This is a genomic window from Yersinia enterocolitica subsp. enterocolitica (assembly GCF_901472495.1).
Classification (GTDB): Bacteria; Pseudomonadota; Gammaproteobacteria; order Enterobacterales; family Enterobacteriaceae; genus Yersinia; species Yersinia enterocolitica.
Window position 1 is genome coordinate 4,147,779 of sequence record NZ_LR590469.1, and the last position, 57,671, is coordinate 4,205,449.

Genomic DNA, 57,671 nt, shown 5'->3' on the forward strand with positions numbered 1-57,671 from the left:
ACCAACAAATATCCGGTAATGCCCATCGGCGCGTAGGATTTGGCGGTGAATTAGCGCGGGATTACCTTAAGCTGTCAGCCAATAGTTATCATCGTTTGGGCGGGTGGAAAAATTCTGCTCGACTGGAAGATTATGACGAGCGTGCGGCTAATGGTTACGACATTCGTACCGAAGCCTATTTACCTCATTACCCGCAGTTAGGCGGGAAGTTAATGTATGAGCAATACTTCGGTGATGAAGTCGCCTTGTTTGGCATTAACGAACGGCAGAAAAACCCATCGGCATTAACTGCTGGTGTCAGCTATACCCCGATCCCACTGGTAAGTTTAGGTCTTGACCATACTATTGGTAACGGCGGTAAAAAGAAAACTGGAGTGAATGTTGCCGTCAATTACGAAATTAATACCCCTTGGCCGCAGCAGATAGATCCCGCAGCGGTGCAAGCGACCCGGACTCTGGCCGGTAGCCGCATGGATTTGGTCGATCGCAATAACAATATTGTACTGGAATACCGTAAGCAGCAGGTGGTGACATTAAATTTACCGGAAAAAGTCAGCGGTAAAGAAAAACAAGTTGTACCGATAAATTATACTTTTAATGCCCGTCATGGATTAGATCGTATCGAGTGGGATGCTGCCGATGTGATTAAGGCCGGTGGGCAAGTTAGCAATGTGGGTAATTTGGCCTATCACGTCGCTATGCCACCCTATATTGATGGTGCGGCGAATGCCTATGTATTAAGCGGGCGTGCGATTGATAAAAAAGGGAATTACTCCACTTCCAGCTCCACCAATATTTATGTTACCGGCGTCAATATTAATCGTATTAACAGTACTATTTCTTTGAATCCGGCCACCTTGCCAGCTAATGGGACCAGCCGCAGTATCATTCAATTGAAATTAAATACCGATGCTGGTCAGGCGGTCAGTGGCGCGTCAGGTCAAATGACATTTGCGATACGGGATTCTTCTGGCCGAGTATTTAAAGCCAGAACTTTGCTACAGCCTTTGGTTATTGATGATGTGCAGGAAGTTCAGAGCGGTGTTTATGAGGCTTCTATTACCAGTGGTTTCCTGACTGGGCGTTTTGAAATTACCCCAACTGTGCGTGGGGTTCAACTAAACCCAATTATTCTTACCCAATCAGCCGATAAAACGACGGCGACTATTACTGATAGCTCGGCGGTGACTATTTCGACGCCATCAATTACTACCAATGCGACCGATAAAACCAAACTTGAAGTGTTAGTGACTGACGCACTGGGCCATCCGGTGCCGGGCGTTGAAGTTAAGTGGGTCAGCGATTTAAAGTCGCCGGGCCTTGAACATGCCATCAGTATCACTAACGAGCACGGTATTGCAGAAAACAATTTCAGTTCAACCGTTACCGGAACTGCCAATATTACAGTGCAGGTAGGCACTGAGGCCCCGGTTCAAGCGGGTGCGATTGAAATAAAAGCAGATAACAGCACCATGACGGTGAAGGCCAATGACTTTACTGTTGCGGCCACACCAGTGGTGGCTGATGGCACCAGTAAAGCGGTTTATAAACTGAAGGTTACCGACAAGCAGGGCAATGTTGTCCCTGGTGCCGCGGTGGAATGGTCGAGCAATATCGGCTCCTTTGTTCAGGGCAGCAGCACAACAACCGACACTAACGGCGAAACCTTTATTGAGCTGGTGAGCACCAAGGCAGAAACGGCCAAAGTCACGGCGACTGTCGGCGGCAAGCCCTATAACGCAGGTAAGGTGGTCTTTGTTGCTGATCGTCAAAGCGGCAAGATTACGTTACTTCCTGTGAGCAAAAACAGCGCAGCGGCCAATGGCATAGATAGCATTACTCTCAATGCCAAAATTCTCGATGCCAACGGCAACCCGATTAAAAATGAAGAAATTGAATGGGATGCAGCCAGCCATAAGGTGACGTTCAGTCCCGCAACCGGAAAAACTCAAACCAACGATTTGGGTGAGACACAAATTACTCTTACCAGCACTGATGTGGGTGATATCACCCTTAACGCGCAGGTCGTGAAAAACAATCTGTTAGTTAATCAGGCCAGTGAAAAGCTGAGCTTCACTGCTGACACTGTCACTGCCAACATCTCTGCCTGGTCAGCGCCAAGTGTTAAGACTCTTATCGCCGATGGTCAGTCGCAGGTGATTTACAAAGTGGTGGTAAAAGACAAAAACGGCCACGTTGTGGCGAACAGTCCGGTGCTGTGGGAAACCAACCTGGGCGAGTTTGTTCCAGCACAGCCGACGACCACAATGACTAGCACTAATAGTCAGGGTGAAGCTACAGTGGTGCTTGCCAGTATTAAGGCGGGTTTTGCCACGGTTAAGGCCTCGGTTAATGGTAATAAAAACACATCGCCTACCCAGGTTGAGTTTACTGCTAACCGCAGTACCGCAAAAATCACTTTAGCACCAATGACTCAACGCGATTTCGTTGCTAATGATAAAGACAAGGTGACTTATAGCGTTACAGTAGTTGATGCCAATAACAACCCGGTGAAGGCGGAAGCGATAAGCTGGAAAGCCGAGAACGGGCATCCGGTTAAAATTGAACCTGCCTCCAGTCAAACGGATGAACAGGGTAAGGCCACTGTCAATATTGGTTCTGTGAAGGCTGGCAAGACGCAGATTCGCGCGACACTTGGCAATGCCGCCACGGCTATTGCTGATGCCATTACCTTTGAAGCCGATCGTAAGACTGCGGTGATTAAAACCGTGGAAGTGAAAGGTGACAATAAACCGGCACCTGATGGTTCCAGTTCTGTCAGTTATGTGACGACCGTGGTAGATGCCAATGGCAACCCAGTGGGTGGGATGACTCTAAGCTGGGACAGTAATATTAATAAGATTGCCAGCCAGATCACTACCACCGATATCAATGGTCAAAGTAGCCAAACTATCACCGGTACGCAGGTGGGTAAGGTTGAGGTTTCAGTCGCGCTAACCGAAGGCGATAATGCAAAAATTAAGAAGGAAAACATTGGTGAGGCTGAGTTTGTCGCGATAACACCGGTGGCCAGCAACGCAGAGCTGTTGTTACAACCGAATGTGATCATTTCCGATGGTAAACAAACTGCTACGTTGAGATTTACGCTGCGTGATGCCAACCACAACCCAGTTTCGGGCCTGGCGTCGAAGATCAATATCACTCAGTCAGTAGCTGATCATGTGAACGTAGGCACCATTAGTGAAACAACAGCAAAAGGGGTTTATCAAGCCACTATCACTGGTATGAAGGAAGGTGCAGTAGATTTGACCACCACAGTTAAGGGAAGCAATGTAAGCAAAATACAAACGCTAACCCTACAGGCTGATAATAAAACCGCCACATTGAAATCGGTCACATCGGATATCAAAAAAGCGGCTGCTGATGGCACTGCCAGTATTACTTATACCGCCACCGTGGTAGATGCTAAGGGTAACGCAAGCCTTGCTGATGTTTCAGTGGCCTGGATAACCAGTTTGGGTAACATAGCGGTAATGACCAGAACCAATGCATCGGGTAAGGCAACTGTCACCCTGACCAGCAAACAAACCGGTAATGCGACAGTTACCGCGATTGTCAGTAGCACCAGTCAGATGGATGCAGCACCAGTAACCTTTACCGCTGGTGGCATTTCCATTGCTCACTCATCCACTAGTTTCTCCTCTGTGGATCTGGTAGCGGATGGTGTTACCACCACCAAACTGACGGTTAAAGTCAATGATATCAACGGCAATCCATTAACCGGTCAAGGTGGGAAGATTAAAGTCACTGCGGCTAATTTCCCCGGTTTGAAATTGCCAACGGCATTTACTGAAGTGTCTACAGGGGTCTATAGCGCCACTATCACTGGTACTAAAGCGGGTGACGGTGAAATTGTTACTCAGTTGGATGGTACTGAGTTAGCTAAACAGAAGCTGAAAGTGATTGCTGATGTGCTTACTGCCAAAATTGCGCAAGTGGAATCGTTGCAGGCTGGGCCTGTTACGGTGGGTAATAAAGTCACTTATCAGGCGACCCTCAAAGATGCTAACGATAACCTGCTGGGTGCCGGTATTCCGGTGCATTGGTCAGTCAACCGCGACACTCTGATGAGTGGCAAGTTGATTAGCCTAACCAACCGTGCTGGCGTGGCAGAAGTTGAAATCAGCCGTGATTTGGTTGGTGATGCTCTGGTCACTGCGGCGGTAGGCAATAACAGTTTGCAGGCTACGGCAGTTAAATTTATCAGTGGCGGAGTGGACATCAGCAAATCCAGCATGCAGTTACTGCAAGGTAATATCACTGCCGATAATCTCGATATTGCCACTATTCAGGTTGATATCCGTGATAGCAAAGGCAATCCGTTACCTAATCTGGCAAACCAGATAACCACATCACCAAAAAGTGGGGAACATGGCTTGAAAATCGAAACCACTGCTAACCCATCCGGTGACGGTTATCTGGTCAAGATGAAAGGTACTAAAGCCGGTAATCATACAGTGACCGTCTCTGTGGCGGGCAAGCCTTTGTCAGCTAAGGTAGATATGGTGCTGAAGGGGGATGCAACCACGGCTAAATTAGAGTGGGTGAAATCAAGCAGCATTACATTTAAAGCCGATAATGTGGATACAGTGACCTATACCGCTAAGGTAGTGGATGCTAATAATAATCTGTTGGAGAATATCGCGGTTAGTTGGCGTTTGGCGCAGGGCGGAGGCCAGTATCAAGGCCAGAGCTACACTGGGAAAACCGGTGTTGCAGAAACCAAACTCAGAGCCAGCATTCTGGGCACATATAAAATGGAGGCGCAGGTTCGCCAACAGGTTAAAGCGGCAGCAGATGTCAACAGCACCGCAGGGGACATCGATCCAGCACAATCTGATTTTGTGGGAGATGTGACCAGCATTGATGCCAGTGGCAGCACTAAGGCTAAGTTAACCGCCACGCTAAAAGATAAGTTTGGTAACTTATTAATCGGCCAGATTGTTAAGCTAACTGACAGTAATAACCTGAAAGGCATAAAGTTCACTGCTGATCCAATGAAAGATAATGGTGATGGCACGTATAGCACTGAGGTTAGCGCAACCGCCAAGGGTAATACTCAAATAATTGCCAGCATTAACGGTGTTAATTTGACTCAGCAGCCGCAACTGCTGGTGGGGAATATTATTCCGCAGTTGAGTTTTGATAATAAAAACGTGGCGAGAGTCTTTACAAGAGCACTACAGCCAAAACAGTTGCTAAAGGGCTTACCTAAAGGGGTTACCGTACACTGGAGCAGTGGTAATTCGGATGTCGCCAAAGTTAATCCCACTACCGGTGAGATTGAATTGCTCAAAGCGGGCATAGTGGAGATTTCAGCGATGACATTGGCAGATAGTACCTATGCCGTGGGCATTGCCAGTTATCAACTTGAGGTTGAACGGGCTGATCCTAAACTTGCCTTTGCTAAACGGGTTAGTAGCACAACTTGGGGACAGGCTGTTACAAAAGAACAACCTAATGTGGGTAACTCTGATTGGGTAAGCTCTCAGCCTCAGCTTAAGTGGAGCAGTTCTGCGTTGGATGTCGCTAAAGTTGATTCCAGTGGCAGCATTACATTGTTGAAAGCTGGTGATACGCTGATTAAAGCGACAACAGAACAGACAGATCAATTTAAAGCCAGTGAGGCGGAGTATGTATTAAATATTAACAAGGCAAATTTAGTGTTGAATTTTAGTCAATCGTTGAAGCAATACTCGGTAGATAGCCAACCAAGTAATGTCCAATCATTAAATTTACCAAGTGATTTACCAACTCGCGCTGTACGCTGGAGTTCAAGTAATCCAAGTGTTATGAACATCGATTCATATGGCCGTATAAATCGCGTTTCAGCTGGTGAAACGGATATTAAAATAGAAATAGATAAAAATGATTTCTATTTGGAAAATAGTGCTAAATACTTAGCAGAAGTCTATAAAAAACCTAGTATATCCATAAGTAGTACCAATATAGTCAGTAAAGGTATATCTAGCTCTAACTCCTCAGAATGGAAACCTGCATTTAAAGGTGACCAGATGGTGGTTAATTGGAGAGTGTCAGGTTCCGGTAAGTTTGAAGGCCCTCAGAAAGTTGTCGTGCAATTTATTGAGGAGAATTCAGGGAATAAACTGTTTGAAAAAGAATCTACATCTAACTTAGCTTCTGGCTCTACAACAATTGAAGATATTAGAGTTAAAAATTTGGTAGGCAAGCGGGGACGATTTGTCGTCAAAACCGAAGGTATATCTGGCTTAAGCTCCCAAGAAAAAACTAAAGTCATTGATGTGAAAAGGCTTTATCCAGATGAAATCTGGAATAAAGTGCGTTTCAGGTCAGGGTATAGCATATACCATAAAGGCAAATCAGTTGGCGATTGTAGGTTGTCAAAGCTACTGTGGAACGCAGAGCACCACGTTAATATGAACTGGGATGTTGGTATTGATCTTGGTAATAATGAATTGATCGAAGGGATGGAAGTTAAACTACGTATTGATAAAGTTAAGAGTACATATATCTCTCCTAGAGTTATTGCTATTAGGAATATACTTAAGACCTTTAATGAGAAGAGTGAACCTGGCTCAAGTGGTGTTCCTGAAACATTACATACAGATTGTTTTCTTTCTCATAATGATTTAGTAGAGTTAGTCTTGGATGTGGATTATCTCGGTAAAACGACAATGTATAATGCTGGTGAGGTCTATTGGGAGGGAGAAGGACGATACAAGGAAAGTTTTGTTGAGGCTAAGGTAGAGCGTAAGTAGGATTATAAATTACTAGATAAAATGCTGAGTTTATAATCAATGGTCTGACCTCACCAGAGATGAGATTCGTCAGGAGTTATAAAACAGGGCAGTAGTGAAAACTACCGCCCTGTTTTTTTATGAGTCAATAAATTTAATTAACACTTATTTTTCTGTTTAACCCCATAACCCAGCGCCAACACCACTACCCATACCGGAATCAACAGTACTGAAATCTGGATACCCGGCGTCAGATACATAATCACCAAAATACCGGTTAGGAATAGTAAACACAGGTAGTTACTAAACGGATACCAGAATGCTTTGAATTGCGGGATAACGCCCTGACGGTTTTTCGCCGCACGGAATTTAAGGTGTGCCAGGCTAATCATCGCCCAATTGATCACCAGTGCTGATACCACCAGTGCCATCAGCAATTCAAACGCGCGCCCCGGAATCAAATAGTTAATCAGCACGCAGAAAGCGGTGGCGAAGGCGGAAACGGCAATGGCAATAACCGGTACGCCGCGACCATCGACTTTCAACAGCATTTTCGGGCCATTACCTTGCTTGGCTAAACCGAACAGCATACGGCTATTACAGTAAACACAGCTGTTGTAGACCGACAATGCCGCCGTCAATACCACGACGTTCAATACCGTGGCCACCACATTACTGTTCAATGCATGGAAGATCAGCACAAACGGGCTGCCGCCTTCGACGACTTTGCCCCACGGGTAAAGTGACAGCAAAATTGCCAGAGAACCGATATAGAACAACAGGATACGATAGATAACCTGATTGGTGGCTTTCGGGATGCTTTGGGCTGGGTTTTCGGCTTCCGCTGCGGTGATGCCGACTAACTCAAGCCCACCGAAGGAGAACATAATTACCGCCATTGCCATCACTAACCCCATGATGCCATTGGGGAAGAAGCCGCCTTGCGCCCATAAGTTGGTGACTGTTGCCTCCGGCCCACCCTGGCCGCTCAGCAATAACCAGCCGCCAAATAGGATCATGGCAATAATGGCGACCACTTTAATGATGGCAAACCAGAACTCCATCTCGCCATATACTTTCACGTTTGCCAGATTGATGGCATTAATCGCGAGGAAAAATACTGCGGCAGAAACCCATGTTGGGATCTCCGGCCACCAATATTGTACGTAGATACCGACAGCAGTGAGTTCTGCCATCGCCACTAACACGTACAGTACCCAGTAGTTCCAGCCGGAAGCAAAACCGGCAAAATTGCCCCAGTATTTATAAGCAAAGTGGCTAAACGAACCTGCCACCGGCTCCTCAACCACCATTTCCCCTAACTGGCGCATAATCAGAAACGCGATAAAACCGCCAATCGCGTACCCCAGTAACACTGAAGGCCCCGCCATTTGAATGGTCTGCGCGATACCGAGAAATAGCCCGGTACCAATAGCGCCACCTAAGGCAATAAGCTGAATGTGACGGTTTTTAAGCCCCCGCTTTAGCTCCGCACCTTCCTGTTGAATACTCATTATTGCATCCTCTGTCGTTGTCACTATTCACCGGCAAAATGGTTGCCGCGTGCTATGCGTAAGATTTTGATTACATTATTTGTATTATTTTGTTTACGGTGGCTTTTTATGGAATTTGTTCCATTGGCTACCGTTTAAAAGAGAATAGTGGTAGGCGAGAATTATTGCATCTGCTTTTTATTTTATCTGGCTAATTTTTAGTCAAAATACCAATAAAAATGTTGATGCGTGATCAAGCTGTTGTTTTCAGAAAAAGCAGTAACACGCGTTTATTGCGCAAAATGTCACCAGTTAGCCGTTTTTATAATGGTCAAACCAGTGTTCAGGAGAAAGAGAGGGAATAGACAGGATTTTCTTGTTCTTGTGTGAATTTAAATTCATTTAAATAGTATTTAAATTCACAAATAAAATAACTATAACGCTTCAGCTTGCCTAAATATCCGTTTCATAAAAGTTAAAACTCCCTTGTGTCAGGTAATGGTATTACCAACGAGACGTTATCACTTTGCATCACGCTGTCAGTAAAGTTGTTAAAATGTGCTGGGTTTCATGATTTTGGTCAAGGTCCGTATGGACAGGTAGTGAATACTTTGTTACTTTATCGTCACGTTTTTGAAATTGGTATTACCAATTGACTCCGCACTACTCGCAGAGACGATTCACTCAATACGGCTTACAGCGCGTTTACAACACGACTTATAATAAAAAATATGGCCTACAACAAAATACGTCAGCCCAAATTATCAGATGTCATTGAGCAGCAGCTTGAATACCTGATCTTGGAAGGGACGCTACGCCCGGGTGAAAAGTTGTTGCCTGAGCGCGAGTTGGCGAAGCAATTTGATGTTTCCCGACCTTCTCTGCGAGAAGCAATCCAGCGCCTGGAAGCCAAGGGGCTGTTATTGCGCCGTCAGGGTGGTGGCACTTTCGTGCAAACCAATCTGTGGCAAAGCTTTAGCGATCCGCTGGCTGAATTGCTGGCCGACCATCCAGAATCACAATTCGACTTGTTAGAAACCCGCCATGCTCTCGAAGGTGTCGCTGCCTATTATGCTGCACTGCGCGGTACTGATGAAGATCTACAACGTATTCGTGAATGCCATACTGTTATTCAGCAAGCACAGGATAGCGGCGATTTGGATGCCGAGGCTGATGCTGTTATGCAGTATCAAGTGGCGGTCACCGAGGCCGCACATAATGTAGTGTTACTGCATTTACTGCGTTGCATGGGGCCGATGCTGGAACAAAATGTTAAACAAAACTTTGAATTGCTTTACTCGCGCCGCGAAATGCTGGCAACGGTGAGCAGTCACCGCGCCGGGATTTTTGAGGCGATTGTGGCTCGTGAGCCAGAGAAAGCTCGCGAAGCCTCACACCGTCACTTGGCGTTTATCGAGGAAATTCTGTTGGACCTCAGTCGGGAGCACAGTCGCCGTGAGCGATCTTTGCGTCGGCTCCAGCAGCGCAAGGACTAAGAGCTTATCCTGCATTTGGGTCGGTTCTATATGCTTATTTTGAGCACGAAACGCGGCAACTAAACTGATGGGCCTATCTTCCGGTGTTTTCACCAGGGCACGTGCTTTAGCCTGGGGTTAAAGCACAGGAAGATAGGCTCCAAATAAACCATTAGAAACAGATAAGGAATACCACCATGTCAGAACGTTTAAATAATGACGTGGATCCGATCGAAACCCGCGACTGGCTACAGGCGATCGAATCGGTCATCCGTGAAGAGGGTGTTGAGCGTGCTCAGTATCTGATTGATCAGGTTTTGGGCGAAGCCCGTAAAGGTGGTGTGAGTGTTGCAGCTGGTTCAGCCAGCCGTGATTACATCAATACTATCCCGGTAGAAGAAGAACCGGCTTATCCTGGCAACCTGGAGCTGGAGCGTCGTATTCGTTCCGCGATCCGTTGGAATGCCGTGATGACCGTGTTGCGTGCATCGAAGAAAGATCTGGATTTGGGCGGCCACATGGCATCCTTCCAATCTTCTGCTACCTTCTACGAGGTTTGCTTCAACCACTTCTTCCGTGCTCGTAACCAAAAAGACGGCGGCGATCTGGTTTACTTCCAGGGTCACATCTCTCCGGGCGTTTACGCACGTGCCTTCCTTGAAGGCCGCTTGACACAAGAACAGATGGATAACTTCCGTCAGGAAGTTGACGGTAAAGGTTTGTCTTCTTACCCGCACCCGAAACTGATGCCTGAATTCTGGCAGTTCCCTACTGTCTCTATGGGCCTTGGCCCAATCAGTGCCATCTATCAGGCTAAGTTCCTGAAATATCTGTCTCACCGTGGTCTGAAAGACACTTCAGCACAGACCGTATACGCCTTCCTGGGCGACGGCGAGATGGATGAGCCAGAATCCAAAGGTGCGATCACCATCGCCACCCGTGAAAAACTGGATAACCTGGTTTTCGTTATCAACTGTAACTTGCAGCGCCTTGATGGCCCGGTTACCGGTAACGGCAAAATCATTAATGAGCTGGAAGGTATCTTCAGTGGTGCTGGCTGGCAGGTTCTGAAAGTGATTTGGGGTGGTCGTTGGGATGAGCTGCTGCGGAAAGATACCAGCGGTAAACTGATCCAACTGATGAACGAAACGCTGGATGGCGACTACCAAACCTTCAAATCCAAAGACGGCGCTTATGTGCGCGAACACTTCTTTGGCCGTTTCCCAGAAACTGCTGCATTAGTGAAAGACATGAGCGACGACGAGATCTGGTCTCTGAACCGTGGCGGTCATGATCCGAAGAAAGTCTTTGCTGCACTGAAAAAAGCACAAGAAACCACTGGCAAACCAACTGTTATCCTGGCCCACACCATTAAAGGTTACGGCATGGGCGAAACAGCTGAAGGTAAAAATATCGCCCACCAGGTGAAGAAAATGAACATGGAAGGGGTTCACCACTTCCGCGATCGTTTCAACGTACCTGTTGCTGATGCTGATATCGAAAAACTGCCATACATTACCTTCGAAAAAGATTCCGAAGAGTACAAGTATCTGCACGAACGTCGTCAGGCGCTGGAAGGCTATGTGCCAACTCGTATGCCTAAGTTCACTGAAAAGCTGGAAATGCCAGCATTGTCAGATTTCAGCTCCTTGCTGGAAGAGCAGAACAAAGAAATTTCTACCACTATCGCCTTCGTACGTGCGTTGAACGTGATGCTGAAGAACAAGTCTATCAAAGACCGCATTGTTCCAATCATCGCTGATGAAGCGCGTACCTTCGGTATGGAAGGTCTGTTCCGTCAGATTGGTATTTACAGCCCGAATGGTCAGCAGTACACCCCGCAAGACCGTGAACAGGTTGCTTATTACAAAGAAGACGAAAAAGGCCAGATCCTGCAAGAAGGGATCAACGAACTGGGTGCTGCTTCTTCCTGGCTGGCTGCTGCGACGTCATACAGCACCAACGACCTGCCAATGATCCCGTTCTATATCTACTACTCCATGTTCGGTTTCCAACGTATTGGCGATCTGTGCTGGGCAGCGGGTGATCAACAGGCACGCGGCTTCTTGATCGGTGGTACTTCAGGTCGTACCACGCTGAACGGTGAAGGTCTGCAACATGAAGATGGTCACAGCCACATTCAGTCACTGACTATCCCGAACTGTATCTCTTATGACCCTGCTTATGCGTATGAAGTTGCTGTCATCATGCATGATGGCCTGGTGCGTATGTACGGTGATGCGCAAGAAAACATCTATTACTACCTGACCACGCTGAACGAAAACTACCACATGCCAGCCATGCCACAGGGCGCAGAAGAAGGTATCCGTAAAGGTATCTACAAGCTGGAAACCCTGGAAGGTAAGAACGGTAAAGTACAGTTGCTGGGTTCTGGTTCGATCCTGCGTCATGTGCGTGAAGCCGCTCAGATTCTGGCTAACGACTACGGCGTAGGTTCTGACACCTACAGCGTAACCTCCTTCACCGAACTGGCGCGTGATGGTCAGGACTGTGAGCGTTGGAACATGCTGCACCCAACTGAAACTCCACGTGTGCCATACATCGCTCAGGTGATGAATGAAGCACCAGCGGTAGCGTCTACCGACTACATGAAACTGTTTGCCGAGCAGGTTCGTACTTTCGTACCAGCCAGCGATTATCGCGTACTGGGTACTGACGGCTTCGGTCGTTCAGACAGCCGCGAAAACCTGCGTCACCACTTCGAAGTTGATGCTTCTTACGTGGTGGTTGCTGCTCTGGGTGAACTGGCTAAACGCGGTGAAATTGAAGCTTCTGTGGTCGCTGATGCGATTAAGAAATTCAACATCAACCCAGAAAAAGTTAACCCGCGTCTGGCTTAAGAGGTACTGAATAATGTCTATCGAAATCAAAGTACCGGACATCGGTGCAGATGAAGTTGAAGTCACCGAAATTATGGTGAAAGTGGGTGATACCGTTGAAGCTGAGCAATCACTTATCACTGTTGAAGGTGATAAAGCTTCTATGGAAGTCCCTTCACCACAGGCCGGTGTGGTTAAAGAAATCAAAATTGCGGTTGGCGATACTGTTGCAACCGGCAAACTAATGATGATCTTCGAAGCAACAGGTGCCGCTGCGGCACCGGCTAAAGCGGAAGAGAAATCAGCGGCCCCTGCTCCGGCAGCGGCTCCTGCAGCATTGGCTGTTAAAAATGTTGAAGTACCCGATATCGGCGGTGATGAAGTTGAAGTCACTGAAGTGATGGTCAAAGTGGGCGACACTGTTGCGGCTGAACAATCTCTTATCACGGTAGAGGGCGATAAAGCTTCTATGGAAGTGCCTGCGCCATTCGCCGGTACGGTTAAAGAGATCAAAATCAACACTGGTGATAAAGTCAGCACTGGTTCTCTGATTATGGTATTTGAAGTGGCAGGTGCAGCGGCACCCGCTGCGGTAACTGAGTCAGCACCGGCAGCTCCTGCTGCACCGGCTGCCTCTGCTGCCAAAAATGTTGAAGTACCAGACATTGGTGGTGATGAAGTTGAAGTCACAGAAGTGATGGTGAAAGTGGGCGATAAAGTTGCCGCTGAACAATCACTGATTACCGTTGAAGGTGATAAAGCTTCGATGGAAGTTCCGGCACCCTTCGCGGGCATCGTGAAAGAGATCAAAATTAACACCGGCGACAAAGTGAAAACCGGTTCTTTGATCATGGTGTTTGAAGTGGAAGGCGCGGCACCTGCTGCTGCACCAGCCCAGCAAGCCGCACCTGCCGCTGCGCCGGCCAAAGCCGCTGCTGTATCGGCACCAACTGCCAGCAACAGCAAAGGCGAATTCGCTGAGAATGATGCTTACGTGCATGCAACGCCGGTTATCCGTCGTTTGGCCCGTGAATTTGGCGTAAATCTGGCGAAAGTGAAAGGTACTGGTCGTAAAGGCCGTATCCTGCGCGAAGACGTTCAGGCTTATGTGAAAGATGCGGTCAAACGTGCTGAAGCGGCTCCCGCAGCTGCCACCGGTGGTGGTCTGCCAGGCATGCTGCCTTGGCCGAAAGTTGATTTCAGCAAGTTTGGCGAAATCGAAGAAGTGGAATTGGGTCGTATCCAGAAAATCTCTGGTGCTAACTTGAGCCGTAACTGGGTCATGATTCCACATGTCACTCACTTCGACAAAACCGATATCACCGATCTGGAAGCGTTCCGTAAGCTGCAGAACGACGAAGCTGCTAAGCGTAAACTGGACGTGAAGTTCACCCCAGTGGTGTTCATCATGAAAGCTGTTGCTGCTGCCCTTGAGCAGATGCCACGTTTCAACAGCTCACTGTCCGAAGATGGCCAGAAGTTGACGCTGAAAAAGTACATCAATATCGGTGTTGCGGTAGATACGCCAAATGGTTTGGTCGTTCCGGTATTCAAGGATGTGAACAAGAAAAGCATCACTGAACTGTCCCGTGAACTGATGGCTATCTCGAAGAAAGCTCGTGATGGCAAGCTGACCGCTGGCGAAATGCAGGGCGGTTGCTTCACCATCTCCAGCTTGGGCGGTATCGGGACAACTCACTTCGCGCCGATTGTTAACGCGCCGGAAGTGGCTATCTTGGGTGTCTCCAAGTCTGCGATAGAGCCAGTCTGGAACGGTAAAGAGTTCCAGCCGCGTCTGATGATGCCGATGTCGCTCTCCTTCGACCACCGTGTGATAGACGGTGCTGATGGTGCGCGCTTTATCACTATCATCAACAATATGCTGGCCGACATTCGCCGTCTGGTGATGTAATCGACAAGGCCGGCTTAGTGCCGGCCTTATTACTATTACAGACAGACAAAAGACAGTTATGAACCGGCTTTGTCGGCTCGTTACATAAGTCGACAAGGTTGTTGAGACACTCGTCACGCGATGCGGCTTTTCAGTTTATTAACAATTCTGTAAACTGCCGCGTGTCAGTATCCCGGTGGATGAACGGCATTATGAAATTAATTAGCCTAACTAATTAGCCTAAGATACCCAATAGATTTCAAGTTGTAGGAAGGCGGCAAACGAGATAACTCCGATGAGCTTACACCAGTAAGTGATTCGGATTAGTGAGAGCAGCTAACGCGCCTACAGTTTGAAAGATGAAGGGTATTTCGCCGGACAAACAATTAAGAGGTCATGATGAGTACTGAAATTAAAACTCAGGTCGTGGTACTTGGGGCAGGCCCAGCAGGGTACTCTGCTGCTTTTCGTTGCGCGGATTTAGGTTTAGAAACCATTCTGGTTGAGCGTTACGCCACTCTGGGTGGTGTTTGCCTGAATGTCGGTTGTATCCCATCCAAAGCGTTGTTGCACGTCGCTAAAGTTATCGAAGAAGCTAAAGCATTAGCTGAACACGGTATCGTGTTTGGCGAGCCTAAAACTGATATTGATAAAGTACGTGTTTGGAAAGAGAAAGTTATCAATCAGTTAACCGGTGGCTTGGCAGGTATGGCTAAAGGCCGTAAAGTCAAAGTAGTTAACGGTTTAGGTAAGTTCACTGGCGCTAACACCCTAGTGGTTGAGGGTGAAAACGGCCCGACGACCATTACTTTCGATAACGCGATTATCGCCGCTGGCTCTCGTCCAATCCAACTGCCATTCATTCCTCATGAAGACCCACGTGTTTGGGACTCCACTGATGCGCTGGCACTGAAAACCGTTCCTGAGCGTTTGCTGGTCATGGGCGGCGGGATCATCGGTCTGGAAATGGGTACGGTTTACCATGCGTTGGGGTCGAAGATTGATGTAGTCGAAATGGCTGATCAAGTTATTCCGGCTGCTGACAAAGACGTAGTGAAGGTCTTTACCAAACGTATCAGTAAGCAATTCAACCTGATGCTGGAAACCAAAGTGACTGCGGTAGAAGCCAAAGAAGACGGTATCTATGTCACGATGGAAGGCAAAAAAGCGCCAGCAGAACCACAGCGTTATGATGCAGTGCTGGTGGCTATCGGCCGTGTCCCTAACGGTAAATTACTGGATGCAGGTCAGGCTGGCGTTGAAGTTGACGAACGTGGCTTTATCCACGTTGATAAACAACTGCGTACCAACGTACCGCACATCTTTGCTATCGGTGACATCGTGGGTCAGCCAATGCTGGCACATAAAGGTGTTCACGAAGGCCATGTTGCTGCTGAAGTTATCTCCGGCATGAAGCATTACTTCGATCCGAAAGTTATTCCATCCATTGCGTACACTGAACCAGAAGTCGCATGGGTTGGTTTGACCGAGAAAGAAGCCAAAGAAAAGGGCATCAGCTACGAAACCTCCACCTTCCCGTGGGCGGCATCAGGTCGTGCTATCGCGTCTGATTGTGCAGACGGTATGACCAAATTGATTTTCGACAAAGAAACACACCGTATCATCGGTGGTGCAATTGTCGGGACTAACGGTGGTGAACTGTTAGGTGAAATCGGTCTGGCAATCGAGATGGGTTGTGATGCTGAAGATATCGCATTAACTATCCATGCTCACCCAACGTTGCATGAATCTGTCGGCCTGGCAGCAGAAATCTACGAAGGTAGCATTACTGACTTGCCTAACCCGAAAGCGAAAAAGAAATAAGTTTTCGCTGACGCAGTAAGATAATAGACGGCTCCTGAATAGGGGCCGTTTGAGGTTAATGACAAAGTGCCCGTAACGGTGAAAACAGGCAGATCGTAAAGACGCCGTAAACCCCTCCCTGGCGCGGACGCTTTACTCTTCTACCTGCCTTCACCTTGCAAGATCGAGTCCTTGAGGTTTGTCAGCAGTCTGAGACGGCTCCTGAATAGGGGGCGTTTTTTTGTTTAAGGGATGGTATAAATCAGGCGCTTTTGATCGCTTAGTTTTTAACGATCAATAACTTTAGCGATCAATAATTTTAGCGATCAAAGATAACCCCAACTCGTAATTGGCTGGGCGAAATATCGAAAGTGCGGCGCAACGCCGTAGCGAAATTCGCCGGGCTGGTATAACCCGCAATAGTTGCCGCTTGATCGATAGTGATCCCTTCTTTCTGGATAGCCAGCATGGCGCGCTTTAAACGGCAATGGCGTAAATACTCAAATACCGTAATGTTGTAGCTTTCACGAAAACGCCGCTGCAAAGTGCTTTGACTCATATTGACCAAACGCGCCAATTCACTCATCGATAGATGGTCTGCCTCGCCACTTTCCAGCCAATCACGTACTTGCTGGATTCGATTCATGCCACGTAAAGAGACTTTATTTTGCTGTAACGCCTGCTGCTCCAGCGAACTGAATGCTTCGATAATTAAGCCAATACATTGTGTTTCACAATGCAAACGTTCCAGTGGAGTTGCAAAGGGCGGAGCACTCGCTATTTTCTGGGCGATGGCTTGGGCGTGAACTGATGGCCGCCATAAATGAATCGCCAGATGTTGCTGAGTAAAGTTGTATAACGTATCCCAAGAACCGGCTTGCGGTAATAGATCGCCATACAGCCATTCACGGTCAAAGGTGAGGGTCAGAGTGCGCTCATGGCTATTGTTCTTACCGTGGCGAGTAAATAGGGTGTTTTCAGTCAGGGAAACCAGTGAGGCATCGCCCTTTTCCTGCAAATGCAGTTCTTTACCGCCAAATGAGATATGTGCACTGCCACTGACCACAATTGCTAGCTTCAGCGCCGGATTGAGCTGATTCTGAGTTTTGATATCGTAGAGGTTAGTCACATTCGCGGTATGCAGGATCAGATGCGGATTCAGACGTAATACTTGAAAATCGCCATACAAAACCGGATCAGTGGACAATGACTTCGCGCCACTCAGTTGATAGTCGCTGGCCACCAGATTTGACTGTTGCACAATTTGGTCGCGATAAATCGGTTTGGATGACGGGGAAATATTGCGCAACTTGTTTTTCTTCACCGCCGACATGATGGCCTCTCTAAAGATATTCATGTTTTGACAACATTGACTTTATAACAAAGGGTTTTGCTGTTTGCACAAACCATTTTTCTGATGGCAAATGTAACAATTAGCCAGATGAATTGATAATGAAAATAATTATCAATCTTGTTCGTTTTTGTTGCCCTATGAATAGATTGGCAGAGACTTTCCTCTGCTGACATTTGCTGTGGGCGTTTGCATCGGGGAAAGTGTAATGAAAGTAAAATGGCAGCGGCGCTCTCTGACGACCTTAGCGAGCTTGATTGGTATCTGCATTTCGACTCCGCTTTGGGCGCAGACACAAGATACCACTCAGGCAGGGTCTGATACAGCCGCAACACAACAAAAAGAAACAACGGCGACTGACAACAAAGCAACCACTGGCGATACCTTGGTAGTCACGGCCCAGCAGCAAGTCCGTCAAGCACTTGGCGCCTCGACTATCACGGCGGAAGATATCCGCAAACGACCTCCAGCTAATGATTTGTCTGAAATTATCCGTACCATGCCTGGCGTTAACCTCTCCGGTAACTCAGCCAGCGGTCAGCGCGGGAATAACCGCCAGATCGATATTCGCGGCATGGGGCCTGAAAATACCCTAATTATGATTGATGGCATTCCCGTTTCGAGCCGCAATGCGGTGCGTTATGGCTGGCGTGGTGAGCGCGATACCCGTGGTGATACCAACTGGGTTCCGGCGAATATGGTTGAGAAAATCGAAGTATTACGTGGGCCAGCCGCCGCGCGCTATGGTAATGGTGCCGCCGGTGGGGTGGTGAATATCATCACCAAACAGCCGGACAAAGAACTGCATGGCAGTTGGAATGCTTACATGAATCTGCCGCAACATAGCGAAGAGGGCGCGACCCGTCGTACTGACTTCAGCCTGTTGGGGCCACTCAGTGATACCGTCAGTTTCCGTTTATACGGTGGATACAATAAAACTGATGCTGATGATTGGGATATTAACCAAGGCCATGAATCTGCCCGAACCGGTAATCAGGCTGGCACATTGCCTGCTGGGCGTGAAGGGGTTCGTAATAAAGATATCAACGGGTTACTGCGTTGGGAGTTTGCGCAGGGCCAATCCCTGGAGTTCGAGGCGGGCTATAGCCGTCAGGGGAATATTTATGCTGGTGATACACAAAATACCAACAGCAATGCCATTGTGCGCAGCCTATATGGCGCGGAAACCAACGTGATGTATCGCGATAATTTCTCGTTAACGCACCGTGGTTTTTGGGATAACGGTGTCAGTACCACCTCCTATGTACAGTATGAAAATACCCGCAACTCACGTATTAATGAGGGGCTGGCAGGGGGTACCGAGGGTATCTTCTCAAATAATTATTTCAGTACAATCAAGCTGGACAACTATCTGGCCCATTCCGAGGTTAACCTGCCATTTGAGTTAGGGGTTAATCAAGTGCTGACTGTCGGTGCGGAATGGAATGACCAGAAAATGAATGACCCGACTTCCAACACCCAGACGACGACTGAGGGTGGCAGTGTCAGTGGTTTAACGGGAACAGGCCGAAATACGCGCACCTCAGCACAGATAGCGTCGGTGTTTGTTGAAGATAATATCGAGCTGACAGACACCACAATGCTGACCCCAGCGCTGCGTTTTGACCATCACAGTACCGCAGGGAGCAATTGGAGTCCGGGGTTAAACCTGTCACAGGAACTGGGCGATTACTTCACCATGAAAATGGGGATTGCCCGCGCCTATAAAGCGCCAAACCTCTATCAAACCAACCCAAATTATCTGCTGTATAGCCGTGGTCAGGGTTGCTATGGCGGCGGCGGCAGTTGTTACTTGATGGGTAATGACGATTTGTCAGCAGAAACCAGCGTCAACAAAGAGATCGGTTTCGAATTCCATGATGATGGCATTATTGCGGGTATCACTTATTTCCGTAACGATTACCGTAATAAGATTGAGCCAGGTTTAGTCTCCCTGGGGACAGCTAATGGCGGTACCGGAACTTATGCTAATTCCGATATTTTCAAATGGGAAAATGTGCCGAAAGCCTTGGTTGAAGGGCTGGAAGGTAACCTGACGGTACCCTTCACTGACACGGTGCAATGGAGCAGTAACCTGACCTACATGCTGGAGTCGAAGAACAAATCTACCGGTGATTACTTATCTATCACACCGGAGTTTACCCTGAACAGCTCAGTGAATTGGCAGGCTACGGATGATTTGTCCTTACTGTCTACCGTGACATGGTATGGGCGTCAGAAACCGAAGAAATATGACTATCAGGGTCTGCCAGTCACCGGTACGGCGCGCAATGAAGTTAGTCCGTACGCCATCTTTGGTCTGAGCGCCAGCTACACAGTGACCAAAAATGTCAGTGTGACCACCGGTATTGAAAACTTGTTCGATAAACGCCAGTTCCGTGAGGGTAATGCCCAGAACGTCGCAAATATCGCCGGTGCCGGTGCAGCAACCTATAATGAGCCTGGCCGGACATATTTTATTAGCTTGAATACCCAGTTTTAACCGTTAGGAAAATCACCTAAAAATAGTGGTTTTTCATAGCAATAACGGAGTTGATAAGCGGGGAAATGTACCGAATGGGTCGTAGCGGCTTAGGCCGCCGGAGCGCCCATCGGTGCAGTCGCCCCGCCAGTCACCGGGCTATTAAATCCGCTTTACCCGAAAATGCAGGAACCGTCATTATCGGCTGTTTCTGCTTCATTTATCGCCACAATATTTTCTCCTCCTCATTCCGCGTTCTAAAAGCCCTATCAACAGCACGAGATTTTCACCGAGAGATGGTATCCATTCCTAATGTATGGTTATTATGCGGGGAGGTTTTGCGGATATTTGCCCTCTTGCAAGGGGCTAACTGAGAGCGGTTATCAATAGTTCAGGTGATTACACTGTGCTCAACGATTCAGCAAAAATTTAATGTTGCTTTTATGTGAACGAATTAACACTGAGTTCAAATACTGGTATGCTGGCTGAGCGAAACTGGGCATCTTACCTTACACCTGGTGCATCATTGATGATGGCTGGTGACTACAGATAAGCCAAGAAAAATATATGACAATAAAAGCGAGGAGAGAGTCGTGCTAGAAGAATACCGTAAGCACGTGGCCGAGCGTGCCGCTGAGGGTATCGTCCCCAAGCCATTAGATGCATCACAAATGGCAGCGCTGGTTGAATCATTAAAAAATCCGCCGGCGGGCGAAGATGAATTCCTGTTAGATCTGCTGATTAACCGTGTCCCCCCCGGTGTTGATGAAGCAGCTTATGTTAAAGCCGGTTTTCTGGCGGCCATAGCCAAAGGTGAAGCCCACTCCCCACTGATTACCCCTGAGAAAGCAATTGAACTGCTTGGTACCATGCAGGGTGGTTATAATATTCATCCGTTGATTGATGCGTTAGATAATGAAAAGCTGGCGCCGATTGCGGGCAAAGCTTTATCTCACACCTTGCTGATGTTTGATAACTTCTACGATGTAGAAGAAAAAGCCAAAGCAGGTAATCCTCACGCCAAGAAAATTATGCAATCCTGGGCTGATGCCGAATGGTATCTCTCCCGCCCACCTTTGGCTGAGAAAATCACGGTAACCGTATTCAAAGTAACCGGTGAAACCAATACCGATGACTTGTCTCCGGCTCAAGATGCCTGGTCGCGCCCTGATATCCCACTGCATGCGCTGGCGATGCTGAAAAATGCCCGTGAAGGCATTCATCCGGATCAACCGGGCAGTGTTGGCCCAATCAAACAGATTGAAGAGCTGAATAAAAAAGGTTTCCCACTGGCTTATGTTGGCGATGTTGTCGGAACCGGTTCTTCTCGTAAATCAGCCACCAACTCGGTACTGTGGTTTATGGGCGACGACATCCCTTACGTGCCGAATAAGCGCGGCGGTGGTGTGGTGCTGGGCAGCAAAATTGCGCCAATCTTCTTTAACACCATGGAAGATGCGGGTGCATTGCCAATCGAAGTAGATGTCAGCAACCTGAAGATGGGCGATGTAATTGATATCTTCCCGTATCTGGGCGAAGTGCGACACCATGATACTGGCGCAATTTTAGCCACTTTCGAACTGAAAACTGACGTGTTGTTGGATGAAGTGCGCGCCGGTGGCCGTATCCCATTGATCGTCGGCCGCGGTTTGACCACCAAAGCGCGCGAATCTCTGGGCCTGCCAGTTAGCGAAGTGTTCCGTGTGGCGAAGCCGGTTGCTAAGAGTAACAAAGGTTTCTCGCTGGCACAGAAAATGGTCGGTCGTGCCTGTGGCGTTGCAGGTGTGCGCCCAGGTGAATACTGCGAACCTAAAATGACCTCGGTCGGTTCACAAGATACCACCGGCCCAATGACCCGTGATGAGCTGAAAGACTTGGCGTGTCTGGGCTTCTCCGCTGATCTGGTGATGCAGTCATTCTGTCATACTGCGGCCTATCCGAAGCCTGTAGACGTGACCACTCATCACACATTACCTGACTTTATTATGAACCGTGGCGGCGTGTCACTGCGCCCGGGTGATGGCATCATCCACTCATGGCTCAACCGTATGTTGTTACCGGACACTGTCGGTACCGGTGGTGACTCCCACACCCGTTTCCCTATCGGCATTTCCTTCCCGGCGGGTTCTGGTCTGGTGGCCTTTGCGGCAGCAACAGGCGTAATGCCTCTGGACATGCCTGAATCGGTGTTAGTGCGCTTTAAGGGTAAAATGCAGCCGGGTATCACCCTGCGTGATCTGGTGCATGCTATCCCTTACTACGCGATTCAGGAAGGCCTGCTGACAGTTGAGAAACAAGGCAAGAAGAACATCTTCTCTGGTCGAATTCTGGAAATTGAAGGCTTACCAGAGCTGAAAGTTGAACAAGCATTTGAGCTGGCTGATGCTTCCGCCGAGCGTTCTGCTGCCGGTTGTACCATCAAACTGGATAAAGCGCCGATCATTGAATACTTGCAATCCAACATTGTGTTGTTGAAGTGGATGATAGCGGAAGGTTACGGCGACCGTCGTACACTGGAGCGCCGTGCCAATGGTATGGAAAGCTGGTTGGCTAACCCAAATCTGCTGGAAGGTGATGCGGATGCGGAATACGCTGCGGTGATCGAAATCGATCTGGCGGAAATAACCCAGCCGATTCTCTGTGCGCCTAATGATCCGGATGATGCCCGCTTACTGTCAGATGTGGCTAATAGCAAAATCGATGAAGTGTTTATCGGCTCCTGCATGACCAATATTGGGCATTTCCGTGCGGCCGGTAAGCTACTGGATCAACACAAAGGCCAGTTGCCAACCCGCCTGTGGGTCGCGCCGCCGACCAAAATGGATGCCGCGCAACTGACCGAAGAGGGCTACTACAGTGTCTTTGGTAAGAGTGGTGCCCGTGTTGAGATCCCAGGCTGCTCGCTGTGTATGGGTAACCAGGCACGTGTAGCAGATGGGGCGACGGTTGTTTCTACTTCGACCCGTAACTTCCCGAACCGCTTGGGGAATGGGGCGAATGTTTATCTGGCTTCGGCTGAACTGGCAGCAATTGCATCACTGCTTGGGCGTCTGCCAACTCCTGATGAATATCAAACTTATATGGCTCAGGTTGATAAGACCGCAGCAGATACTTACCGGTATCTGAATTTTGATCAGTTGAGCCAATATACGGATAAAGCGGATGGTGTGATTTTCCAAACCGCCGTGTAAGCCGCTATACCTGCAACACCAATTACCTTGGGTATTGATGTATAATACCTATCTGACGGGAGGCCTATGGCCTCCCGTTTCTATTTTAAAAGTGAAATATTGCCGCTATTTACTGGCTTTGCGAGCTTGCGCCAAGTGAGATAACTCAATACGGTTACAATAATTAGAAGGGCATCAGGAGGACGTGCTATGGACTATGAATTTTTGCGTGATTTAACCGGGCAAGTACTGGTCAGATTCTCCATGGGACATGAAGTGATCGGCCACTGGCTCAATGAAGAAATTAAAGGCGATTTAGCCAAACTTGATCAAATTGAAGCCGCCGCAGCTGAAGTCAAAGGCAGTGAACGCCAGTGGCAACTGGATGGTCATGAATATACCTTGTGGCTGGATGGTGAAGAAGTGATGGTGCGCGCCAATCAATTAGATATTGAAGGCGACGAGATGGAAGAAGGGATGAATTACTATGACGAAGAAAGCCTCTGCCTGTGTGGTTTAGAGGACTTTCTGCGGGTGTTGCAAGGCTATCGTAACTTCATCATTTCTAAATAAAATATTTACTCCAAGATCGTGGAGTTGCTGCCTACCTGCGGCTTCAAATCCGAAGGGGTGTGCGGCTGGCAGACCAACATAACAACGAGCCGAGCACTACCATAGCAACACCCGGCCAGAATGCGGCTGAGGGGGGAGTATTGAGCCATAAACTGGCAATCAGTATTGATAACAAAGGTGTGAAGTAAGACAGGGCAGCGACCAGTGTGGCGTTGCCTTTTTTCATGGCGATATCCCAGCATAGATAGGCCAGTGCGGTATTGGCCCCCATCAGCAGCAGTTCAAAAGTGGCGCGTTGGGTGAAATGCAACTTACCGGGTGTCAGCATAAAGAACATCACCCACAGGCATAGCGCACAGGCGAGCAGAAACAGTGGCAATGCCCCAGGCCCTCGGCTGTATACCCGCACCAGATTGGAGTAACCGGCCCAGGTAAAGGCCGCAATTAGCGCCAGACTATAAGCCAATGGGTTACTGCTAACATTGGCACTGAGCACTTTGATATCCAGCCCATTCCCACCACTGACCACCCAAATCACACCAAACAGGGCCAGCGCTGCGCCCGGCCAGAGCCACCATCGTGCACGGAGTTTAAGTAACGGTACCGCCAATAGCAGCGTCAGGCTTGGCCACAGGTAATTGATCAGACCGATTTCGAGAGTTTGCTGGCGATCATTCGCCATTCCAATGGCTAAGGCAAAAGCCACCATATACACCACAAACAGCAAACCACAACCGTATAGATAAGCCGGATGTTGCCCGCGTACGGTCGGTTTACCCGCCACCAGCCACACCAAAATACCACTGACGGTGTAAATGGCTGCACCCGCGCCAAATGGCCCTAACGTTTCAGATAACCCACGCGTCAAGGCGACACTCATGCTCCAGAGTAGGATCGCAATAATGCCATACAGGGTCGGGAGGCGGTTCATAACAGGGGCATCATCCTTGTGCGATATTAGACGGAGAAAATAGGATCTTCTTATACCTTGCGGGTCAGGGCGATGGGAATAGTGGGAGATCAATTATTGCTTAATTATGTCATAGATCCACCACCGTTATTATTTAATCGAGATCTGTGCTTTCTGATTATCCACTAATAAGTTTTAGTTTAATAAACAATAAATTAATAAATAAACTCAGCCAAACCACGATAAAAAACCGCCCCGAAAGTGGTTAAAATACGAGCTATTCCTGAGTTGTATCTTTAATTGACGGAATAAAGGATAACCGGCAGAAGTGATAGCACTCTGCGACTTCTTCAGTACACATATCAGGACGGTGATGTTATGGCAGAATTCAGTAATGCACGGATGCGCATCGCCAGTTGGCTTCTGATTTATCTTACCGCAGTACAGCCGCTGCACCCGGCAATTGCTGTGGGGTTTAAAGGGTTTAATACTCTTAATCAGAACAATGTGGCAATCATCAGTCGTGGACTAAATCTTCACGGTGAAATCCGTGCTAATCAGCTTGATGTGATACTGGCTACCAATCAGGTTGGCTATCAAAACGGTGATATCCAGCCACTATTATCAAAAGAGACAAAGCCCTTAATAGTATTAGATACCAAAGAGTTGGGCGGTATGTATGCTAATAGTATTCGATTAATATCAATGGAAAAAGCGAACACTGTTAATGCTAAAAATATCGTCAGCCATAAAGGTGATATTAGGTTTGATGTCGCAGGTGATATTAAGGGAGGTTATTGTTCCAGAGTCCGTAGGTTTCAAATATGTCAAATTGGCCTGTGAAAAGTATCTCCAACTTCATCCTGAAGATACCGATAAAGTTAAAACCCTACTTGCTCAACTGCCTTAATCAAAAATCCCGGCGAAAAACCGGGATTTTAGACTTGATATTACCCAAACGACATCACACTTCTGGCACATTGCGGCCATAGTAGATTTCCTGCATTTCTTTATAAAGCAGGTGGGTAATTCGTTCTCTCTCTTCCGCGCTTAGCTCTTCTGGCTTGGCGTTAAACAGATAATGCTTCAAATCGAAATCTTTCAGCATCATTTTGGTATGGAAGATATTTTCTTGATAAACATTCACATCCATCATGTGATACAGCGATTTCATATCGTCAGACATGAAGTTCTGAATCGAGTTGATTTTATGATCGATGAAATGTTTTACCCCGTTGATATCACGGGTAAAACCACGCACCCGATAATCCATGGTGACAATATCGGATTCCAACTGGTGGATCAGGTAATTCAGTGCTTTCAGCGGTGAAATGACGCCACAGGTCGAGACTTCGATATCTGCACGGAAAGTACATAATCCACCTTCAGGGTGGCTTTCCGGATAGGTATGGACGCAGATATGGCTCTTGTCCAGATGGGCGACAACGGCACTTGGCAGCGGGCCTGGGTGCTCTGATGTATCAACATCGCGTGGATCAACCGGCTCTTCGCTGACCAAAATCGTGACACTTGCCCCCTGAGGATCATAATCCTGGCGGGCGATATTCAAAATATTCGCGCCAATGATCGAGCAGGTTTCAGTCAAGATCTCAGTCAGGCGGTTGGCATTATACTGTTCGTCAATGTAGGCGATATAGCCATCGCGGTCGTCTGCGGTCTTGGCATAACAAATATCGTAAATACAAAAACTCAGGCTTTTAGTCAGGTTGTTGAAGCCGTGCAGTTTAAGCTTGGACAATTTAGTTCACCTCCTTACGGATTATCAACGTTTGGTCGTTAAGGCATCCAGCAGATACTGCGGCAAAGCAAAGCTGCCGACATGAATGGCTGGGTTATAGTAGCGGCAGGTCAGACCCGCTTCGACAAAACGCTGTTGTAGCGTGGTGATATCCAACTGGCGCAACTGTCGGTTTTGCGTCGCCCAGGCGAAGGTCATGATACCGCCGTAATATGTCGGAATGGCTGCCTGATAAAAACTGACATCTTTAAAATAATGGCTAAGCTTATTATGGCTATCAACCGCTTCATCTTGTTGCAGGAAGCACACGCCGTTTTGTGCAACAAAGATGCCGCCTTCATTCAAGCTACGGGCACATCCTTCATAGAAAGCCGATGTGAACAGGCTTTCCCCTGGCCCAATGGGGTCAGTACAGTCAGAGATAATGACATCGAACTTTTCCGTCGTTTGATTAACGAAGTTGACGCCATCATCAATAACCAGCTTGAAACGGGGGTCATCATAGGCTCCCGCGCTATGATTGGGCAGATACTGGCGGCAGAACTCGACCACACCGGCGTCAATTTCTACCATGGTAATCTGTTCGATATTTTTGTGACGGCTAACTTCGCGTAGCATCGCGCCATCGCCGCCACCGATGATAAGCACTTTCTTTGCCTGACCGTGGGCCAACAAAGGGACGTGTGTCATCATTTCGTGATAGATAAACTCATCGCGTTCGGTGGTCTGCACCACGCCATCCAACGCCATTACCCGACCCAGCACAGGGTTCTCAAAAATCACCAAATCCTGGTGCTCGGTTTTCTCGCGGTACAGTACATTTTCTACTGAAAAATACTGGCCGAAGTTGGCATGTAATGTTTCATACCATAGTTCTTTCTGTGACATGTTCGGGGCTTCTCCTTCGCAGTAACAGCCATGAAAAATGGGGGCAACATCATAGCCAACTCTAGCTGAGGTTGCACGGCTGAATTTTAGGCTGAAAGGGTAAATGCGGGATCGCTAGTTAGCGTAGGCCAATAAACTTAAAGAGTCACGAGCCAGAGATTTGCATTTGGTAGGAGCTGGGATCGCAATGCCCCGCAGGTCGCGATAGCTCTCTTCGCCCAAGGCTTTCATATTAAAGCTATTGTAGTTACGCAGATCCCAGCGATTTTGTTGAGCAAAATAGACAATTGCCCGTTTGATTTCATTATTGGGTAATTCGTTATAGCCACAATCATTTTTCAGATAAACGAATACCGCAGTCAGATCGGCAAGATCTTCTGCTTCAGATTCACTTAATGCAGAACTGGCAGATGAGAATCCGCACAGAGTGAGCAGCAGCATAACTAATGTTGTTCTTTTCATAGCGGAGACTGGCTTATTCATTGTTAGCAGACGTTATCACACTGTGATGGTTCAGAGTAAATTTTATTATGCTCCCCGTGTGGGTATATACGGGGATTGATTCACAAAGTGATTGATTACTCCTTGACCTTCCCTCAAGGGGAAGGTTTATGCTGGCGTACAATGCTGTTTTTGTACCCTGTAGGCACTTACGCACCATCACTTACCCACAATCAAGAATGGAGACGACCATGCATCGCCGTGATTTTATTAAGTTAACGGCAGCTCTTGGAGCCGCCACTTCACTGCCTTTATGGAGCCGCGCGGCTTTGGCCGCAGATTTTTCACCTTTACCCATCCCGCCATTACTTCAACCCGATACCCGTGGCAACATTAATCTGAACATCCAAACGGGTTCTATGGCCTGGTTGCCCTCTGCCGCCACTCAAACCTGGGGCTATAACGGCAACTTATTAGGGCCAGCGATCCGCTTGCAGCGCGGTAAGCCGGTCACGATTAATATCACCAATTCCTTACCGGAAGCCACAACGGTGCACTGGCACGGACTGGAAATTCCCGGCGACGTCGATGGTGGGCCACAGGCGCTGATTCAGCCGGGGGCCAAACGCCAGGTAGCATTTACAGTAGAACAACCCGCCGCCACCTGCTGGTTCCATCCCCATACCCACGGTATCACCGGCCGTCAGGTCGCAATGGGGCTAGGAGGATTAGTGCTGATAGATGATAGTGACAGCGAAAAACTGCCGCTGCCGAAACAGTGGGGCGTGGATGATATCCCGGTCATTTTGCAGGATAAATTATTCGGTAAAGATGGCCAGATTGATTATCAACTGGATGTAATGACGGCTGCGGTGGGGTGGTTCGGTGATCGAATGTTCACCAATGGTGCTCAGTATCCGCAGCAAATTACCCCGCGTGGCTGGGTGCGCTTGCGGCTGCTGAATGGGTGTAATGCACGATCTCTGAATCTGGCTCTTAGCGATGGCCGCCCAATGTATGTGATTGGCAGTGACGGTGGTCTCTTGGCCGAACCAGTTGCGGTGCGCGAATTGCCGATACTGATGGGCGAGCGTTTCGAGGTGTTGCTGGATACCTCAGATGGCAAGGCACTTGATTTGGTCACTTTGCCGGTAAAACAGATGGGCATGACATTAGTGCCATTTGATAAGCCACTGCCGGTATTACGGCTTCAACCTTCATTAGTTGCAGGCAGTAAAGTGCTGCCAGATTCATTGGTCGTGGTGCCGCCACTTGCTGATGCCACAGGGCTGCAAGAGCGTTGGTTCCAACTGATGATGGACCCTAAACTGGATATGCTGGGCATGCAGGCGTTGATGAGCCGTTATGGTATGCAAGCTATGGCAGGGATGAGCATGGATCACGGCAATATGGGCGGGATGGATAATGGCGGCATGGCAGGGATGGACCATGGCAATATGAAAGGTATGAATCATGGAGCGATGACCGCGGCTCCTGCTTTTGATTTCAGCCATGCCAATATGATCAATGGCAAAGCCTTTTCCATGACCGAAGCAGCATTTGATGCCAAACAGGGCAAATATGAGAAATGGACGGTTTCCGGTGAAGGCGACATGATGTTGCATCCATTCCATGTTCACGGTACGCAGTTCCGTATTCTGACCGAAAACGGCAACCCACCTGCGGAGCATCGCCGTGGTTGGAAAGATACCGTGCGAGTGGAAGGCGCTCGCAGTGAAATATTGGTGCGTTTTAACCACCTGGCCCCAACCAGCAACCCTTATATGGCTCACTGTCACCTGCTGGAACATGAAGATACCGGCATGATGCTGGGCTTTACTGTCAGTGCTTAGGGCTATCAACAGGTTATATCTGCGGCGGGTGAGTCCGTCGCAACCTGGCTCAGGCTATGGTAAACTCAGCGGCTTTCTTGTGGCAAGCAACGTAAAAAAGCGACGTTAATACCTATGAAACACACTGTAGAAGTCATGATTTCCGAGCAGGAAGTCAAAACCCGAATTGCCGAACTAGGCCGCCAAATCTCCGAACATTACCGCGACAGTGGCAGTGAAATGGTGCTGGTCGGGTTGCTCCGTGGCTCATTTATGTTTATGGCTGATTTGTGCCGCGCCATTGATGTTTCCCATGAAGTCGATTTTATGACCGCCTCTAGCTACGGCAATGGCATGAGCACCACCCGCGATGTAAAAATCCTCAAAGACTTAGATGAAGATATCCGCGGCAAAGACGTGTTGATTGTTGAAGATATCATCGACTCAGGTAATACCTTAAGTAAGGTGCGTGAAATTCTGCAACTGCGTGGCCCGAAATCATTGGCTATCTGTACGTTGTTGGATAAACCCGAGCGCCGCGAAGTACAGGTGCCGGTTGAGTGGGTCGGCTTCACTATTCCTGATGAATTCGTGGTGGGTTACGGTATTGATTATGCTCAGCGCTATCGGCATTTACCCTATGTCGGTAAAGTTGTCATGTTTGACGAGTGATCGAGAGCGGCTACTGCGTGCCGGCATTTTAGGCTGATTGAGCCGAGTAGTTAATGGGAGAGAGTTAATGGGAGAGGGTGCGTTTGAACACCCTCCCATAACAACTTATTAGTTTTGTCTGTTTGGTTGCAGTATTTTAGCCATTGCTTCGCGGTACTTGATTTCTAGTTCGCTGAGGCTGGTACTCGAGATATTTAAATCCGTCAGTTTGCCGTCTTCAATACCATAGACCCAGCCGTGAATCATGGCTTTCTGCCCGCGCTTCCAGGCGGAACGAACAATAGTCGAATGGCCCAAGTTATACACTTGCTCTACCACGTTGATTTTACATAGCATATCGCTGCGTTCTTCGGCTGGTAGTTCACCCAACAGCGTGCTGTGTTTAAACCAAAGATCGCGAATATGCAGTAACCAGTTGTCGATAAGCCCTAATTCAAGGTCTTTTTTCATTGCGGCTTCAACACCGCCACAACCAAGGTGACCACAGATAATGATATGCTCGACTTGCAAAACGTCGATGGCATATTGCACCACGGACAAGCAGTTCAGATCAGTATGGATAACCAAATTGGCAACATTGCGGTGAACAAACAATTCCCCAGCTTTCAGGCCGGTTAACTGTTCTGCTGGGACGCGGCTGTCTGAACAACCAATCCACAAAAACCGAGGTTTCTGGGCTTCCGCCAAGTGTTCAAAAAAACCAGGATCGTCTTTACTAATGGCTTTAGACCAGACGTCATTGTTCGCGAGGAGCTTCTCTATTTCTTTCATTAATGTAAATAGCCTGTAATGAACGGATTGCGATAGGATAATATACGACAAGGATCACGATTTTAAAATCGGAACAGTGACTTTGTTGTTGGTACAATTTTTGTCTGCGCAACATCTTCTCTGTATCTAACTGCTTCCCTTTGCCCCCGTAACTTGCCCTGACAGGGAGGGTTAAGCAAGTCACGGACATGCAGTGACCGCTGGGAACTCATAGAATAAGGTTCTTTTTTACTTATGACATATGCACTGGAAATAACGCAGCTGACCAAAACCTATGCGGGTGGCGTTCAGGCTCTGCGTGGCATTGATCTGCACGTAGAGGCAGGCGATTTTTATGCACTACTTGGGCCTAATGGCGCGGGTAAATCCACCACTATTGGTATTATCAGCTCATTGGTGAACAAAACTTCTGGCAAGGTGACAGTTTTTGGCTACGACATCGATCAAGATATCGTCAATGCCAAACGCCAACTCGGGCTGGTACCACAAGAGTTCAACTTTAACCCGTTTGAAACAGTATTACAGATTGTGATTACTCAGGCTGGTTATTACGGTGTCACGCGGCGAGAGGCGATGCAACGAGCTGAAAAATACCTTAGCCAGTTGGATTTATGGAACAAACGTAATGAGCGCGCTATTCGTCTTTCTGGTGGGATGAAGCGCCGTTTGATGATTGCTCGTGCTCTAATGCATGAACCTAAATTACTGATTCTCGATGAACCGACCGCAGGGGTAGACATTGAGTTGCGTCGCTCCATGTGGGGGTTCCTCAAAGAGCTAAATGCGCAGGGGACTACCATCATTCTGACCACTCACTATCTGGAAGAAGCGGAAATGCTGTGCCGCAACATTGGCATTATCCAGAATGGTGAATTGGTGGAAAATACCACCATGAAACAGTTGCTTGGCAAGCTTGAGTCAGAAACCTTTATTTTTGATCTGGCGATTAAAAGCCCGCTGCCGAAGCTGGAAGGGTATGGTTATCGTCTAACAGATACCTCAACGTTGGAAGTTGATGTTAAGCGTGAACAAGGCCTGAATGGTCTGTTCAGCCAACTGAATGCTCAGGGAATACAGGTACAAAGTATGCGTAACAAGGCTAACCGTCTGGAAGAGCTATTTGTCACCTTGGTTAACGGCAACGGGGGAGAAAAAGCATGACCCGCCTGTATTGGGTAGCACTACAGAGTATTTGGATCAAAGAGATCACCCGTTTTGCTCGCATCTGGATTCAAACTCTGGTGCCACCGGTGATTACTATGTCGCTCTATTTCGTTATTTTCGGCAACCTGATTGGTTCCCGAATTGGTGATATGGGGGGCTTTGATTATATGCAGTTTATTGTGCCAGGCCTGATAATGATGGCGGTGATAACAAACTCCTATGCTAACGTCGCAGCCTCATTTTTTGGCGCAAAATTCCAGCGCAGCATTGAAGAATTGCTGGTTGCCCCAGTTCCTACCCATATCGTAATTGTGGGTTATGTGGGCGGTGGGGTAGCGCGTGGGATCTGTGTCGGCATCCTGGTGACCATTGTTTCGCTGTTCTTTGTGCCGCTGCATGTCCACTCTTGGTCAATGATTGCACTGACATTAATGCTGACGGCAATTCTGTTTTCGCTTGGCGGATTGTTGAATGCCGTGTTCGCCAAAACATTTGATGATATCAGTCTGGTGCCGACCTTTGTGTTAACACCCCTGACGTATCTGGGCGGGGTATTTTATTCGCTAGCCTTGCTGCCACCGTTCTGGCAAGCGGTATCAAAACTTAATCCTATCGTGTACATGATCAGTGGCTTCCGTTACGGATTCCTCGGAATTACTGATGTGCCACTGGTATTTACCATAGGTGTATTAGTAGTGTTTATCGCGGTATTTTATGCTTGGGCATGGTATTTGATAGAGCGTGGTCGCGGCCTACGCACCTAATCCCCTGCGGCCTTGGCGCTACAGCGGTGTTGGCTACGTCCACTTACCCGAATCACTTACTAATGTAAGCTCATCGGGACGCGTTGACTTGCCGCCTTGCTGTAACACCAATGACTTTGGGGATGTTCTGCGGCCTTGGCGCTACAGCGGTGTTGGCTACGTCCACTTACCCGAATCACATTACTAATGTAAGCTCATCGGGACGCGTTGACTTGCCGCCTTTGGGGGATGTTGTGCGGGCTAGACGTTGCAGCGGTGTTGGCTATGCGCATCTCTGCAACGTCAGTGACTTTGGAGCGCATCCTAAAGCTCACTCGTAAATCATTAGTTAGTTAATTGTTGTTAATGCTGGAATTTAATCATAATAAATAATGTTCCCGTCTAATATCGTCTTTCTCAACTTCAAGTGTCTCGTGCTATGCTGGCGCACCAGATTTTCCCTTTTTTAATTCAGCGCCAAATGCGCATAAGTAGAACGATAATGTGGCATAAAAACAGAATAGCTATTGGGATGCTACTCGGTATTGTCATGTCGGTAATAATGCCGGCAACCCATGCAGATCTTCTGCCAGACGAAGCAGTTCTTACCCCTAAATATATGGTGACAGCCCGTGACAGCGAAATATATTCGCTGGTGGGTGAACAGGTCATTCCTGTCGGTGAGGTTAAGGAAGATCAACTTATTCAGGTTTTGCCCGCAGCGGCAGAATACTATGAGTTTAAATTTGGTAACGGTATCGGCTTTATTGATAAAGACGATTTACGTGATATCAATAAAGCGCGAAAAAACAACGATATATTGGGGGATTTGAATAAACCTCTACCGAACCAAAATATTATTATCAAGCGCGAAACGCCGGTTTATCTGACGGCAGATGTCGACAGCGAACAATTTGCTACCTTGGGCGAAAATTTGCGCTACCCGATTGTGGGTAAGTTGAAAGACAAGCTAAGTAATACTTGGTATCAGGTTAATATTGGCGATCGTTTGGGCTATGTCAGTAGTAGTGATGCTGAAATAGATAATGGCATTCCTATCCTGACTTATCACCATATGTTGAAGAATGAGGAAAATAAACGTTTCCTTAATACCTCGACGACAACCTCTGATGCCGCGTTTAGTAACCAGATGACTTATCTCAAGCAGACAGGTTACGACACGATTTCTCTTTATCAGCTTGAAGGTTATCTCAATAACAAGATTAATCTGCCAGGGAAAGTGGTAGTGCTGACATTTGATGATGGCCTTAAATCAGTCCATCGTTATGCTTATCCGATTCTAAAAGAAAATGGTTTCCGGGCTACCGCTTTTATTATTTCATCACGTATAAAACGTCACCCACAGAAATGGAATCCTGACTCATTACAGTTTATGAGTATTTCTGAATTGAAAGAGATTCAGGATGTATTTGATATTCAATCTCATACACACTTCTTGCACCGGACGGACAATAAACGTAATCCAATCTTATTGAGCCGCTCTTATCACAATATTGTTTTTGATTTTGAGCACTCTCGCCGTGCATTATCGCAGTTTAATCCGCACGTGGTTTTCCTGTCATATCCGTTCGGTGGCTTTAATTAAACGGCGATTGATGCTGCTAAAAATGCCGGTTTCCATTTGGCGGTAACGACGATGCAGGGCAAGGTTAAACCCGGTGATAATCCGTATACCCTCAAACGGCTTTATATTCTGCGTACGGATTCAATTCCGACTATGGCAGAGCGTATTGCCAATGAACCTGGCCAGCCGGTTGCCCCTGCACCTGCGGTGATGGAATCTGATTAGTTATTTCATTGTGTAATATGAAGATAAGAAAAAGGTGCTTTAATTAAGCGCCTTGAGGTTGCTGACAAACCGACTTTGTAGCTCCGAGACTGGCGGGTTGACTGCACCGATGGGCGCTCCGGCGGCGCACGCCGCTACGACCCATTCGGCACATTTCCCCGCCCTGCTACTTTGTCAACGGTCTGAGGCGCTTTAATTAAGCGCCTTTTTTTATTGTGCGGCTTCAAGTACAAAAGGTCATTAAGCGACCTGAACGGGGACGGCTTTAGCCTTGCGTTGCAGCTGATTTTCACCTTCAAAATACGCCACTTTGGGGTGGTGCAGGCGGGCATCAGCATCAGACATCTGGACATAGGAACAGATGATCAATTTATCACCCACACAGGCACAGCGTGCTGCCGCACCATTCACCGAGATAATTCGCGAACCGCGTTCGGCGGCAATGGCATAAGTCGAAAAACGCTGACCATTATCAACGTTATAAATATCAATGGCTTCGTATTCTAAAATCCCAGCGGCTTCCAGAAAATCCTGATCAATAGCGCAGGAACCTTCATAGTGCAAATCAGCTTGAGTGACTTTCACCCGGTGCAGTTTGCCTTGCAACATAGTGCGTATCATAACTCTTACCTTTGACCCCGGTTATTGCCCAGAATAAGTCTGGCACCTTATCCCATCATCGACCGATTTAGGGAGAAGTGCTCAGTTTTGCTGATTTTATATCGCTTGTCTATGGCTGACTTTATATGCTGGTTTCGCCATAATCTACTTTTTGAAATTAACTATGTAAATCAACCTGTTGATTGTCAATTAGGCGTGCTTTACCCAGCCAGGCGGCCATGAGAATTATCGCTTGTTTGCTGTCAACCGTCAGTGGCTGTAAGCTTTGAGCATCGCGGATAAACAGTTCATCTGGGGTAAAGCCAGCATCACGTAATTGTTCTGCGGTATCAGCCAGTAAATCATCAATCTGCCGTTCGCCCAAGGCGAGTTTCTCAGCCAACGCCTGCATTATCTTATAAAGCTGTGGTGCGATTTTACGTTCTTCAGCGCTCAAATAGCCATTGCGAGAGCTGAGTGCCAGGCCATCTTTGGCTCGCACAATGGGCACGCCGACAATATTGATGTCATAGCCCATATCCGCCACCATTTTGCGGATCAGCGCCAGTTGTTGGTAATCTTTTTCACCAAAACAGGCTACATCCGGCTGAACCAGATTGAACAACTTGCTAACGATAGTCGAAACACCACGGAAATGGCCGGGGCGGCTGGCGCCTTCCAAAATGGTCGAGAGGGCAGGGACGTCAACATAAGTCTGAGCTTCCAGACCCGCCGGGTAGACATCAGCGGCTGCCGGTGCAAACACTAAATCAACGCCGTGGCGGGTTAGCTTCTCGCAATCTTCTTGCAAAGTGCGTGGGTAGCGGGCCAAATCATCTGGGCGTTCAAATTGCAGCGGATTGACAAAAATACTCACGACGACAACATCGGCACGAGTTTTGGCATCTTCCACCAATGTCATATGCCCTTCGTGCAGGTTGCCCATAGTAGGCACCAGTGCAACTCGCTTACCCTCTTGACGCCAACGGCGGATTTGCTGGCGTAACAGTGGCAAAGTTTCAATAATCAGCATTCTTTTCTCCGTATACCCGTCATCTTTCAAACTGCAGGTGTGTTAGCTGTCCTCATCACCCGAATCACTGATTTGTGTCAGCTCATCGGGATGATTTCGCTTGCCGCCTTCCTGCATCTTGCAATCTATTGGGTATAAATGGGATGTAATAGCAGTGTATTATCAACAAAAACTTATTGAAAAGTATGTTCTTCAGCGGGATAAGCACCGCTCTCAACTTCTTGAATATACAGCTTAATGGCAGCACGAATATCGCCCGCACTTTGCGCCAGGAAGTTTTTGCTGAATTTCGGTGTATGACCACCGGTAATACCCAGCGCATCATGCATGACCAGAATCTGCCCATCGGTAACATTCCCCGCGCCAATACCAATCACCGGGATAGCCAGTGCTTCCGTTACGCGCTGTGCCAGTTCCACCGGGACACATTCCAGTACCAATAGTTGTGCGCCAGCATTTTCAAGCGCTTGAGCATCTTTCAATAGCTGGTTAGCCGCCACTTCTTCGCGACCCTGAACTTTGTAACCGCCGAAAATATTCACTGATTGTGGTGTTAACCCCAAATGCCCACATACCGGAACAGCGCGTTCTGCCAGCATGCGAACGGTATCGCACAACCAGCTACCCCCTTCCAATTTGACCATATTGGCCCCGGCACGCATCAACTCGGCAGCATTAGCAAATGTTTGCTCAGGTGTGGCGTAACTCATAAACGGCATATCTGCCAATAACAGGCAATGAGGCGCACCACGGCGTACGGCACGGGTATGATAAGCCACATCGGCAGTTGTGACCGGCAGGGTAGAGTCGAAGCCTTGTAATGTCATACCGAGCGAATCACCCACCAGCAGAACCTCAATTCCCTGTTCGGCAAATAGCTGAGCAAAGCTGGCATCATAGGCAGTCAGTGTGGCGAACTTACGCTTTTCGAGTTTCCATTGGCGCAAGTGGCTCATGGTGGTGGCTTTCATCACTCTTTCTCCTGAGACGGTAGGTTAAAATGGTGGGATATCAGATAGGTATACCCGTCATACTTCAAGCTGCATGTGTGTTGGCTGCCTTCGTTACTCGGCCCATATATGGGCCTCGCCTCTTCGAGGCCGCTGCAAACAGCGTTCAAATCGGTTATCACCGATTTGTCGCTCAGTTGCCGCCTTCATACAACTCGAATTATTTAGTGGATATATAGTGTGTTGGATTGAGTCAGTTACCAAGGCACCAGGCCATTTTTATCCACGAGCTTAAGGCGGTCTGATAGGGGTTCACCATCGGGGAAAATAAGGTCAGGGGCGATATCAGCCAGGGGGTAGAGCATGAACTCCCGCTCTTTCAGGCCATAATGTGGCACGATCAGACGATCGGTTTTTATCACCTGATTGCCATATAGCATAATATCGAGATCCAGGGTACGTGGCCCCCAACGCTGTTCTTTCCTTACGCGCCCTTGGTTGCGCTCAATGGCTTGGGTGCTATCCAACAGTTGTTCTGGTGGAAGGGCGGTATCTAACGCCACGACCGCATTAAGGAAATCCGGCTGATCCTGTGGCCCTAACGGCTTAGTGCGATAAAACGGCGAACAGGCCACCAACCGGGTGCGCGGCAGATGCTCCAGCGCTTCCAGTGCGGTTTTGACCTGTTGCAATGGCATGGACTGATTACTGCCTAGCGCAATATAGACCCGGATCATAGTGCGTATTATGCCCCTTCTTTACGTGGTGCTGGCTTACGTGGGCGGCGAGGACGAGAGCGTCGCGGTGCCGGATCAGCCCCTAAAGTATTTAGCATATTCTTCTGTTGCAGCGGCGTTGCTTCCTGGAATTCTCCCCACCACTGCGCCAGGCGCTGTAGTTCATGGTTGTTTTCCACTTCTGCCCGCAATACGAGTAAATCGTAAGCCGCACGGAACTTTGGATGCTCCATCAGCTTGTGCGCACGTTTACCCTGACGGCGCGACAGCCGCAATTGCAGCAGCCAGATATCACGCACCAATGAGGTAATACGTTTTGGAATGGCCAGCGAACGGCACTCTTCATCCAGCACATCATTCATTGCCAGTGCGAAAGCATCGTAATAGGCCAAGCCGCTTTCTTGTGTCAGCTTCTGCGCATGTTCGATAAGCGGATACCAAAGCATAGCGGCAAATAAGAATGCCGGATTGACGCGCTTATCATTATGCAAACGATGGTCGGTATTTTTCAGCACTTGAACCAAAATACGTTCCATCGCTGAATCATGATGTTCGGTAAAATTACGGGCAATCAGCGGGAATAGCGGCTGGAAAAGCTGATATTCACACAGTTTTAAATAGGTTTTATAGCCGTAGCCCGATTGCAGCAGTTTGAGTGATTCTTCAAACAGACGAGCAGGTGGGATCTCATGCAGTAGCGAGGCCAGACGCGGGATTGGCTCTGCTGTTTCCGGGCTGATCGTCATATCCAGCTTGGCGGCAAAACGGACTGCGCGCAGCATCCGCACCGGATCTTCACGATAGCGGGTTTCAGGATCACCAATCAGACGGATAATACCCTCTTTCAGATCACGCAAACCGCCAGTGTAGTCGCGCAGTGCAAAATCAGAAATACCGTAATAGAGACTATTAATGGTGAAATCGCGGCGTTGGGCATCATCTTCAATCGTGCCAAATATGTTGTCACGCAGCAGCATGCCATTTTGTGCCTGTTGAGAAGAATTTTTGTCACTGTCTTCTGTTTGTTGCTGTTCGTGGTGACCACGGAAAGTCGCGACTTCAATGATTTCCGGGCCGAACATTACATGGGCCAGACGGAAGCGGCGACCCACCAGGCGGCAGTTACGGAATAACTTTCGTACTTGTTCTGGGGTGGCACTGGTGGTGATATCAAAATCTTTCGGTTTTTTACCCAGTAACAGGTCACGGACACCGCCGCCGACCAAATAGGCTTCATACCCTGACTTATTCAGGCGATAGAGAACCTTCAGCGCATTATCGCTGATATCTCTACGGGAAATATTGTGCTGATCTCGCGGAATAATCGTCATCGCACTTTGTTGTGAAGAAAGCTGTTGTGAAGCAGGCACCGCATGATTCTTGCGGCCAGTATTCGTTCTGGCAGGCCTTTTCTCTTTGCGGGCCACGTTATCTTCACCGGGCACTTTATCTTTACGGGCACTGCTATCACGGGCCGTGTCTTCACGGACAGCTTTGTTATCGCGAGCTGATTTATCATCGCGAATCAGTACCTTACGGCAGAAATTGGCTACTCGGGTAAAAATGGTACACCTCGATAGTGGCTAATAAATTACAGAACAACAGAAAAACAGCGGCTAATCATAGCTCACCGTGGTTCCTTTGAGAATGCCGTTGTGTTTTCAGTGGTGGTTATCGCCCCTTGAAGTGGGATAGCTGCCAATGTCCAATTTTCGACTGCAAAACGTAATAATAACGGCAAATCAAGATCTTGCCAGCATTCCGGTAGTGGTTGATGCAAAAACTTCAGCGCTTCCACCAAAATCGGGCGCGGATCGCCATTCGGCAGCGGCGGCGCATGATTTTGCTTAGAGAGTTTATTACCATCATGGTTTAGTGCCAGTGGCAAGTGCAAATAGCTGGGTACCGGCTGTTGTAGCTGCTGATAGAGCGCTATTTGGCGCACGGTTGGCTCGATTAAATCGGCTCCGCGTACAATCTCGGTCACACCTTGAAAGGCATCATCAACCACTACTGCCAGATTATAGGCAAACAAGCCATCTCGACGACGAATAATAAAATCTTCTTCGGCTAGCGCAGGCACAGCATGTAGCTCGCCAAGTAATTTATCACAAAAGGTATAAACCGGATGAGTCTGGCGTAGACGAATGGCCGCCCCCGCGGGGGGTAAATGGCGATCGCGACAATGGCCGTCGTATAAGCCGCCGATCTGCTGAATTCGGCTGCGGGTACAGGTGCAGTTATAACTTAGCCCTTGTTGCTCTAGCCAGTCTAAGGTGGCGCGATAGGCTTCGTGGCGCTGGGATTGGTAGATAATCGGGCCATCCCAATGCAGGCCGTAGTGGTCAAGAGACGCTAAAATACGGGCCGCAGCACCAGGGATTTCACGGGGGGGATCAATATCTTCAATGCGCACCAGCCAGCGTCCACCTTCAGCGCGAGCTTGCAGATAGCTGCCCAATGCTGCAATCAGCGAACCGAAATGCAAATCACCAGAGGGAGACGGTGCAAAACGCCCTACATAGCCTGATTGTCGAGTATTGATATTTTCGGACATAAAAGGGAAAGAGAGATCCAGCGTGATAAATGCGGTGCCGGAGGTGGCTCTGGCACCGTGTCACATCCTTCGTATTTGAAGCTGTAGGATTTTAGCTACCTATAGCTCCAACCTCTTTGGATATACATATTATTGCTGTGTTAGCCTGCCATCTGCTTTTCGCGGATTTCGGCCAGAGTTTTACAGTCAATGCATAAATCTGCAGTTGGCCGTGCTTCCAGACGGCGAATGCCGATTTCTACGCCACAAGACTCGCAGAAACCGAAATCGTCATCCTCGACTTTTTTCAGCGTCTTCTCGATCTTTTTGATCAGTTTACGCTCGCGGTCGCGGTTACGAAGCTCAAGACTAAACTCTTCTTCCTGCGCGGCGCGGTCAACCGGGTCTGGGAAATTAGCAGCTTCGTCTTGCATATGCGATACAGTACGGTCCACTTCATCCCTGAGCTGGTTGCGCCATGCTTCAAGAATAAGCTTGAAATGCGCCAATTGGGCGGCATTCATATACTCTTCGCCTGGCTTCTCTTGGTATGGTTCTACCCCAGCGATGGCGAGAATGCTCAAGGACGAGGTTTTACGTTTTTGCCCTTCTTGCATGATGCTTCTCCTACATTCATACGCACTATCGAAATCCCCAATACGGGGAAAAATCAGGCCGCTATAAATAACAGAAGGAAGGTGGGTTGGCAATTATTCCTGTCGCCTGCTTGACAATGGTGTGAAGGAAGGCGTATTTGGCGAGCAACTTTATCCAATAATCGCTTCTTTATTCAGCGTTATGAATTTGGTGTTTCGTCCAGTAATAACGGTAGGCGAGCATCCAGCGCAATACCGTCAGGCGATAGTTGAAAACCGTAGCAAATAACCTCCACTCCTGCTTGCTGAGCCTGGGCCAGCAATTCTGCATAGCGATTGTCAATGTGTCGGGCAGCGGCAACTTGCCTGATACCCGTATGCAATACGGCAAAAAAAAGTACCGCCCGGTGACCGTTGGCAACCATGCTTTGTAACTCCCTAAGATGCTTCTGACCCCGCAGGGTGACGGCATCCGGAAAATACCCACACTGTTGCTGTAATAAGGTAACCGACTTGACTTCAATATAGCAGTTAGACCTATTTTCTGCCTGCAATAACAAGTCTATACGGCTGTTCTCATCCCCATATTTAATCTCCCTTTTGACAGAAGTGTAACCAGATAATTCAACTATCTGATTATTATCTATCGCTAAGCTTGCTAACTCATTGGCACGTAATGTATTTACGCAAATCCAGTCACCGATTTGGGTCTGTGTTAATTCCCAACTATGGGGATACTTTCGTTTTGGGTTATCCGAAGTCGAATACCAGACCGTATCTCCTGGCGTGGCACAACCCGTCATTGCCCCAGTATTAGCGCAATGAATGGTCAGCACTTCTCCAGCGGGCGTCACAATATCAGCTAAAAAGCGTTTATACCGCTTAATAAGTGTGGCGGGCTGTAACCGTGGGTTAAAAGATAACAATTTTGTGTCCAGCGGCATTCAATTTCCTTTTATTCACTGTCAGCCAGCGGCCAGCTTTGCACCATGTTATAACGCGTGCGGCCACGCGCATATACCGACTCATATAACGAAAAATGGTCCGCCCGAAAGCTTTCATTGGTGGTTTTAGCCGGTATGGCGACGGGGCGAATAGCTCCGCGGAATAAGGAGACATGAGGATGAAATGGCTGCGGTGTTTGGTAACAACCGCTGCGTGCCGCTTGGGAGCGCAGCAATTGAGCCAACTGTAACAACCCACGCGGGGGATTCTTACACCCGAGCCACACCACTCCGGAACCGGGCCAATGGCCGATATCATCCAGTGTCACATTAAAACCTGACTGACTTATGCGCCCGGCTTGTTGCTGTAAGACCTGTGCTTTGGCATGAGTGACCTCGCCGAGAAACGCCAGCGTCAGGTGGAGGTTTGCTGCAGCAATAGGGCGGCCAGCTTCTGGCGGAAAGTTATCTGCTCGCCATTGCACAATGCGCTGTTGCAGGGAATCAGGCAGTGCCAAGGCAAAGAACAGACGTTTGTTAACGATAGTTTTATCAACAGCATTAATCATTAGGTTGGCATAATCACTCGGCTAAATACGCTATACGGTCATGATGTTACAATGGCTGACGATGAAAGTAGAGAGTATGGGGAAGAATGTGGTGAGTCAGAGAGAAAATAATGCGCAGATGGGCGCTTTACCGGTAGGTGAAGTGCTCAGTGATATTTTGTCTGCGTTGCGAACCTCACCGCAAGTTTTGCTCCACGCTCCCACCGGAGCCGGTAAATCGACGTGGCTACCGTTGCAAATTCTAAAATATAGCGGATTGCCAGGCCGGATTATTATGTTGGAACCCCGACGGCTGGCGGCGAAAAATGTGGCTTACCGTTTGGCTCAGCAATTGGGGGAACAGCCGGGCCAGACTGTGGGCTATCGGATGCGAGCCGAAAGCAAAAGCGGGCCGAATACCCGCCTTGAGGTGGTAACCGAAGGTATTTTGACCCGCATGCTCCAGCAAGATGCCGAGTTGACCGGCGTGTCTTTGGTTATCCTCGATGAGTTTCATGAACGCAGTTTGCAGGCTGATTTAGCACTGGCGCTATTGCTTGATGTGCAGCAAGGGCTGCGTGATGATCTCAAATTGCTGATTATGTCCGCAACGCTGGATAACCAACGCCTTTCTACACTGCTGCCATCAGCCCCTGCGATTGTTTCAGCGGGGCGCAGCTTTCCTGTCGAGCGCAGCTATCAGCCTTTGTCTAGCCACGAACGGCTGGAGGATGGGGTTGCCAATCGCGTTAAACGATTATTGAACGAGCAATCTGGCTCTTTGCTGCTATTTTTACCCGGTGTTGGCGAAATTCATCGTGTTATGGAACGGTTGCAAGGCGACGTCGCCACAGACACCGACCTTTGCCCACTGTATGGTGCTTTACCACTCACTGAGCAGCAGAAAGCCATTCAACCGGCTCCTGTGGGGCGGCGAAAAGTGGTGCTGGCGACCAATATTGCTGAAACCAGCCTGACGATTGAAGGTATTAGGCTGGTGGTCGATAGTGGGTTGGAGCGGGTTGCGCGCTTTGATGTCAAAAACGGCCTGACCCGATTAGTGACTCAGCGTATTAGTCAGGCCTCAATGGTACAGCGAGCTGGGCGAGCTGGGCGACTGGAACCGGGGATCTGTTGGCATCTGTTTGCTAAAGAACAGAGCGAGCGGGCGGCAGAATATAGCGAACCAGAAATTCTTAACAGTGAGTTATGCAGTTTGTGGCTGGAATTGCTGAATTGGGGATGCCAGGACGCGGCACAGCTCAGTTGGCTGGACTTGCCCCCACAAACGGTACTGGGCGTTGCTCAAGATTTACTACGCCGTTTGGGGGCTATCGACTCTCAGGGGCAGCTTACCGGTACTGGGCGCAGTATGGCAAACTTGGGTTGTGAACCACGGCTGGCCGCCATGTTGTGTTTTGCCGCTGGGCAAAGTCCAGACGCCTTGGCCACGGCGGCACTGCTAGCCGCGATTCTGGAAGAACCACCTCGTTCCGGAGAAATTGATTTACATGATTGGCTTAGCCGCCCACAGCCGCATTGGCAGCGGCGCGCGAAGCAATTGGTACAAAGAATTAATGCTCGGGTAGGCGTTGTGGACAGTGATCTGGCTGGTCAGTTGTTGGCGCTGGCTTATCCGGATCGCATCGCGCAACAACGTGGGCAAGATGGCCGCTATCTGTTGGCTAACGGTATGGGCGCTGCTATGGCGCAAGACGAGGCGTTATCACGTGCGCCTTGGCTGGTGGCTGCCAGCTTATTGCAAAGCAACAGCGGGCCGGATGCGCGCATTTTATTGGCGCTGCCAATTGAGGTTGAACAGCTGGCGAAACAGTTACCCCATTTGGTTGAGGAGCAAACCGCGGTCGAATGGGATGAAGATAAGGGTACATTACGCACCTGGCGACGCTGGCAAATTGGGCGATTGACCCTACGCGCACAACGCTTAGCAAAGCCGAGTGATGAAGCATTGCAATTCGCGTTGTTAAACTGGGTTCGTGAGCAAGGGTTGCAGATCCTGAATTGGGATGAAAATGCCGAACAGCTACGCACCCGTATACAATGCGCCAGCCGCTGGCTACCCGAAGAGCAATGGCCCGCGGTAGATGATGACAATTTACTGGGCAAACTTGAACTGTGGCTACAGCCGTCGTTGTTCGGCGTGCGAGATTTACGCGGGCTGCGGCAGGTGAATATCGCGGAAGCACTGACTCGTTTGTTGAGCTGGCAGTTACGTCAACGGCTGGATACTGAACTGCCAACTCATTACACTGTGCCGACCGGTAGCCGTCTGCCAATCCGTTATTATGTCGATCGGCCACCGATACTGGCAGTGCGTTTGCAGGAAGTTTTTGGTGAACAGCGCAGCCCGATGCTTGCCAATGGGCGGGTAGCCGTAGTGCTTGAGTTACTTTCACCCGCGCATCGCCCATTACAGATTACCGGCGATCTGGCCGCTTTCTGGCAGGGAGCGTATCGCGAGGTACAAAAAGAGATGAAAGGGCGCTATCCCAAACATGTCTGGCCGGATGATCCCGCGAACACCCGGCCAACACGCAGAACCAAGAAGTATCAGGATAACTGAGATCACTCGGCCTGGAGCTAATAATTTCAGATGTTTCCCCTTTCTATTCGATGAATTGGGGAACACATTAAGCCGCAATAATCGCCAATGCGCGTGGAGAGAAAGACATGTCTGGGGATGACCGCGAGCCGATAGGGCGCAAGGGCAAGAAAGCCCTACCCAAAGCCACACCGAAACGGCCATTGCGCCGGCGGCGTGATGAAGATGAATACGAAGAAACTTATTTTGATGATGAAGAGCGTCTGGATGACGAAGACCACGACGATGATGACTATGATGATGACGAGGAAGAACCGATGCCAAGAAAGGTAGCATCACGTCCACCCCGCAAAAAACGCCGTTGGCTTGGGTTATTTATCAAATTGTTCTTGGTTGGTGCCGTGGTATTGGCAATCTATGGGGTTTACCTGGATTCGCAAATCCGCAGTCGAATTGATGGCAAGGTTTGGCAATTACCTGCTGCCGTCTATGGCCGCATGGTGAGCCTTGAACCAGGGATGTCCTACAGCAAAAAAGAGATGATCGATTTGCTGGAAGGGATGCAATACCGTCAAGTCACTCGAATGACTCGCCCGGGCGAGTTTACCGTGCAGGGTGACAGTATTGATATCTTGCGCCGCCCGTTTGATTTCCCAGACGCGAAAGAAGGCCAAATTCGGGCGCGTTTGGTGTTTAAAAATGATCAATTGGCTCAGATCCAAAATCTGGATAACCAGCGCGATTTCGGCTTCCTGCGCCTTGATCCTAAATTGATCACCATGCTGCAATCGCCAAATGGTGAGCAGCGCTTGTTTGTACCACGTGCCGGTTTCCCTGATTTACTGGTCGATACCTTGCTGGCAACAGAAGATCGCCATTTCTATGAGCATGATGGTATTAGCCCGTATTCCATTGGCCGTGCGGTGGTGGCCAATCTGACTGCTGGTAAGGCCGTTCAGGGGGGGAGTACGTTAACGCAGCAGTTGGTCAAAAACCTGTTCCTGACCAATGAGCGTTCACTGTGGCGTAAGCTCAACGAAGCCTATATGGCATTGCTGGTGGATTACCGTTACAGCAAAGACAGAATTCTGGAACTGTATCTGAACGAAGTCTATCTCGGCCAAAGTGGCAGTGATCAGATTCGTGGTTTCCCCTTGGCGAGCCTGTATTACTTTGGTCGGCCAGTGAATGAATTGAGTCTCGATCAGCAAGCCATGCTGGTGGGGATGGTAAAAGGAGCATCGCTGTATAACCCGTGGCGGAATCCGACTCTGGCCCTCGAACGCCGTAATCTGGTGCTGCGCTTGTTACAGAACCAGGGGGTGATTGATGCCGAGTTGTACACCATGCTTAGCGCACGCCCATTAGGTGTGCAGCCAAAAGGGGGAGTAATCACCCCTCAACCGGCCTTTATGCAGATGGTGCGTCAGGAGTTACAGCAGAAACTGGGCGACAAGATCAACGATTTGTCCGGTGTGAAAATCTTCACCACGCTAGATCCGGTTTCACAGGATGCAGCAGAAAAAGCTATCGAAGATGGGATTCCGGCATTGAAAGCGGCCCGCCATTTGGATGATTTGGAAGCGGCGATGGTGATTGTTGACCGCTTCAGTGGTGAAGTTCGTGCCATGGTGGGCGGCGCACAGCCGCAATTTGCTGGCTTTAACCGCGCGATGCAAGCCCGCCGTTTGGTTGGTTCACTCGCCAAGCCACCGACCTATCTGACTGCGTTGAGTGAACCGGATAAATACCGCCTCAATACCTGGCTGTCGGACCAACCGCTGTCGATCAAATTACCCAACGGTTCATCATGGCAACCGAAAAACTATGATCGCCAGTTCCGTGGTCAGGTGATGTTGGTCGATGCATTAGCTAACTCGCTAAACGTGCCGACAGTTAATCTGGGTATGTCAGTCGGGCTGGATCAGATAAGTGCCATGCTGCAACGCTTGGGCATTCCGAAAGACGTTATTCATCCAGTTCCAGCGATGTTGCTGGGGGCGATTGACCTGACGCCGGTTGAAGTCGCACAGGAATATCAGACTATCGCCAGCGGCGGGAATCGTGCGCCGTTATCTGCCGTGCGCTCGGTCATCGCCGAAGATGGCACTGTGTTGTATCAAAGCTTCCCGCAAGCGGAACGCATGGTTCCCGCACAGGCCGCTTATCTGACTCTGTACGCCATGCAACAAGGGGTAGCCCGTGGGACATCTCGTTCATTGTCAGTGAAATTCTCTAAATACAATCTGGCGGCCAAAACCGGTACCACCAACGACCTGCGAGATAGCTGGTTTGCGGGTATTGATGGCAAAGAAGTGGCGATTGCCTGGGTGGGGCGTGATAATAATGGCCCGGCTAAATTGACCGGTGCTAATGGTGCACTGACCTTGTATCGCCGCTATCTTGAGAATCAAACTCCATTACCGCTGGTATTGCAGCCACCGGAAGGGATTAGCCAGATGAATATTGATTCGGCGGGGAATTTTGTCTGCGGTGATGGGGGCGGTATGCGCTCAATCCCAGTTTGGACAGAGAATCCACAAGGGTTGTGCCAGGCTGCTCAGCCTGCGGGACAAGCCAAACCTGATGGCGATGGTGTCGCGGGTTGGATCAAAGATATGTTCGGCCAATAAAGCCCAAACAATTGGCACGGTTACTGTTATCGTGCCAATTGTTCATTTCTCTTCACTTTCACTCTTCGCACCTATCTTCTGTATTTCATCCGGATCAATCGGCTGGCATTGCGCTTGCAGTTCATCATCGGTTACGCATAAACTACTCGCTTTGATAATTATTATCGTTTCGATTCACCTTCTCGTTATTTATCGATAACGTTCGGGTTGCAATAACAACAACACCCGTTAACTTTTTCAATTGTAGGGCACCATCTTGGACCAACAGGCAAGCCAATCCAGCGTATTCTCACTTCACGAGCTGAGCTTTTCGGTTCCTGGCCGAACCTTATTGCAACCTTTGTCACTGACATTTCCACAAGGGAAAGTTTGCGGGCTGATTGGTCATAATGGTTCCGGTAAATCGACGCTTTTAAAAATGCTGGGTCGCCATCAACCGCCTTCCAGTGGCAAGGTGTTGCTCAATGATGTGCCATTATCGCTATGGGACAACAAGGCTTTTGCCCGCGAAGTCGCTTACTTGCCGCAGCAATTACCGGCAGCTGAAGGGATGACCGTGCGCGAACTGGTCGCGATTGGTCGTTATCCGTGGCATGGTGCGCTGGGGCGTTTTCGTCAGGAAGACCGCGAACAGGTGGAAGAAGCGATTGCGCTAGTGGATTTAAAACCTCTGGCGAATCGGTTGGTCGACAGCTTATCCGGTGGTGAACGCCAACGCGCCTGGCTGGCGATGATGGTGGCGCAAAATAGCCGATGCCTGCTGCTTGATGAGCCGACCTCGGCACTCGATATCGCACATCAGATTGAGGTGCTGGGGCTGATTCAGCGCCTTAGTCGCGAGCGTGGCCTGACAGTTATTGCGGTATTACACGATATCAATATGGCGGCCCGTTATTGCGACCATTTGGTGGCGCTACGTGGTGGTGAGGTGATAGCGCAAGGCCCTGCTGACAGCCTGATGCAAAGTGCTGTTCTGGAACAGATTTACGGTATTCCTATGGGAATATTACCCCATCCGGCCGGTGGTGCGCCGGTAAGTTTCGTGTATTAATGAAAATGCATTTACCCATCAAACACATCCATCTGACGCCGCCAGACTTTACCCGCCGCAGATTGCTCACTGCGCTGGCCTTATCGCCATTATTGTATTCATTATCCGGATGGGCAGTGAATCCCCCTAAGATTGATAGCCAAAGGGTGGTTGCTCTGGAATGGTTGCCTGTTGAATTACTGCTGGCTTTGGGAGTGACGCCGTATGGTGTGGCAGATACTCATAATTACCGGCTATGGGTTGAAGAACCAGAATTACCTACCAGTGTCATTGATGTAGGCCAGCGCACAGAACCTAATCTGGAATTGCTACAGCAAATGGCTCCGTCACTGATTCTGATGTCTGAAGGTTTCGGCCCTTCAGCGGAAAAACTCGCTCCGATCGCCCCTTCGATGAGCTTTGCTTTTAGCCAACAGGGTAGTACCCCTCTTGCCGTCGGTAAAAATTCACTGCGCGCGCTAGGGGAGCGTCTTGGATTAGAGGCCGCTGCCGAACAACATCTCAATGATTTTAATCAATTTATGCAAGCTGCTCGCCAACGTTTCTCCGCTAGCCGTAACACATCATTACTGATGTTTTCTCTGTTGGACTCTCGCCATGCCTTGGTCATCGGTCAAGGTAGCTTGTTCCAGGATGTATTAAACGAGTTGAATATTAAAAATGCCTGGCAGGGTGAGACTAATATCTGGGGCAGTGCAGTGGTGGGAATCGAACGTTTAGCGACAGTAAAACCAGGGCGAGCAATGTGCTTTGTTCACGGTAATAGTGAAATGCTACAACAGGTTACCCGCACACCATTATGGCAATCCATGTCATTCGTGCGTCAAAATCAATTACAGATACTGCCTGCGGTATGGTTCTATGGCGCGACATTATCCGCCATGCGATTTGTGCGGTTATTAGAGTCGGCATGGGGCAAATCTTCATGATGGCCAAGACTCTGCGTAAAAGCTGGTTTCTGCCAGCCGGCTTACTGAGCTTACTGCTGATTTTTGCCGTGGCGTTGACGTTATACAATTTTAGCCAGGTATTACCAGCCTCGCTCTGGGGGGCCGCGCTATGGCAGCCTGACAGCGATGATGTGCGCCAAATGTTATTCCATTACAGCCAACTACCTCGGCTGACGGTGGCATTGTTAACGGGCGCTGGATTGGGGCTGGTGGGGGTTTTGTTCCAACAAGTCTTACGTAACCCACTGGCTGAACCTGCCACATTGGGCGTGGCTGCGGGAGCCCAGCTTGGCCTGACTATCGCGACGTTATGGATGCTACCCGGTGGTGAATTAACCCGCCAACTGGCAGCAATGGCCGGTGGCATCCTTATTGGTGTGTTGGTGTTCGGTGTGGCTTGGGGTAAACGCATGTCACCCGTCACACTGATACTGGCGGGATTGGTACTCGGTCTTTACTGTAGCGCGGTCAGTAATCTGCTGGCGCTATTTAATTATGACCAACTGCAAGGCTTGTTCCTGTGGAGTAGCGGTGCTCTGAATCAACAAGATTGGAGCACGGTACAGTTTTTACTGCCTCGCTTGCTGGTAACCGGTGTATTGGCTGCTTTATTGATTCGCCCTTTAACCTTGCTCGGGCTGGATGATGGTGTCGCTCGTAATCTCGGGTTAGGGTTGTCATTAGCACGTCTGTGTGCGCTGGGATTGGCAATCCTATTTAGTGCCATGTTGGTCAATGCTGTCGGGGTGATTGGTTTTATTGGCCTGTTCGCACCTTTGTTGGCAAAAATTCTCGGTGCTCGCCGCTTATCGCAACGCCTGATTTTGGCACCTGTATTGGGGGCTTTATTGTTGTGGGTAACGGATCAAGGGCTAATCTGGTTGGCACAGATTTGGCAAGAAATTCCCACAGGGGCGGCGACTGCGCTGATTGGTGCACCACTACTATTATGGCTGTTGCCCCGCTTACATAGCGCGACGGCCCCCAGCATGGATTTTGGCGATAACGTTCCCGCTGAACGGCAACATTTGGGCTTATGGATCAGCGGTGGTTTACTCATCCTGCTCGCTGGATTAGCTGCGGCACTGATGTTTGGTCGTGATAGTTACGGTTGGAATTGGATTAGCGGTGGTGACATTCAGGCATTATTACACTGGCGCTGGCCACGAGTATTAGCGGCATTGGCCGCCGGTATGATGCTGGCGGTCGCGGGAACATTAATTCAAAAACTAACAGGTAATCCGATGGCCAGCCCCGAAGTACTGGGGATAAGCTCTGGTGCATCTTTTGGTGTGGTGATCATGATGTTTATCGTGCCAGGTAATGCACTGGCATGGTTGCTACCCGCAGGTAGTTTAGGCGCTGCCGCGACCTTATTATTGATTCTGATCGTTGCTGGGCGGGGCGGTTTTTCTCCTGGGAGAATGCTATTGGCCGGGATTGCACTGAGCACCGCTTTTACCACGGTAATCACCATGTTACTCGCCAGTGGCGATCCACGAATGCGCGGCTTGCTGGCATGGATTTCAGGCTCTACCTATGCTGTTGATGGTTCGCAAGCACTCAGTACCGGTGTTATTGCTCTGGTTCTGATCGCATTAGCACCGCTGTGCCGCCGTTGGTTAATGATTTTGCCATTGGGGAGTGTGACGGCAAGAGCATTAGGCGTAGCGCTGGCACCTAGTCGGTTAGCTATTTTGCTATTGGCTGCCATTATGACAGCGGCAGCCACACTAACAGTTGGGCCATTAAGTTTTGTCGGCCTGATGGCGCCTCATATGGCTCGCATGTTGGGATTTCGCCGAGCCATTCCACAGCTATTTATTGCGGCCATTTTAGGTGGTTTATTAATGGTATTTGCTGATTGGTGCGGCCGGATGTTGTTGTTCCCGAATCAGATCCCAGCGGGTTTATTGGCGACATTTATTGGCGCACCGTATTTTGTTTATTTATTGCGTAAACAGGGGCGGTGATCTCATCAATCTGTTGATTCAGCCTGGCTTTATAATTAGTTAATGGCACTTCGAACATCATATTTATAGATATCCGTCATTTTTTAAACTACCAGTGTGCTGGCTGTGCTCCTTAATCGGCCCATCCCTGGGCCTCTCTGGTTGTCATTTGTTGTTTTCTTGTATCTTGAAATTTATTGGATCTTTTTTGGGGGGATTAAGATTTTTTGCAGCACTGTGAGATACGGCCTTAATTCAACTTTGGGCTTTCCTCTTGGTTGTTGTAATAACTCTCATTAACATAATTTATTTCGGCCATAAAACAGCCAAGTCACCGCGATAGATAAGATATAGAGCACAAAAATACCCAACATAGCAGTAATGACTGAACCGCTCATTGCGAGTGAAGATCCCATTATTTTAGGAATAAAAAAACCACCAGAAGCGCCGATAACCGAGATGAAGCCTAATGCAGTGGCTGTCTCTGTCACTGCATGGTGCTGAGCATCTTCATCGCTGCCGCCTTGCGCCTTAATTCGAGCAGCGCTGACTTTGCGAAATACCAGCGCGATCATTTGGTAGGTTGAGCCGCTACCAAAACCGGCAGTAATAAATAGCATCATAAAGATACTGAAGAAAAGGATAAATGAACCGCCATTATTATCTGGTAAGGTGAAGGTCAGCATCAATATTAAGACTGCCATCAAGGTGAAATTCGCCGCTGTTACCAATGCTCCACCAAAGCGGTCTGCCAGGATACCTCCTAAAGAGCGAGCTAGTGCACCAAGAAACGGCCCAAAAAAAGCAAAGTATAAGATTTCCACTTCAGGAAACTGGGTTGTCGATAGCATGGCAAAAGCAGCAGCATAACCAATAAAGGAGCCATAAGATGCGAGATACAATAAACCCAGCCCCCATAAGTGGCTATTTTTTAGGATATTAAACTGACTCAGTAACGAAGGTTTAGGTATTGCCAGATCATTCATACCGAACCAAGCCAACAACGTTGCAATACAAAGTGGGATAACCCAAAACCACGCAGCATTTTCCAGCCACATAATCTCACCATTTGCCAATTCTTGCCCTCTGCTGCCGAAAAAGCTGAATAATGAAACAGAAATAATAATTGGAACAATCAATTGCATCATGCTTACACCCAGGTTACCGAAGCCGCCGTTATAACCCAAAGCTTGTCCCTGCTTATCTTTCGGATAAAAGAAGCTGATATTTCCCATACTAGAGGCGAAATTAGCCCCAGCAAAACCACAAAATAGTGCAAGAAGGATAAACGTTTCAAAAGTTGTTGCCAGATTCTGTACGGCAAACCCTAGCCAGACACAAGGAATAACCAAAAGACCGGTGCTAAATGCAGTCCAGCGACGACCACCGAAAATTGGCACCATGAAGGAATAGGGAATGCGTAATAATGTTCCAGACACTGAGGGAAGTGCGGCGAGTAGAAATAATTGATCTGAAGAAAACGTAAAGCCAATGTGATTCAAGTTAATAGCTAATGCGCTAAATAACATCCAGACGCAATAAGCTAATAACAGACAAAAAATAGAAATCCATAAATTTCGTCTGGCTATATATTGCCCGTTGGATTTCCAAAAAGTTATATTCTCCGGTTGCCAGTGGGGAATTAAACCGTGTTTGGGGTTAGTACGTGTAACAGAATGTTGCGTCATAATTTCCTCTTTCTAATTCATCTGGGTTATCTCTTGTTTTTTCTGAACCATTACCAAAATCTGAAATACGTGTGTTAGCTCATTTCATATTTTGAGTATTGCTGTGGCTTATAACATGTATTAAATATGCATGTTATGGTGTTAATTAAAACTTAAGTTATTTTATTTTTATTAAATGTAATCAATTCAATTAATATATAAATAATTGAATTATTAATGATGTTACAGTCGATATTTGTCTTTTAGTCATGGCTAAAAGATGGGGGGAGCCATCTACATCAGAGTTTCGGTGGGTTAAGCTGAAAAAAGACCCAAATTCTGTAACGCACAGAACGTAGGTCTTTTTGTTTTAGCTTAAAATCTTTCCGTGAGGAGATTGCTTTCTATATATTTTGAATCACATATTCGTCAAGATTAAAGTTTAGCGAAGCACCGGCGAGCAGCATCCACCGTTTTCTGGATGTCTTCTTTACTGTGCGCCACTGACATAAAGCCTGCTTCAAAGGCCGAAGGGGCCAAATAAACACCTTCTTCCAACATTAAATGGAAGAAGCGTTTGAAGCGCTCGACGTCACAATTCATCACATCCTGATAGCAAGTCACGGTCGGGGCATCAGTAAAGAATAAGCCGAACATACCGCCAACGTGGTTAACCACCAGTGGGATATTTTCTTCTTTAGCCGCATCCAGCAAGCCATCTGCCAGTAAATTAGTCAATTCAGTCAGCGTTTCATGAATACCCACCTGCGCAACTTCGGTCAGACAGGCAAAACCGGCAGCCATGGCTATTGGGTTACCAGACAGGGTTCCTGCTTGATAGACCGGGCCAGTTGGTGCTAGTGCATCCATCACATCGCGACGACCACCAAAGGCACCCACAGGCATACCACCACCAATTATTTTACCCAGACAGGTCAAGTCAGGAATCACATTGTAGTAATCTTGCGCACCCGCTAATGCGACACGAAAACCGGTCATCACTTCATCGATAATCAACAGTGCGCCAAACTTGTCACACAATGCGCGTAGGCCCGGTAGAAACTCTGGCAATGGTGGCACGCAGTTCATGTTACCGGCGACAGGCTCGACAATAATACAGGCAATATCGCGGGGGTATTGCTCAAAGGCTTCACGCACAGAAGCTAAATCGTTATAAGTACAAGTCAGGGTATGTTTGGCAAAATCAGCAGGTACACCGGGCGAGTTAGGTTGACCTAGTGTCAGAGCGCCTGAGCCGGCTTTAACCAACAGACAGTCTGCATGGCCATGATAGCAGCCTTCAAACTTGATGATTTTATCGCGGCCAGTAAAGCCTCGGGCCAGACGAATGGCACTCATCGTGGCTTCAGTTCCTGAGTTGACCATTCGCACCATGTCCATAGTTGGGACTAAATTGGTGACCAACTCGGCCATTTTAACTTCCATCTCTGTCGGTGCGCCAAAGCTCAGACCACGCTCCACAGCTTCAATCACGGCCTGACGAATTGCCGGATGATTGTGCCCCAAGACCATTGGCCCCCAAGAGCCAACATAATCTATATAGGCTTTACCATCTACATCAAACAGATAAGCGCCATCGGCACGTTCGATGAATAATGGGACTCCACCGACACCAGTGAATGCACGCACCGGAGAGTTAACCCCGCCAGGGATCAACTGTTTAGCCTGGGCATACAGACTTTCGGACTTACTCATAAACTGGCTCCTGAATTTGGCGACATTAACCTTGGCATTAGCCTTGGTTATAACAATGCTGCTTATTCTAAAGGACTGGCAGCGGTTATCAAATGATTGGGCATATTTTGCGTGTAGCTTGCGCGATGTGCCGCAAACTCAAGAAAAAGGCTTTTTCTGAGCAAGATCATTTCATCGGCGTTTAAACAGGCGTACTAGCAGCGTGTAGGCTAGACTCATACAGCGGATTTGTATTACTTATTATTTAACTGACAAGCATACAAACTATGACTGATTCAACCCAAAATATACCTACTGAAAGTATTTCTGAAGTTAAGCGTGGTCGCTTTATTCACGCACTGGTTAATCGTGACACAACACCTTTGGTCATTCTTATCATGGCTGCTGTCGTTGGCGCAGTTACTGGTTTATTGGGTGTGGCATTCGATCGCGGCGTTGATTGGATCCAGCAAGAGAGATTGGCAACCTTGGCTAAAGTTGCTGATAGTGCGATTTTAGTTTGGCCGCTGGCTTTTATTATGTCGGCAGTGTTGGCTATGGTGGGCTATTTTCTGGTGCGCCGTTTTGCTCCTGAGGCGGGAGGATCGGGAATACCTGAAATAGAGGGTGCAATGGAAGAGATGCGGCCCGTTCGCTGGTGGCGCGTCATCCCGGTCAAGTTCATTGGTGGGCTTGGTACGCTCGGGGCTGGCATGGTATTAGGCCGAGAGGGACCAATGGTACAAATGGGGGGGCAACAGTGGGCGAATGGTTGTCGATATCTTCCGCCTACGCAGCGCTGAAGCGCGTCACTCATTATTAGCAACCGGTGCCGCTGCGGGGCTATCAGCTGCTTTTAATGCTCCGCTAGCTGGGATTTTATTTGTTATCGAAGAGATGCGCTCGCAGTTCCGCTATAGCTTGGTTTCAATTAAAGCTGTCTTTGTTGGGGTTATTACTTCAACGATCGTTTACCGCTATTTCAATGGTGAACGTGCAATTATTGATGTAGGTAAACTCAGTGATGTTCCTCTGAATACCCTATGGCTATATTTGTTGCTAGGCATTATTTTCGGCGCAGTAGGAGTGATATTCAATGCGCTAATATTTCGCACACAAGATTTGTTTATGCGTTTTCATGGTGGCGATTGGCGTAAGTTGGTACTGATAGGTGCTCTGCTGGGCGGGATGTGTGGCTTACTTGCATTGATTCATGGCGAGGCCGTGGGCGGTGGTTTTGCATTAATACCTATTGCTGTCGCCGGCAATTTCAGCATTGGTATGTTGCTCTTTATTTTTGTTGCCAGAGTGATTACCACTTTGCTGTGTTTTGGTTCTGGTGCCCCTGGTGGGATATTCGCCCCGATGCTAGCTCTGGGAACCATTCTGGGCACCGCTTTTGGTTTGTCCTGCGCGCACTTTTTCCCACAGTACAGCATTGATGCCGGTACTTTTGCTATTGCTGGTATGGGCGCGTTGTTTGCTGCCTCGGTACGTGCGCCATTGACTGGGATCGTGTTGGTGCTGGAAATGACCGATAATTATCAGCTCATTTTACCAATGATTGTGACTTGTCTGGGGGCGACTTTGATAGCGCAGTTTATGGGAGGGCAGCCCTTGTATTCAGCTATTTTGGCCCGCACATTACAAAGACAAGAGCAGGCAGCAAAGGCAGCAGAACGACAGGCAGCGGTTGAAAGTAGCACTCAAACAGGTAGATAATATATAACATTAAGCCACAATACTTGAATGAATTACTCGGGTATTAGATAATCAATACACAGATCAGGCTGCCATTGTAGTAACCTGCACCTCGAACACCGGTTGGGAGTGATAAGTATGAGCGATGAAACAGTACTGCCCCTGCAGTTTACCGAGGCAGCGGCAAAAAAAGTGAAACTGCTGATTTCTGATGAGGAAAATCCAAATCTGAAGCTGCGGGTTTACATTACCGGTGGTGGATGCAGCGGGTTCCAGTATGGCTTTACTTTTGATGATCAGATCAATGATGGCGATATGACTATTGAGAAGCAAGGTGTCGAGTTGGTCGTTGATCCCATGAGCCTACAATATCTGGTTGGTGGTGCAGTGGATTACACGGAAGGCTTAGAAGGATCTCGCTTTATCGTGACTAACCCGAATGCGAAGAGTACCTGTGGGTGCGGTTCTTCTTTCAGCATCTAACCTACCCTTCATCCTTGGTGCTACAGCTATGTTAGCGGTACTCATGCACCCGAATCACTTACTTGAGTAAGCTCATCGGGATTTACTCGTTTGCTATCTTGCTGTAGCACCAATGTTTTTGGGTATAAAATCACTGATTATTTTGATAAAAAAACCGCAACCTCCATAGTCGCGGTTTTTTTATATCTGAATATTACCATTCTACAGTAATCAATTGTGCCATC

At 48.5% G+C, this 57,671-nt stretch carries 36 protein-coding genes and 4 pseudogenes (1 of these 40 only partly in view); 22 read left to right on the top strand and 18 right to left on the bottom strand.

Annotated elements, in window-relative coordinates; genetic code table 11:
• A protein-coding gene (locus FGL26_RS19575) for an inverse autotransporter beta-barrel domain-containing protein (RefSeq protein ID WP_005167105.1) crosses the window boundary here: on the top strand, nt 1-6,761 show its 3' portion. Its footprint begins 712 nt before the window's first position; the window shows 6,761 of its 7,473 coding nt (coding positions 713-7,473); its start codon lies off the left edge, out of view; its stop codon occupies nt 6,759-6,761.
• Between the two features lie 137 nt (nt 6,762-6,898).
• Here the strand turns inward: FGL26_RS19575 and FGL26_RS19580 are convergent, their stop codons facing one another.
• A complete protein-coding gene (locus tag FGL26_RS19580; RefSeq protein ID WP_005167107.1) occupies nt 6,899-8,254 on the bottom strand; it encodes an amino acid permease in 1,356 nt (451 codons plus the stop codon).
• A gap of 710 nt (nt 8,255-8,964) precedes the next feature.
• On the opposite strand from FGL26_RS19580, the gene pdhR reads away from it, so the two are divergent.
• From pdhR to lpdA, 4 genes are all read left to right on the top strand, one after another.
• Nucleotides 8,965-9,729 carry a pyruvate dehydrogenase complex transcriptional repressor PdhR gene (pdhR, locus tag FGL26_RS19585; protein ID WP_004389026.1) on the top strand — a complete coding sequence of 255 codons (765 nt, stop codon included), beginning with the start codon at nt 8,965-8,967 and terminating at the stop codon, nt 9,727-9,729.
• A 176-nt stretch (nt 9,730-9,905) separates the two neighbouring features.
• Nucleotides 9,906-12,569, top strand: coding sequence for a pyruvate dehydrogenase (acetyl-transferring), homodimeric type (gene aceE, locus FGL26_RS19590; protein WP_005156812.1), 2,664 nt, complete (start codon nt 9,906-9,908; stop codon nt 12,567-12,569).
• 13 nt (nt 12,570-12,582) lie between these two features.
• Nucleotides 12,583-14,460 carry a pyruvate dehydrogenase complex dihydrolipoyllysine-residue acetyltransferase gene (gene aceF / locus FGL26_RS19595; protein ID WP_005167112.1) on the top strand — a complete coding sequence of 626 codons (1,878 nt, stop codon included), beginning with the start codon at nt 12,583-12,585 and terminating at the stop codon, nt 14,458-14,460.
• Nucleotides 14,461-14,838: 378 nt separating this feature from the next.
• Nucleotides 14,839-16,263, top strand: coding sequence for a dihydrolipoyl dehydrogenase (gene lpdA, locus FGL26_RS19600; RefSeq protein WP_005156808.1), 1,425 nt, complete (start codon nt 14,839-14,841; stop codon nt 16,261-16,263).
• Nucleotides 16,264-16,561: 298 nt separating this feature from the next.
• On the opposite strand, the gene FGL26_RS19610 is transcribed toward lpdA, so the two are convergent.
• Entirely contained in the window at nt 16,562-17,575 is a 1,014-nt protein-coding gene (locus FGL26_RS19610) for a helix-turn-helix transcriptional regulator (protein ID WP_005167114.1), read from the bottom strand.
• Nucleotides 17,576-17,801: 226 nt separating this feature from the next.
• Between FGL26_RS19610 and FGL26_RS19615 the strand changes: the two genes are divergently transcribed.
• From FGL26_RS19615 to yacL, 3 genes are all read left to right on the top strand, one after another.
• Complete coding sequence (locus FGL26_RS19615; protein ID WP_005167116.1) at nt 17,802-20,096, top strand: TonB-dependent siderophore receptor; 2,295 nt, start codon at nt 17,802-17,804, stop codon at nt 20,094-20,096.
• Between the two features lie 572 nt (nt 20,097-20,668).
• Nucleotides 20,669-23,266: a bifunctional aconitate hydratase 2/2-methylisocitrate dehydratase gene (gene acnB / locus FGL26_RS19620; RefSeq protein WP_138060266.1), complete on the top strand. Its 2,598-nt coding sequence runs from the start codon at nt 20,669-20,671 to the stop codon at nt 23,264-23,266.
• Between the two features lie 189 nt (nt 23,267-23,455).
• Nucleotides 23,456-23,818, top strand: coding sequence for a protein YacL (yacL, locus tag FGL26_RS19625; protein ID WP_005167120.1), 363 nt, complete (start codon nt 23,456-23,458; stop codon nt 23,816-23,818).
• 43 nt (nt 23,819-23,861) lie between these two features.
• Here the strand turns inward: yacL and yddG are convergent, their stop codons facing one another.
• Nucleotides 23,862-24,749 (bottom strand): aromatic amino acid DMT transporter YddG, encoded by an 888-nt coding sequence (gene yddG / locus FGL26_RS19630; protein ID WP_005167123.1) that lies wholly within the window; start codon nt 24,747-24,749, stop codon nt 23,862-23,864.
• A 438-nt stretch (nt 24,750-25,187) separates the two neighbouring features.
• Here yddG and FGL26_RS19635 point away from each other — a divergent pair.
• A pseudogene (locus FGL26_RS19635) lies at nt 25,188-25,523 on the top strand (two-partner secretion domain-containing protein); the annotation flags it as partial.
• A pseudogene (cdiI, locus tag FGL26_RS21535) lies at nt 25,522-25,638 on the top strand (ribonuclease toxin immunity protein CdiI); the annotation flags it as partial. The pseudogenes FGL26_RS19635 and cdiI, both read left to right, overlap by 2 nt.
• A gap of 54 nt (nt 25,639-25,692) precedes the next feature.
• Here the strand turns inward: cdiI and speD are convergent.
• The 3 genes from speD to FGL26_RS19650 all read right to left on the bottom strand — a co-directional run bounded on the left by speD (nt 25,693) and on the right by FGL26_RS19650 (nt 27,837).
• Nucleotides 25,693-26,487, bottom strand: a complete 795-nt coding sequence (speD, locus tag FGL26_RS19640) for an adenosylmethionine decarboxylase (RefSeq protein ID WP_005156788.1) — start codon at nt 26,485-26,487, stop codon at nt 25,693-25,695.
• Between the two features lie 24 nt (nt 26,488-26,511).
• A complete protein-coding gene (gene speE / locus FGL26_RS19645; protein WP_005167130.1) occupies nt 26,512-27,375 on the bottom strand; it encodes a polyamine aminopropyltransferase in 864 nt (287 codons plus the stop codon).
• Between the two features lie 114 nt (nt 27,376-27,489).
• Entirely contained in the window at nt 27,490-27,837 is a 348-nt protein-coding gene (locus FGL26_RS19650; RefSeq protein WP_005167131.1) for a YacC family pilotin-like protein, read from the bottom strand.
• Between the two features lie 230 nt (nt 27,838-28,067).
• Between FGL26_RS19650 and cueO the strand changes: the two genes are divergently transcribed.
• The gene (cueO, locus tag FGL26_RS19655; RefSeq protein ID WP_032912579.1) at nt 28,068-29,669 is read left to right on the top strand and encodes a multicopper oxidase CueO; all 1,602 of its coding nucleotides are present in this window, start codon (nt 28,068-28,070) and stop codon (nt 29,667-29,669) included.
• Nucleotides 29,670-29,783: 114 nt separating this feature from the next.
• A complete protein-coding gene (gene hpt / locus FGL26_RS19660; RefSeq protein WP_005167149.1) occupies nt 29,784-30,320 on the top strand; it encodes a hypoxanthine phosphoribosyltransferase in 537 nt (178 codons plus the stop codon).
• 108 nt (nt 30,321-30,428) lie between these two features.
• Here hpt and can read toward each other — a convergent pair whose 3' ends face one another.
• Nucleotides 30,429-31,091, bottom strand: a complete 663-nt coding sequence (gene can, locus FGL26_RS19665; protein WP_005167152.1) for a carbonate dehydratase — start codon at nt 31,089-31,091, stop codon at nt 30,429-30,431.
• 234 nt (nt 31,092-31,325) lie between these two features.
• Here can and FGL26_RS19670 point away from each other — a divergent pair, with 234 nt between their 5' ends.
• The 3 genes and pseudogenes from FGL26_RS19670 to FGL26_RS19680 all read left to right on the top strand — a co-directional run bounded on the left by FGL26_RS19670 (nt 31,326) and on the right by FGL26_RS19680 (nt 34,808).
• The gene (locus FGL26_RS19670) at nt 31,326-32,252 is read left to right on the top strand and encodes an ABC transporter ATP-binding protein (RefSeq protein WP_005167154.1); all 927 of its coding nucleotides are present in this window, start codon (nt 31,326-31,328) and stop codon (nt 32,250-32,252) included.
• Complete coding sequence (locus FGL26_RS19675; protein ID WP_005156782.1) at nt 32,249-33,019, top strand: ABC transporter permease; 771 nt, start codon at nt 32,249-32,251, stop codon at nt 33,017-33,019. Before FGL26_RS19670 ends, FGL26_RS19675 begins: the two co-directional genes overlap by 4 nt.
• Before the next feature lie 481 nt (nt 33,020-33,500).
• Nucleotides 33,501-34,808 (top strand): annotated as a pseudogene (locus FGL26_RS19680) (polysaccharide deacetylase family protein).
• Nucleotides 34,809-35,048: 240 nt separating this feature from the next.
• Here FGL26_RS19680 and panD read toward each other — a convergent pair.
• From panD to thpR, 9 genes are all read right to left on the bottom strand, one after another.
• Nucleotides 35,049-35,429, bottom strand: coding sequence for an aspartate 1-decarboxylase (panD, locus tag FGL26_RS19685; RefSeq protein WP_005156780.1), 381 nt, complete (start codon nt 35,427-35,429; stop codon nt 35,049-35,051).
• Nucleotides 35,430-35,586: 157 nt separating this feature from the next.
• Nucleotides 35,587-36,441, bottom strand: coding sequence for a pantoate--beta-alanine ligase (panC, locus tag FGL26_RS19690; protein WP_005167161.1), 855 nt, complete (start codon nt 36,439-36,441; stop codon nt 35,587-35,589).
• 173 nt (nt 36,442-36,614) lie between these two features.
• Nucleotides 36,615-37,412 (bottom strand): 3-methyl-2-oxobutanoate hydroxymethyltransferase, encoded by a 798-nt coding sequence (panB, locus tag FGL26_RS19695; protein ID WP_005167163.1) that lies wholly within the window; start codon nt 37,410-37,412, stop codon nt 36,615-36,617.
• A gap of 236 nt (nt 37,413-37,648) precedes the next feature.
• Entirely contained in the window at nt 37,649-38,128 is a 480-nt protein-coding gene (gene folK, locus FGL26_RS19700; protein WP_005156774.1) for a 2-amino-4-hydroxy-6-hydroxymethyldihydropteridine diphosphokinase, read from the bottom strand.
• Between the two features lie 8 nt (nt 38,129-38,136).
• A complete protein-coding gene (gene pcnB / locus FGL26_RS19705; protein WP_071530581.1) occupies nt 38,137-39,693 on the bottom strand; it encodes a polynucleotide adenylyltransferase PcnB in 1,557 nt (518 codons plus the stop codon).
• Nucleotides 39,694-39,755: 62 nt separating this feature from the next.
• A complete protein-coding gene (gene gluQRS / locus FGL26_RS19710; protein ID WP_005167171.1) occupies nt 39,756-40,685 on the bottom strand; it encodes a tRNA glutamyl-Q(34) synthetase GluQRS in 930 nt (309 codons plus the stop codon).
• A gap of 140 nt (nt 40,686-40,825) precedes the next feature.
• Entirely contained in the window at nt 40,826-41,281 is a 456-nt protein-coding gene (gene dksA / locus FGL26_RS19715) for an RNA polymerase-binding protein DksA (RefSeq protein ID WP_005156764.1), read from the bottom strand.
• Nucleotides 41,282-41,460: 179 nt separating this feature from the next.
• Nucleotides 41,461-42,204, bottom strand: coding sequence for a DNA/RNA nuclease SfsA (gene sfsA, locus FGL26_RS19725; RefSeq protein WP_005167175.1), 744 nt, complete (start codon nt 42,202-42,204; stop codon nt 41,461-41,463).
• Between the two features lie 11 nt (nt 42,205-42,215).
• The gene (gene thpR, locus FGL26_RS19730) at nt 42,216-42,773 is read right to left on the bottom strand and encodes an RNA 2',3'-cyclic phosphodiesterase (protein WP_005167179.1); all 558 of its coding nucleotides are present in this window, start codon (nt 42,771-42,773) and stop codon (nt 42,216-42,218) included.
• A gap of 43 nt (nt 42,774-42,816) precedes the next feature.
• Here thpR and hrpB point away from each other — a divergent pair, with 43 nt between their 5' ends.
• The 5 genes from hrpB to fhuB all read left to right on the top strand — a co-directional run bounded on the left by hrpB (nt 42,817) and on the right by fhuB (nt 51,922).
• Nucleotides 42,817-45,336 carry an ATP-dependent helicase HrpB gene (gene hrpB, locus FGL26_RS19735; RefSeq protein ID WP_032912931.1) on the top strand — a complete coding sequence of 840 codons (2,520 nt, stop codon included), beginning with the start codon at nt 42,817-42,819 and terminating at the stop codon, nt 45,334-45,336.
• 107 nt (nt 45,337-45,443) lie between these two features.
• Nucleotides 45,444-47,948 (top strand): bifunctional glycosyl transferase/transpeptidase, encoded by a 2,505-nt coding sequence (gene mrcB, locus FGL26_RS19740; protein WP_005167183.1) that lies wholly within the window; start codon nt 45,444-45,446, stop codon nt 47,946-47,948.
• A 256-nt stretch (nt 47,949-48,204) separates the two neighbouring features.
• Nucleotides 48,205-48,999 carry a Fe3+-hydroxamate ABC transporter ATP-binding protein FhuC gene (gene fhuC, locus FGL26_RS19745; protein ID WP_005167185.1) on the top strand — a complete coding sequence of 265 codons (795 nt, stop codon included), beginning with the start codon at nt 48,205-48,207 and terminating at the stop codon, nt 48,997-48,999.
• Complete coding sequence (gene fhuD, locus FGL26_RS19750; protein WP_005167188.1) at nt 48,999-49,928, top strand: Fe(3+)-hydroxamate ABC transporter substrate-binding protein FhuD; 930 nt, start codon at nt 48,999-49,001, stop codon at nt 49,926-49,928. The genes fhuC and fhuD overlap by 1 nt, the downstream gene beginning before the upstream one ends.
• Complete coding sequence (gene fhuB, locus FGL26_RS19755; RefSeq protein WP_073969942.1) at nt 49,925-51,922, top strand: Fe(3+)-hydroxamate ABC transporter permease FhuB; 1,998 nt, start codon at nt 49,925-49,927, stop codon at nt 51,920-51,922. Before fhuD ends, fhuB begins: the two co-directional genes overlap by 4 nt.
• Before the next feature lie 275 nt (nt 51,923-52,197).
• On the opposite strand, the gene FGL26_RS19760 is transcribed toward fhuB, so the two are convergent.
• Both FGL26_RS19760 and hemL read right to left on the bottom strand, forming a co-directional pair.
• On the bottom strand, nt 52,198-53,589 hold the full coding sequence (locus tag FGL26_RS19760) for a NarK family nitrate/nitrite MFS transporter (protein ID WP_032908659.1): 1,392 nt from the start codon (nt 53,587-53,589) through the stop codon (nt 52,198-52,200).
• 414 nt (nt 53,590-54,003) lie between these two features.
• Nucleotides 54,004-55,284, bottom strand: coding sequence for a glutamate-1-semialdehyde 2,1-aminomutase (hemL, locus tag FGL26_RS19765; protein ID WP_032908658.1), 1,281 nt, complete (start codon nt 55,282-55,284; stop codon nt 54,004-54,006).
• Nucleotides 55,285-55,550: 266 nt separating this feature from the next.
• Between hemL and clcA the strand changes: the two are divergent.
• Together clcA and erpA are read left to right on the top strand one after the other, a co-directional pair.
• Nucleotides 55,551-56,985, top strand: a pseudogene (gene clcA / locus FGL26_RS19770) (H(+)/Cl(-) exchange transporter ClcA).
• Between the two features lie 117 nt (nt 56,986-57,102).
• Nucleotides 57,103-57,447 carry an iron-sulfur cluster insertion protein ErpA gene (gene erpA, locus FGL26_RS19775; RefSeq protein ID WP_004706254.1) on the top strand — a complete coding sequence of 115 codons (345 nt, stop codon included), beginning with the start codon at nt 57,103-57,105 and terminating at the stop codon, nt 57,445-57,447.
• Nucleotides 57,448-57,671 lie beyond the last annotated feature (224 nt).

Excerpts from the sequence above, each read along its gene's own strand:
- FGL26_RS19580 (WP_005167107.1), bottom strand. The coding sequence starts at position 8,254 with ATGAGTATTCAACAGGAAGGTGCGGAGCTAAAGCGGGGGCTTAAAAAC.
- pdhR (WP_004389026.1), top strand. The coding sequence starts at position 8,965 with ATGGCCTACAACAAAATACGTCAGCCCAAATTATCAGATGTCATTGAG.
- aceE (WP_005156812.1), top strand. The coding sequence starts at position 9,906 with ATGTCAGAACGTTTAAATAATGACGTGGATCCGATCGAAACCCGCGAC.
- aceF (WP_005167112.1), top strand. The coding sequence starts at position 12,583 with ATGTCTATCGAAATCAAAGTACCGGACATCGGTGCAGATGAAGTTGAA.
- lpdA (WP_005156808.1), top strand. The coding sequence starts at position 14,839 with ATGAGTACTGAAATTAAAACTCAGGTCGTGGTACTTGGGGCAGGCCCA.
- FGL26_RS19610 (WP_005167114.1), bottom strand. The coding sequence starts at position 17,575 with ATGTCGGCGGTGAAGAAAAACAAGTTGCGCAATATTTCCCCGTCATCC.
- FGL26_RS19615 (WP_005167116.1), top strand. The coding sequence starts at position 17,802 with ATGAAAGTAAAATGGCAGCGGCGCTCTCTGACGACCTTAGCGAGCTTG.
- yacL (WP_005167120.1), top strand. The coding sequence starts at position 23,456 with ATGGACTATGAATTTTTGCGTGATTTAACCGGGCAAGTACTGGTCAGA.
- yddG (WP_005167123.1), bottom strand. The coding sequence starts at position 24,749 with ATGAACCGCCTCCCGACCCTGTATGGCATTATTGCGATCCTACTCTGG.
- speE (WP_005167130.1), bottom strand. The coding sequence starts at position 27,375 with ATGTCACAGAAAGAACTATGGTATGAAACATTACATGCCAACTTCGGC.
- FGL26_RS19650 (WP_005167131.1), bottom strand. The coding sequence starts at position 27,837 with ATGAAAAGAACAACATTAGTTATGCTGCTGCTCACTCTGTGCGGATTC.
- cueO (WP_032912579.1), top strand. The coding sequence starts at position 28,068 with ATGCATCGCCGTGATTTTATTAAGTTAACGGCAGCTCTTGGAGCCGCC.
- hpt (WP_005167149.1), top strand. The coding sequence starts at position 29,784 with ATGAAACACACTGTAGAAGTCATGATTTCCGAGCAGGAAGTCAAAACC.
- can (WP_005167152.1), bottom strand. The coding sequence starts at position 31,091 with ATGAAAGAAATAGAGAAGCTCCTCGCGAACAATGACGTCTGGTCTAAA.
- FGL26_RS19670 (WP_005167154.1), top strand. The coding sequence starts at position 31,326 with ATGACATATGCACTGGAAATAACGCAGCTGACCAAAACCTATGCGGGT.
- FGL26_RS19675 (WP_005156782.1), top strand. The coding sequence starts at position 32,249 with ATGACCCGCCTGTATTGGGTAGCACTACAGAGTATTTGGATCAAAGAG.
- panD (WP_005156780.1), bottom strand. The coding sequence starts at position 35,429 with ATGATACGCACTATGTTGCAAGGCAAACTGCACCGGGTGAAAGTCACT.
- panC (WP_005167161.1), bottom strand. The coding sequence starts at position 36,441 with ATGCTGATTATTGAAACTTTGCCACTGTTACGCCAGCAAATCCGCCGT.
- panB (WP_005167163.1), bottom strand. The coding sequence starts at position 37,412 with ATGAAAGCCACCACCATGAGCCACTTGCGCCAATGGAAACTCGAAAAG.
- folK (WP_005156774.1), bottom strand. The coding sequence starts at position 38,128 with ATGATCCGGGTCTATATTGCGCTAGGCAGTAATCAGTCCATGCCATTG.
- gluQRS (WP_005167171.1), bottom strand. The coding sequence starts at position 40,685 with ATGTCCGAAAATATCAATACTCGACAATCAGGCTATGTAGGGCGTTTT.
- dksA (WP_005156764.1), bottom strand. The coding sequence starts at position 41,281 with ATGCAAGAAGGGCAAAAACGTAAAACCTCGTCCTTGAGCATTCTCGCC.
- sfsA (WP_005167175.1), bottom strand. The coding sequence starts at position 42,204 with ATGCCGCTGGACACAAAATTGTTATCTTTTAACCCACGGTTACAGCCC.
- thpR (WP_005167179.1), bottom strand. The coding sequence starts at position 42,773 with ATGATTAATGCTGTTGATAAAACTATCGTTAACAAACGTCTGTTCTTT.
- hrpB (WP_032912931.1), top strand. The coding sequence starts at position 42,817 with ATGTTACAATGGCTGACGATGAAAGTAGAGAGTATGGGGAAGAATGTG.
- mrcB (WP_005167183.1), top strand. The coding sequence starts at position 45,444 with ATGTCTGGGGATGACCGCGAGCCGATAGGGCGCAAGGGCAAGAAAGCC.
- fhuD (WP_005167188.1), top strand. The coding sequence starts at position 48,999 with ATGAAAATGCATTTACCCATCAAACACATCCATCTGACGCCGCCAGAC.
- fhuB (WP_073969942.1), top strand. The coding sequence starts at position 49,925 with ATGATGGCCAAGACTCTGCGTAAAAGCTGGTTTCTGCCAGCCGGCTTA.
- FGL26_RS19760 (WP_032908659.1), bottom strand. The coding sequence starts at position 53,589 with ATGACGCAACATTCTGTTACACGTACTAACCCCAAACACGGTTTAATT.
- hemL (WP_032908658.1), bottom strand. The coding sequence starts at position 55,284 with ATGAGTAAGTCCGAAAGTCTGTATGCCCAGGCTAAACAGTTGATCCCT.
- erpA (WP_004706254.1), top strand. The coding sequence starts at position 57,103 with ATGAGCGATGAAACAGTACTGCCCCTGCAGTTTACCGAGGCAGCGGCA.